This is a genomic window from Paenibacillus tyrphae, from assembly GCF_000722545.1.
Classification (GTDB): Bacteria; Bacillota; Bacilli; order Paenibacillales; family NBRC-103111; genus Paenibacillus_G; species Paenibacillus_G tyrfis.
In genome coordinates this window covers 1-56,343 of record NZ_JNVM01000019.1, presented here as the reverse complement: position 1 = coordinate 56,343, position 56,343 = coordinate 1, and the positions used below count along the sequence as shown (strand labels likewise).

The 56,343-nt window shown below is 52.4% G+C and carries 57 protein-coding genes, 2 pseudogenes and 1 riboswitch (1 of these 60 only partly in view); of the genes and pseudogenes, 32 read left to right on the top strand and 27 right to left on the bottom strand.

The features are described 5' to 3' along the window. A protein-coding gene (locus tag ET33_RS22940) for a DUF4188 domain-containing protein (RefSeq protein WP_036687332.1) crosses the window boundary here: on the top strand, positions 1-103 show its 3' portion. 410 nt of this gene lie to the left of the window's left edge; only the last 103 of its 513 coding nucleotides appear in the window; its start codon lies beyond the left edge, outside the window; the stop codon is at positions 101-103. A 92-nt stretch (positions 104-195) separates the two neighbouring features. On the opposite strand, the gene ET33_RS22935 is transcribed toward ET33_RS22940, so the two are convergent. Further along, on the bottom strand, positions 196-714 hold the full coding sequence (locus tag ET33_RS22935) for a hypothetical protein (protein WP_036687330.1): 519 nt from the start codon (positions 712-714) through the stop codon (positions 196-198). 90 nt (positions 715-804) lie between these two features. Then, positions 805-972, bottom strand: coding sequence for a sporulation histidine kinase inhibitor Sda (locus tag ET33_RS37695; RefSeq protein ID WP_081890444.1), 168 nt, complete (start codon positions 970-972; stop codon positions 805-807). A 274-nt stretch (positions 973-1,246) separates the two neighbouring features. After that, positions 1,247-1,416: riboswitch (M-box (ykoK) riboswitch) on the top strand. 344 nt (positions 1,417-1,760) lie between these two features. Here ET33_RS37695 and ET33_RS22930 point away from each other — a divergent pair. Genes ET33_RS22930 through rodA form a run of 4 tightly spaced genes read left to right on the top strand, consistent with a single transcriptional unit; the run spans position 1,761 to position 5,513 of the window. Beyond that, positions 1,761-2,459 carry an MgtC/SapB family protein gene (locus tag ET33_RS22930; RefSeq protein ID WP_081890454.1) on the top strand — a complete coding sequence of 233 codons (699 nt, stop codon included), beginning with the start codon at positions 1,761-1,763 and terminating at the stop codon, positions 2,457-2,459. An 18-nt stretch (positions 2,460-2,477) separates the two neighbouring features. Next, positions 2,478-3,251 (top strand): magnesium transporter, encoded by a 774-nt coding sequence (locus ET33_RS22925; protein WP_051775537.1) that lies wholly within the window; start codon positions 2,478-2,480, stop codon positions 3,249-3,251. Positions 3,252-3,281: 30 nt separating this feature from the next. After that, positions 3,282-4,376, top strand: a complete 1,095-nt coding sequence (ftsW, locus tag ET33_RS22920) for a putative lipid II flippase FtsW (RefSeq protein WP_036687328.1) — start codon at positions 3,282-3,284, stop codon at positions 4,374-4,376. Positions 4,377-4,382: 6 nt separating this feature from the next. After that, positions 4,383-5,513 carry a rod shape-determining protein RodA gene (rodA, locus tag ET33_RS22915; protein WP_081890443.1) on the top strand — a complete coding sequence of 377 codons (1,131 nt, stop codon included), beginning with the start codon at positions 4,383-4,385 and terminating at the stop codon, positions 5,511-5,513. Between the two features lie 347 nt (positions 5,514-5,860). Here rodA and ET33_RS22910 read toward each other — a convergent pair whose 3' ends face one another. Both ET33_RS22910 and ET33_RS22905 read right to left on the bottom strand, forming a co-directional pair. Further along, positions 5,861-6,319, bottom strand: coding sequence for a MarR family winged helix-turn-helix transcriptional regulator (locus tag ET33_RS22910; protein WP_036687326.1), 459 nt, complete (start codon positions 6,317-6,319; stop codon positions 5,861-5,863). 192 nt (positions 6,320-6,511) lie between these two features. After that, positions 6,512-6,721 carry a sporulation histidine kinase inhibitor Sda gene (locus ET33_RS22905; RefSeq protein ID WP_036687324.1) on the bottom strand — a complete coding sequence of 70 codons (210 nt, stop codon included), beginning with the start codon at positions 6,719-6,721 and terminating at the stop codon, positions 6,512-6,514. A 375-nt stretch (positions 6,722-7,096) separates the two neighbouring features. On the opposite strand from ET33_RS22905, the gene ET33_RS22900 reads away from it, so the two are divergent. The 3 genes from ET33_RS22900 (at position 7,097) to ET33_RS22890 (ending at position 9,049) form a co-directional block, all read left to right on the top strand. After that, complete coding sequence (locus ET33_RS22900) at positions 7,097-7,516, top strand: hypothetical protein (protein WP_036687321.1); 420 nt, start codon at positions 7,097-7,099, stop codon at positions 7,514-7,516. 159 nt (positions 7,517-7,675) lie between these two features. Then, a complete protein-coding gene (locus tag ET33_RS22895; protein ID WP_036687319.1) occupies positions 7,676-8,449 on the top strand; it encodes an RNA ligase family protein in 774 nt (257 codons plus the stop codon). Positions 8,450-8,464: 15 nt separating this feature from the next. After that, complete coding sequence (locus ET33_RS22890; protein ID WP_036687316.1) at positions 8,465-9,049, top strand: hypothetical protein; 585 nt, start codon at positions 8,465-8,467, stop codon at positions 9,047-9,049. A 58-nt stretch (positions 9,050-9,107) separates the two neighbouring features. On the opposite strand, the gene ET33_RS36620 is transcribed toward ET33_RS22890, so the two are convergent. Beyond that, positions 9,108-9,845: a stalk domain-containing protein gene (locus ET33_RS36620; protein ID WP_051775536.1), complete on the bottom strand. Its 738-nt coding sequence runs from the start codon at positions 9,843-9,845 to the stop codon at positions 9,108-9,110. 148 nt (positions 9,846-9,993) lie between these two features. Here ET33_RS36620 and ET33_RS22880 point away from each other — a divergent pair, with 148 nt between their 5' ends. Continuing rightward, a complete protein-coding gene (locus tag ET33_RS22880) occupies positions 9,994-10,335 on the top strand; it encodes a hypothetical protein (protein ID WP_152570689.1) in 342 nt (113 codons plus the stop codon). Positions 10,336-10,506: 171 nt separating this feature from the next. Here the strand turns inward: ET33_RS22880 and ET33_RS22875 are convergent, their stop codons facing one another. The 6 genes from ET33_RS22875 to ET33_RS22850 all read right to left on the bottom strand — a co-directional run bounded on the left by ET33_RS22875 (position 10,507) and on the right by ET33_RS22850 (position 15,404). Beyond that, positions 10,507-10,959 (bottom strand): hypothetical protein, encoded by a 453-nt coding sequence (locus ET33_RS22875; protein ID WP_036687312.1) that lies wholly within the window; start codon positions 10,957-10,959, stop codon positions 10,507-10,509. Positions 10,960-10,971: 12 nt separating this feature from the next. After that, positions 10,972-11,670: an ABC transporter ATP-binding protein gene (locus ET33_RS22870; RefSeq protein ID WP_036687307.1), complete on the bottom strand. Its 699-nt coding sequence runs from the start codon at positions 11,668-11,670 to the stop codon at positions 10,972-10,974. Then, on the bottom strand, positions 11,671-12,963 hold the full coding sequence (locus tag ET33_RS22865) for an ABC transporter permease (RefSeq protein ID WP_036687302.1): 1,293 nt from the start codon (positions 12,961-12,963) through the stop codon (positions 11,671-11,673). Positions 12,964-12,967: 4 nt separating this feature from the next. Continuing rightward, positions 12,968-14,092, bottom strand: a complete 1,125-nt coding sequence (locus ET33_RS22860) for an ABC transporter permease (RefSeq protein ID WP_036687297.1) — start codon at positions 14,090-14,092, stop codon at positions 12,968-12,970. A gap of 160 nt (positions 14,093-14,252) precedes the next feature. Then, positions 14,253-14,657: a hypothetical protein gene (locus tag ET33_RS22855; RefSeq protein ID WP_036687293.1), complete on the bottom strand. Its 405-nt coding sequence runs from the start codon at positions 14,655-14,657 to the stop codon at positions 14,253-14,255. A 552-nt stretch (positions 14,658-15,209) separates the two neighbouring features. Continuing rightward, complete coding sequence (locus ET33_RS22850) at positions 15,210-15,404, bottom strand: hypothetical protein (RefSeq protein WP_036687288.1); 195 nt, start codon at positions 15,402-15,404, stop codon at positions 15,210-15,212. 1,153 nt (positions 15,405-16,557) lie between these two features. Here ET33_RS22850 and ET33_RS39005 point away from each other — a divergent pair. The 3 genes from ET33_RS39005 to ET33_RS22835 are packed head-to-tail and all read left to right on the top strand — an operon-like array spanning position 16,558 to position 19,386. Continuing rightward, positions 16,558-17,814, top strand: a complete 1,257-nt coding sequence (locus ET33_RS39005; protein WP_036687284.1) for a sensor histidine kinase — start codon at positions 16,558-16,560, stop codon at positions 17,812-17,814. After that, positions 17,811-18,437, top strand: coding sequence for a response regulator transcription factor (locus ET33_RS22840; protein WP_036687281.1), 627 nt, complete (start codon positions 17,811-17,813; stop codon positions 18,435-18,437). Before ET33_RS39005 ends, ET33_RS22840 begins: the two co-directional genes overlap by 4 nt. Positions 18,438-18,471: 34 nt before the next feature. Next, complete coding sequence (locus tag ET33_RS22835) at positions 18,472-19,386, top strand: polyprenyl synthetase family protein (RefSeq protein ID WP_152570688.1); 915 nt, start codon at positions 18,472-18,474, stop codon at positions 19,384-19,386. A 119-nt stretch (positions 19,387-19,505) separates the two neighbouring features. Here ET33_RS22835 and ET33_RS22830 read toward each other — a convergent pair whose 3' ends face one another. Beyond that, entirely contained in the window at positions 19,506-19,964 is a 459-nt protein-coding gene (locus tag ET33_RS22830; RefSeq protein ID WP_036687275.1) for a general stress protein, read from the bottom strand. A gap of 261 nt (positions 19,965-20,225) precedes the next feature. Between ET33_RS22830 and ET33_RS22825 the strand changes: the two genes are divergently transcribed. The 4 genes from ET33_RS22825 to ET33_RS22810 all read left to right on the top strand — a co-directional run bounded on the left by ET33_RS22825 (position 20,226) and on the right by ET33_RS22810 (position 27,201). Continuing rightward, on the top strand, positions 20,226-21,383 hold the full coding sequence (locus ET33_RS22825) for a PP2C family protein-serine/threonine phosphatase (protein ID WP_036687272.1): 1,158 nt from the start codon (positions 20,226-20,228) through the stop codon (positions 21,381-21,383). A 62-nt stretch (positions 21,384-21,445) separates the two neighbouring features. Continuing rightward, a complete protein-coding gene (locus tag ET33_RS22820; RefSeq protein WP_036687268.1) occupies positions 21,446-25,084 on the top strand; it encodes a response regulator in 3,639 nt (1,212 codons plus the stop codon). Next, on the top strand, positions 25,081-26,001 hold the full coding sequence (locus ET33_RS22815) for a CheR family methyltransferase (protein ID WP_235206795.1): 921 nt from the start codon (positions 25,081-25,083) through the stop codon (positions 25,999-26,001). The genes ET33_RS22820 and ET33_RS22815 overlap by 4 nt, the downstream gene beginning before the upstream one ends. 12 nt (positions 26,002-26,013) lie before the next feature. Continuing rightward, entirely contained in the window at positions 26,014-27,201 is a 1,188-nt protein-coding gene (locus ET33_RS22810) for an ATP-binding protein (protein WP_036687264.1), read from the top strand. Positions 27,202-27,294: 93 nt separating this feature from the next. On the opposite strand, the gene ET33_RS39875 is transcribed toward ET33_RS22810, so the two are convergent. From ET33_RS39875 to ET33_RS22800, 3 genes are read right to left on the bottom strand one after another with little or no spacing between them, the layout of a single operon-like run. Continuing rightward, entirely contained in the window at positions 27,295-27,720 is a 426-nt protein-coding gene (locus tag ET33_RS39875; protein ID WP_235206794.1) for an alpha/beta hydrolase, read from the bottom strand. After that, positions 27,717-28,292 (bottom strand): alpha/beta hydrolase, encoded by a 576-nt coding sequence (locus tag ET33_RS39870; protein ID WP_235206793.1) that lies wholly within the window; start codon positions 28,290-28,292, stop codon positions 27,717-27,719. Before ET33_RS39870 ends, ET33_RS39875 begins: the two co-directional genes overlap by 4 nt. Positions 28,293-28,330: 38 nt before the next feature. Then, entirely contained in the window at positions 28,331-29,224 is an 894-nt protein-coding gene (locus ET33_RS22800; RefSeq protein WP_036687261.1) for an MBL fold metallo-hydrolase, read from the bottom strand. Between the two features lie 257 nt (positions 29,225-29,481). Here ET33_RS22800 and ET33_RS22795 point away from each other — a divergent pair, with 257 nt between their 5' ends. The 4 genes and pseudogenes from ET33_RS22795 to ET33_RS22785 all read left to right on the top strand — a co-directional run bounded on the left by ET33_RS22795 (position 29,482) and on the right by ET33_RS22785 (position 31,379). After that, positions 29,482-30,027: a helix-turn-helix domain-containing protein gene (locus ET33_RS22795; RefSeq protein ID WP_036687259.1), complete on the top strand. Its 546-nt coding sequence runs from the start codon at positions 29,482-29,484 to the stop codon at positions 30,025-30,027. A gap of 228 nt (positions 30,028-30,255) precedes the next feature. Further along, a pseudogene (locus ET33_RS37685) lies at positions 30,256-30,390 on the top strand (sugar phosphate nucleotidyltransferase); the annotation flags it as partial. A gap of 186 nt (positions 30,391-30,576) precedes the next feature. Continuing rightward, positions 30,577-30,912 (top strand): STAS domain-containing protein, encoded by a 336-nt coding sequence (locus tag ET33_RS22790; protein WP_036687255.1) that lies wholly within the window; start codon positions 30,577-30,579, stop codon positions 30,910-30,912. After that, the gene (locus ET33_RS22785) at positions 30,909-31,379 is read left to right on the top strand and encodes an ATP-binding protein (protein WP_036687252.1); all 471 of its coding nucleotides are present in this window, start codon (positions 30,909-30,911) and stop codon (positions 31,377-31,379) included. Before ET33_RS22790 ends, ET33_RS22785 begins: the two co-directional genes overlap by 4 nt. A gap of 120 nt (positions 31,380-31,499) precedes the next feature. Here ET33_RS22785 and ET33_RS22780 read toward each other — a convergent pair whose 3' ends face one another. The 5 genes from ET33_RS22780 to ET33_RS22760 form a co-directional block, all read right to left on the bottom strand. Beyond that, positions 31,500-32,462, bottom strand: a complete 963-nt coding sequence (locus ET33_RS22780) for an ABC transporter permease (protein WP_036687249.1) — start codon at positions 32,460-32,462, stop codon at positions 31,500-31,502. A gap of 4 nt (positions 32,463-32,466) precedes the next feature. Then, on the bottom strand, positions 32,467-33,543 hold the full coding sequence (locus ET33_RS22775; RefSeq protein ID WP_036687247.1) for an ABC transporter permease: 1,077 nt from the start codon (positions 33,541-33,543) through the stop codon (positions 32,467-32,469). After that, on the bottom strand, positions 33,536-35,095 hold the full coding sequence (locus ET33_RS22770) for an ABC transporter ATP-binding protein (protein WP_036687245.1): 1,560 nt from the start codon (positions 35,093-35,095) through the stop codon (positions 33,536-33,538). Before ET33_RS22770 ends, ET33_RS22775 begins: the two co-directional genes overlap by 8 nt. Next, positions 35,092-36,144, bottom strand: coding sequence for a BMP family lipoprotein (locus tag ET33_RS22765; RefSeq protein WP_036687242.1), 1,053 nt, complete (start codon positions 36,142-36,144; stop codon positions 35,092-35,094). Before ET33_RS22765 ends, ET33_RS22770 begins: the two co-directional genes overlap by 4 nt. A gap of 122 nt (positions 36,145-36,266) precedes the next feature. Next, positions 36,267-37,160 (bottom strand): LysR family transcriptional regulator, encoded by an 894-nt coding sequence (locus ET33_RS22760; protein ID WP_036687239.1) that lies wholly within the window; start codon positions 37,158-37,160, stop codon positions 36,267-36,269. A gap of 126 nt (positions 37,161-37,286) precedes the next feature. Between ET33_RS22760 and ET33_RS22755 the strand changes: the two genes are divergently transcribed. From ET33_RS22755 to ET33_RS22745, 3 genes are all read left to right on the top strand, one after another. Continuing rightward, positions 37,287-37,994, top strand: coding sequence for an ankyrin repeat domain-containing protein (locus ET33_RS22755; protein ID WP_036687235.1), 708 nt, complete (start codon positions 37,287-37,289; stop codon positions 37,992-37,994). A gap of 30 nt (positions 37,995-38,024) precedes the next feature. Continuing rightward, a complete protein-coding gene (locus ET33_RS22750; protein WP_036687231.1) occupies positions 38,025-39,317 on the top strand; it encodes a purine/pyrimidine permease in 1,293 nt (430 codons plus the stop codon). A gap of 86 nt (positions 39,318-39,403) precedes the next feature. Then, on the top strand, positions 39,404-40,087 hold the full coding sequence (locus ET33_RS22745; protein ID WP_051775535.1) for a class I SAM-dependent methyltransferase: 684 nt from the start codon (positions 39,404-39,406) through the stop codon (positions 40,085-40,087). Positions 40,088-40,312: 225 nt separating this feature from the next. Here the strand turns inward: ET33_RS22745 and ET33_RS22740 are convergent. Next, positions 40,313-40,627: pseudogene (locus ET33_RS22740) on the bottom strand (Dps family protein); the annotation flags it as partial. A gap of 152 nt (positions 40,628-40,779) precedes the next feature. Here ET33_RS22740 and ET33_RS22735 point away from each other — a divergent pair. From ET33_RS22735 to ET33_RS22720, 4 genes are all read left to right on the top strand, one after another. Continuing rightward, a complete protein-coding gene (locus tag ET33_RS22735; RefSeq protein ID WP_036687228.1) occupies positions 40,780-41,259 on the top strand; it encodes a DUF948 domain-containing protein in 480 nt (159 codons plus the stop codon). Positions 41,260-41,405: 146 nt separating this feature from the next. After that, on the top strand, positions 41,406-41,759 hold the full coding sequence (locus ET33_RS22730; RefSeq protein WP_036687500.1) for an STAS domain-containing protein: 354 nt from the start codon (positions 41,406-41,408) through the stop codon (positions 41,757-41,759). A 27-nt stretch (positions 41,760-41,786) separates the two neighbouring features. Beyond that, on the top strand, positions 41,787-42,236 hold the full coding sequence (gene rsbW / locus ET33_RS22725) for an anti-sigma B factor RsbW (protein WP_036687226.1): 450 nt from the start codon (positions 41,787-41,789) through the stop codon (positions 42,234-42,236). Continuing rightward, complete coding sequence (locus tag ET33_RS22720; RefSeq protein ID WP_036687223.1) at positions 42,233-43,021, top strand: sigma-70 family RNA polymerase sigma factor; 789 nt, start codon at positions 42,233-42,235, stop codon at positions 43,019-43,021. Before rsbW ends, ET33_RS22720 begins: the two co-directional genes overlap by 4 nt. A 15-nt stretch (positions 43,022-43,036) precedes the next feature. On the opposite strand, the gene ET33_RS22715 is transcribed toward ET33_RS22720, so the two are convergent. Then, a complete protein-coding gene (locus ET33_RS22715) occupies positions 43,037-43,645 on the bottom strand; it encodes a pyridoxamine 5'-phosphate oxidase family protein (RefSeq protein ID WP_036687221.1) in 609 nt (202 codons plus the stop codon). Between the two features lie 246 nt (positions 43,646-43,891). Between ET33_RS22715 and ET33_RS22710 the strand changes: the two genes are divergently transcribed. Next, complete coding sequence (locus tag ET33_RS22710) at positions 43,892-44,095, top strand: hypothetical protein (protein ID WP_200879233.1); 204 nt, start codon at positions 43,892-43,894, stop codon at positions 44,093-44,095. Between the two features lie 30 nt (positions 44,096-44,125). Here the strand turns inward: ET33_RS22710 and ET33_RS22705 are convergent, their stop codons facing one another. From ET33_RS22705 to ET33_RS22690, 4 genes are all read right to left on the bottom strand, one after another. Further along, entirely contained in the window at positions 44,126-44,803 is a 678-nt protein-coding gene (locus ET33_RS22705; protein WP_036687218.1) for a CPBP family intramembrane glutamic endopeptidase, read from the bottom strand. A 349-nt stretch (positions 44,804-45,152) separates the two neighbouring features. After that, positions 45,153-46,637 (bottom strand): glycoside hydrolase family 26 protein, encoded by a 1,485-nt coding sequence (locus ET33_RS22700; RefSeq protein ID WP_036687215.1) that lies wholly within the window; start codon positions 46,635-46,637, stop codon positions 45,153-45,155. Further along, positions 46,634-47,539: a phosphatase PAP2 family protein gene (locus tag ET33_RS36615; RefSeq protein ID WP_235206792.1), complete on the bottom strand. Its 906-nt coding sequence runs from the start codon at positions 47,537-47,539 to the stop codon at positions 46,634-46,636. The genes ET33_RS22700 and ET33_RS36615 overlap by 4 nt, the downstream gene beginning before the upstream one ends. Positions 47,540-47,559: 20 nt before the next feature. Continuing rightward, positions 47,560-49,011: an ABC transporter substrate-binding protein gene (locus ET33_RS22690; protein ID WP_081890441.1), complete on the bottom strand. Its 1,452-nt coding sequence runs from the start codon at positions 49,009-49,011 to the stop codon at positions 47,560-47,562. Positions 49,012-49,221: 210 nt separating this feature from the next. On the opposite strand from ET33_RS22690, the gene ET33_RS22685 reads away from it, so the two are divergent. The 4 genes from ET33_RS22685 (at position 49,222) to ET33_RS22670 (ending at position 54,674) form a co-directional block, all read left to right on the top strand. Further along, the gene (locus tag ET33_RS22685) at positions 49,222-49,767 is read left to right on the top strand and encodes an RNA polymerase sigma factor (protein ID WP_036687213.1); all 546 of its coding nucleotides are present in this window, start codon (positions 49,222-49,224) and stop codon (positions 49,765-49,767) included. Further along, complete coding sequence (locus tag ET33_RS22680) at positions 49,764-51,344, top strand: ABC transporter substrate-binding protein (RefSeq protein ID WP_036687210.1); 1,581 nt, start codon at positions 49,764-49,766, stop codon at positions 51,342-51,344. Before ET33_RS22685 ends, ET33_RS22680 begins: the two co-directional genes overlap by 4 nt. Before the next feature lie 10 nt (positions 51,345-51,354). Then, positions 51,355-52,755: an ABC transporter substrate-binding protein gene (locus ET33_RS22675; RefSeq protein ID WP_036687208.1), complete on the top strand. Its 1,401-nt coding sequence runs from the start codon at positions 51,355-51,357 to the stop codon at positions 52,753-52,755. A 161-nt stretch (positions 52,756-52,916) separates the two neighbouring features. Beyond that, complete coding sequence (locus ET33_RS22670) at positions 52,917-54,674, top strand: endo-1,4-beta-xylanase (protein WP_051775532.1); 1,758 nt, start codon at positions 52,917-52,919, stop codon at positions 54,672-54,674. A 272-nt stretch (positions 54,675-54,946) separates the two neighbouring features. Here the strand turns inward: ET33_RS22670 and ET33_RS22665 are convergent, their stop codons facing one another. Next, a complete protein-coding gene (locus ET33_RS22665; protein ID WP_036687206.1) occupies positions 54,947-56,131 on the bottom strand; it encodes an alpha/beta hydrolase family protein in 1,185 nt (394 codons plus the stop codon). Positions 56,132-56,343: the final 212 nt, after the last annotated feature.

Here is a 56,343-nt window from a genome sequence, read left to right as displayed (position 1 = left end):
CGGCCGGCACGTGCCCGCCACCGGGCGCCGCGAAACCGCCGCGCGCCGGCTCGGACGGGATAGCGATCCAGCCGTACCGACGCCTCCGGCGCCGTCCATGTAGCGGCAGCGCAAACAAGCGCCTCGGCCAAGGAACGGCTTGGCAGGCGCTTGCTTGTGGGCAGGGGCTGTGCCGGGGTCCGGCGAGAAGCTCCCCTAAATAAACGGATACGCGTAGTTTTGCGGCGATTCGAAAAAATGGCTGACGTTGACCAACCGGCCCGGATCGAAGCTTATACGGACCGGGCCCTCGGCATGGATATCGAGCTCGCAGTACCCGTGAGGCCAATCCAATATCCCCGTCAGCCGATACACATACGGGCTGTGGGCGGTTTTTCCCGGAATGGCCCATTCTTTCGCCAAGGAAACTTTGCTACCGTCGGAGGTTCGGACAAAATCGTTGTTTTGCTCCAATGAATGATACAGAACGGTCGAAACGCTTACTTTCGATACCTGATGGAACTCAATCTTCGCCATCCCGGCCAAATAAAAATGACTGCCCTCGTCCGGCCTAAGGATCCGATTCCGGACGCACCAGTCTTTGCCTACATCTATTCCCCAAGCGCCGATGCGCAGGGTGTCTTCCGTAAGCGGAACGCTGTTGAAAAAAAGATGCGACTCGCGAAAACCGATCGGTTTAAAAGAGTCGTTTGTAATATCTCCCTCAAATTTCATACTCAGTAGTCCTTCCATGCCAGAATTCAGTTTCTTTCATTCGCTGCCGAACGGCAGCTCAAGCCCTTGTTTCTCTCTTCTTTCCGGAACTTAATTCCCGGAAAGAACGAACCAGGTCCGGCGAAAAATCGGATCGTCCAATCGCCGATGAATTTCATTAAGCAGCAAACGAATAAATTTCGGATCAAGCTGAAGCCGGACCGCGTCGGTGTAGCAGTCCAAGAGCCAATCGTCTTTAAGAGAACGCATGCTTGCCATACTTGCCTCCATCTCAAAACCATTTCCATATTTATACTAAAATGATAGTATTAGTTGGTCGCGTGTGCATCACATTTTGTTTTTCGTCGGATGGCAAAAAGGATTGCAATATATGGAAAACGAACGCAAAAATCGGCCGGGGCGCCACGACGCTCAGGGAAACGGTAAAGCGGCTGATCGGCGCGCGAGCGTGACCGTCATCCTCGCTTTCGTTTGTAGAAAAGATTGGATCTTGACAATCTCCATGACCCGAAGTAAAATCCATCTGTAATGAAGAAGTCCTCGTTAGGTGAGGCTCCTATACAAACATAGGCCACTGCCCAGAAATATCGAAAGATGCCCATGGGTAGAACAGGAACTGCCGGATTAAGGCTTTTCTTAAGGTGGCTAAGAGCGCCGCTCTTTACGTTGTATAGTGCCAAAACTCGACCAGGGGGAGCGGAAGCGTCGTCGTGCGCCTTTTTTTAGCCCTCCAGGTCTGCTGGGGGGCTTTTCGAATTTGATGCCAAAAAAGGGGGGACAGCCGAATGGACAGTTATCCGAGTCGAAACTTACTTAACTTTCATCATCATTATGGTGTAGACCAAAGAGAACGCTGTGTTCGTTTGTCCCTCCCGTGTTTCCCTTGCTGCGGTGCTCGTCGGCTTATTGCCGAACGGGTCTGTTCGGCAAGCTTATTTGACATGTGAGCTGGACCATGGAACAGATGCATAGCGACAAGCTCTCTCTTTGCGGGAGAGCTTTTTTTGTTTTCGGATTTTATGGCTGAAGAGGTGATAAAGATGACGATGGAAATGATCATGAAGCTCTGTCTTGCCCTATTGTTCGGATTATTGATCGGCATCGACAGACAAATTAAACAGAAGCAGCTGGGACTAAGACCCAGCATGGTCATCTGTATTGCAAGCTGTCTGGTGACGATCGTATCGATAGAAGCGTTCGGCAAGTTCGGCGGCCCCAATCACCCGAATATGGACCCGATGCGGCTTGCGGCGCAAATTGTGAGCGGGGTCGGCTTCATCGGAGCCGGCGTTATTTTGCGCAGAAGCAACGAGGTCATCTCCGGGCTCACTTCCGCGGCGCTCGTCTGGTCGGCGTCGGGGCTCGGCATCACGATAGGGGCGGGCTTTTATTTGGAAGCGGCATGTGCGGTCGTTCTTTTGATGGCCGCGGTGAATGTCGTTCCGTTTCTGATCAAAACGGTCGGTCCCGCCAAGCTGAGCCGGCACGAAGTGGCCGTTCGGATTGTGGTGGAGTCGAATTACCGGATGACCGAACTGATCCAAAGGATCGAGCGCAAAGGAACAAATGGATATTCCCCAAAGGAAGAATATAAAATCCGGCATTTTAAGCTTAAAGATATCGATGAAGATCGCCAACGGATGGACTTCGTACTCTCGGTGCCGGAAGAACAATATACGACGGAAATTTATTATTACATCAAGAAGATCGATCATGTGCTCAGCGTTGAAATTGAAAATCTGTAAAAGGAAGGAGGAGCTCTCATGTTCAAACTGGATCAATACAAATTCAAGGAAGAATATACGTACTACATGCTCCAAGCGTTAAAGGTAGGGAAGAAGGAGGCGTTCCGCAAAGATTTTCTAAATCTGCATCCGACCGATCAGATGCAATTTTTCATCGAATTGGACGAAGCCAGACGGTCACGGGTGTACGCTTTCCTGTCTCCGGAAGAGTTCGGGGAAATTTTCGGCGAATTGGACCCCTTTATGCAGAAAACATGCATCGCGGAGCTGGATCGCCATTACGCGATTGAGATGCTTAACGAGCTGCCCTCCGACGATGCGGCCGATTTCTTCGGTCTGCTGTCCGATAAGGAGGCCGATTTTTTTCTGGATCGCATGGAAAAAGACGAAGCCGACGATATCAAGCAGCTGTTGACGTATAAACAAGGTTCGGCAGGCGCTTTGATGACGACTGACGTTGTAACTGTAACCGAATCGGATTCCGTTGCCGATGTCCTGCACCGTCTGCGGCACGGCGAATCTGATGCGGAGACGATTTATTATTTGTACGTCACGGATACGGGCAATCAATTGACAGGCATCGTCACCTTGCGGGAGCTGATTGCTTCCGATCCGCAGCGCCGCATGGACGAGATTATGAACCCGCAATGGATCTCCGTATCCGCCGATACCGGACAAAGCGAAGTACTCCAAATCATCCGCAAATACGGACTCTTGGCGGTGCCGGTCGTTACGCACAAAGGCAAGCTCCTTGGAATCGTTACTTTTGACGACGTGTTGTTTTATTTATAGACCCATGCGACTAGAGGAGTTGTTCTATGTATGAACACGACCAAAAGAGGCCGGCCCGATTTTCTCATGCTCTTCTTGACCGTTCTGCTTGTTGCCATCGGGCTGGTCATGGTATTCAGCTCCAGTGCCATGACTTCGTCCATCAAGTATCATAACATGTGGTATTTTGAACTAAGACAAGTGACGTGGGCTTTCGCAGGATTATTTTTTCTTTTCTTTTTTATGAATATATGCTATCAAAAGCTAAAGAAATGGTTTCGTCCGCTTTTTCTGCTCACGGTTGTCTTGCTCGTGCTGGTCCTTATTGTGGGAACGAAGGTGAACGGGCATAAAAGCTGGTTCGGCATCGGATCGCTTGGCATGCAGCCTACGGAATTGGCTAAGTTGAGCTTGGTTTTGTATTTGGCGGCGCTGATCGAAAAAAAGGGCGATCGTTTTCAAAATTTTAAGGAAGGCTTGGCGCCTGTTCTGCTCATTGTCGGGTTCATCGCCGGATTGATTATGCTGCAGCCGGATATCGGCTCGAACATTATTATTGTTGCCGCATCCGTGATCATGATGATCGTAGGCGGAGCCAACAGGAAGCATCTATTGCTTGTCGCCTTATGCGCGGTGCCGGTCGGACTGGTGATTGTGATGGCCAAAAGCTACCGGATTCAAAGACTGACCTCGTTCATGGATCCCTGGAGCGATACGCAAAACTCCTCCTACCAGCTGGTCCAGTCTTTATATGCTTTTGGCCATGGCGGTCTTACCGGCTCCGGTTTCGGGCAGGGCATTCAAAAGCTGTTCTATTTGCCCGAAGCGCATACGGACTTTATTTTTTCCACGATAGGCGAAGAGTTCGGCTTTATTGGATGCGCCTTATTTTTGCTGATTTATTTGGCTTTTCTATGGAGGGGCCTCATTATTGCTCTGCGGAGTCCCGACCTGTTTGGTACCCTGTGCGGTATCGGGATTGTCTCGACGATCGGGATTCAGGCGCTGATCAATCTGGGGGGAGTTACCGGAAGCATTCCGATCACGGGAGTGCCTCTTCCTTTCATTAGTTACGGCGGTTCGTCGCTGCTGCTCTGTATGGTCAGCATCGGAGTTTTACTAAGTATCTCAAGAGAAAGGAGCTGACCTCTCTTGTTCTTCGGTATTATCGATAGACTGAAGCGGCTCGACAGTGTCATCATTTTTATTCTTCTTTGTTTCGCGGCCATTAGCACGCTTGTGATTTACAGCGCGACCTCGGGAACGAAATACGACGGGCTTCATCTTCACAATATAGTGATGTTTGTGGTCATGCTGATTGTCATGCTTGGCCTTTCCTGCATGGATTACCGCTTCTTGGTCCGCCGTCTTTCCGTGATTTTATACGGATTGGGCATCGTTCTTCTTCTGGTCGTCATGTTCAAGGGAATGACCATTAACGGATCGAAGCGTTGGATCGATCTCGGAGTCATGCAATTTCAACCGTCTGAATTGGCGAAGATTTTTGTCATATTGCTGCTGGCCCGAATCCTGGAACAACGCAACGGCGAGCCGCTTCGCTTCTTTCGCGATCTTCTCCCCCTGGGGCTGATCACAGGCGTCCCGTTCTTGATTATCTTGGAGCAGCCGGATTTGGGAACGTCCATCGTATTTATTTGTATCTTTATCGGCATGCTGTGGATCGGGAATGTGCGTATTACGCATGCGCTCAGTGGTTTCTTCGGCATCGCTGCCATCATCGGGGGGATGTACTGGCTGTATTCCGCCAATTTCAGTTTGTTTTCCAAGATTGTCAAGCCTCATCAGCTTAGCCGCATTCAAACTTTTTTGGACCCGGCCAGCGATCCTAACAAAAGCTGGCACGTGCTGAACTCCATCCGGGCCGTAGGCGCCGGACAAATGTTCGGTGAAGGGTTTAAGCACGGGCAGTTGGTTCAAAAAGGTTACATTCCTTACGACTATGCCGACTCGATCTATGTGGTGATCGGGGAAGAGTTCGGCTTTATCGGCTCGGCTGTGTTGCTGCTCCTTTATTTTGTGCTGATTTACCGGATGATCAAAATCGTGCTAACCTGCCCGGACCTCAGCGGCCGGTATCTTATCGTCGGAGTGATCTCGATGTTTACGCTGCAGATTTTCGAGAACATTGCGATGCATACGGGAATGATGCCTTTGACGGGGATTGCGCTTCCATTTATTAGTTATGGCGGCAGTTCGCTAATGACCAACATGATTTCGATGGGACTCGTGCTGAGCGTTAAGGCGCATAGCGAAGCGACTTAGGGTTTCTTTACGCGAAAAGGCATCTCATGGTGAGATGCCTCAGAGTGTCGAGAAAGTGGTCAGGGAGCACTACAGGTAGTACGAGGGGGTGGGGTATACACTTCTGGTCGCTGCTCCACCCCACAAAGTGAAGTTAAATCAGAGAAGCTCAGTCCGAGTACTTTGCGGGGACCCCGGGTCCGCAGAAAATTTTGATTTGAAGCCGCTTTGCGGCGGATATTTCCCGCAGACAAAGACGAACGCTATCGCTCCTCCAGTGCATACCCCACCTCCGTATGTTTCTCCGTATTAGTGAAGACCACTTTCTCGACAAGCCCAGGCATCTCATAGCGAGATGCCTTTTTGCGTTACTCCCCGGCAACCGTGCTATCGAGCTCGTGGATATGAGCCATCATGGCTTTGACCTGCCGGTTCAGTTCGGCCATCTGCTCGAGCGTCATGCCGCTGGAGGCGAACAGCGTTTGCGGAATGCAGACCGCTTTGTGCTGAAGCGCCAAGCCTTTGTCCGCGATCCGGACGATCACGACGCGCTCGTCCTCGCTGGAACGCTTCCTTTGCACCAGCCCGGCCGCTTCCATCCGCTTCAGCATCGGCGTCAAGGTTCCCGAGTCGAGATCGAGGATTTCGCTCAGCTCCTTGACCGTGCTCTCTTCCTTTTCCCACAAAACCAATAACACAAGATATTGAGGATAGGTCAATCCCAGCTCATCGAGCAGCGGGCGGTACATTCGCGAAATCGCTCTCGAACAGGCGTACAGACTGAAGCATAGCTGATTGTCGAGTTTCAAATATTCATTGTGGCTCATGGGAGGAACCTTCTTTCCTCAATCCTGTTCGTCTCGGGAGGATTGATTGTGCACAAGTTAATTTGCTCAAAATTATATCATGCTCTCCTCGTCCCCAACAAGTCTGCGGAACAGACCAAAAAGGCTCCTGCGCTGCGCATTTCGTGCGACACAGCGTAAGAGCCCGGAAAGATAAGAAAAGGCAGGCGAGAATCAATTCGCATGGAAAGCGGCGCCAACCGCAGCCTTTTGTCCCAGGCCCCATGGGGAGTGGGAGACGACCATCCACATTCGGCGGAAAGCGGGATCGGTTGAACGTCTATGGATTTCTTCTAGCAGCAGATCGATAAATTCGGGATCGAGCTGAAGGTGGACCGCATCCATGTAGCATTGAATGAGCCAATCGTTTTTGAGTGTGCGCATCGGTTATCCTCCATTCTCGGGATTTGTTGCTGTTGGTTATCCCAAATCCCTGATTAAAATTCCATAATTATACTAAAATTGTAGTATTCATGGCGGCAAATCGCAGCACATTTTGTTGTTTATTGAATGCAAAAATTGTTGCATCATATCGAAAAAAGGCGCAAATTGGCTTTTGGAAGCAGTGACTCGGGCAAAGCAGGCGGGGGACATCCGACGACGATCGGCAATTTGAGCCGCTGGCTCGCTTGATACGACCGCAGCCGGGGCCACCCTGCAGAGTGGTTCCTGCGGACAGGACTTTCAGCCGAAGCATGATCCGCCTCTTAGCCGCATATCTAATGATATAAGACAACCTGTCTGCTAAGGGGGGGTACGGTGCTGCAGCGAACCATGAATATCGTTAGCAAGAAATCGGTATGGATTTCAGTCGTCGCGCTCTTGAATATTTTGCTGGCGCTGCTTATTATGGTTGACAAGAAAAACAGCTTTTCTTTTTGGTCTGATGGAGCTATGAGTTTATTGGGCAAGGTTGAGGTCGGAGGTGAACCGGCTATCGCGACCGGGGCATTCTCCGCTTCCGGCTCCTCCGTAAACGGAGCCAAGCAATATTCGGTGTTCACGCAGTGGAAATTAGCCGACCGGTATCAGGATGGAAGTTACTTGGTGGAGGCTTACCGGCAATACGAAATCTATAAAGATAAGAACGGCAAGACGGTCAAAACCGTGCCGACCGAAAACTTCAACTACATCCGCTATTGTCCCGGATGCGAGGTAAAGGTGCTGCCTGGGGAGTGAAGCTTGATCGAGACGAGTCTGAGTTGGAAAAGCGAGCCTTGCGCTCGCCTTTTTTGCACATACCAAAATAGAAATAACAATTCCATCCAAACGAGACGATAATGATAGAAGAACCTTATTATGGTAAATCATACGAGATGTTCAGGGGGATAATCATTCATGGATTTAAAGAAAATGAACTCTTTGACGAAATATCCGAGCATTCTTACCTATCATCAACTGGGGGAGAGAGGCCGTTTAACTGAAGAATTATCGGAAGCCCGAGGCTTCTCCGCTTCCGACGATGTTTTTGTTTATGAAAAAGTGGATGGGGAGAACGCCAGGATCATTTTATTCAAAAATGGGAATGACATCGATTATCTCATTGGCTCCAGAGAGGAGCTATTGTTTGCCAAAGGAGACAGGATAGGTAACCCTTACGGGAATATTGCCGAGTTTCTTCGGCCGTTTGCCGATCAATTAACAGACCGGATTTGTGCTGACGAGGATCGGGCATTGACCGTCATCTATCAGGAGTCGTATGGAGGGAAGACGAAGGCGGCTAAAAACTACACGGAAAATAAGACACAAGCGTATAGAGTTTTTGACGTATTTTCACTGGATAAGAAGGAATTGGAGCATCTACTTACGCTGCCGCAAGAAAAAATAGCGGAATGGCGCGACCATGGAAACCAGCCTTTTTATCATGAGGCGGAGAAACTCGATTTTATTAAAACGATGGAGCTGGAATATGCACCACTGCTGACTAGCGTGAAGGGCTCTGCTTTTCCGCAGTCGTTGGAAGAGACGTTTTCTTTTTTGAAGCAGTTTGAACAAACCCAAGTCGGGATCGATGCTAAAGGCAAGTCCGAAGGTATTATCGTTCGCACCTCGGACCGCAGGCAGATTAGAAAAATCCGCTTTGAGGATTACGAAAGAACGTTTAGAAAGTGAGCCGCGTGCGCCCATATGTCAGAACAGATCCCCGATTATTTCAAATACAACAAGGAAAACGATAGTAAATACAGCAAGAAAAAGCATTATGAACTCGCGGCTATCGAGAAGGACTGGCCGTTTATTCCCGAAAAATATGGGTATCATCCTGTTGATCATTTTACGGGATGTTGGAGAGGTTTCCATTGTCTATACGAAATGGATGATCTACAGCTTCTTCTCAAGTCTTTTTTTGTAACTCTGGACTGTTCGGTCGTTAGCCTTCCTGACTTGAATGGCGTTTCGGGAAAGAAGGGCTACGGCGGTTTTTGGGAATACAAGCAGGTGAATCTGCCCCTCGGTTATTCGGGAGGCATTATTTTATGCGATGAACTCGTAGGTCAAGATTATTTGTTTGGCGGTTATGAACGTATGCATCATTTCCGGGATGTTGTGGAGTTACGGTTTGAGAACGGCATTGTGACAAGTAAAATAGACCACAGTGACATGATGAAAGAGATTAGGGGCTTCACGGATTTAAGTTTCCTTGAGCAAGAAGAGTTGGTGGTTGATTATTTTTCGCTGTACTCGAACAAGTGGATAAATTATTACATGCTATGAGTCAGAAGATCGTCCCTGCCGCAAATGATGCGAACAAGGGACGATCTTTTACGTTGAGCTAAGGCTCAATCTGTATCGTGATTTCACTTTTTATGATTTTGTTTTTTTTATCCCCATCGATCTTAAAATCTGCCGTTACCCCAATCGTATATTTTCCCGGCGACAGCAGCCAGGGCTGCTCTTTCTCAAAAAATTCCTTAGTGTTGGGACGTCCTTTTTTATTGTAGTTGTAAGACTCTATGATATACAGAGGGAGAGTGGCTTCATACTCGTTATTTTTCTTGAGTTGATCTCTTATTAAAACGGTCTCTATAATTTCGTCAGAAGAAATTCCTTCCTCGTCCCGAACCGTAAAAAGGATGATGGGATTACCGTGGCCCACAGTTATTTCTTCCTCGCCCAAGTAAATGAGGGAGCTCCACAAATGAATGATATCATTTGTTTTGTAGGTTTCTTTTTCACTGTGAAGATTTAGCACAAAATTGTCTGCTTGTTTGGATACGCTGATTTTGGCTTTCGTCAAATTGTTGACACGTCGATCGATATAAATGTCTTTCTTGGCTTCGTCATAATGCACTCTGCCGCCCATATTTTCGGTAATGTAGCGTAGCGGAACATAGACGGAACCGTTATAGTTGAGAAGCTCAAAAGCTCCGCTCTGCTTATTGGCAGGTTGATTATTGAAGTAGATAGATCCGGGGAATAGATGCGCTTGTATAAAATCGGAACTACTTGCGACGGAAGCGGCTGAAATACAGCTGCCCGCGATAAGAGCTAGAAGTAACTTTTTCCTCAAATTCACTTCATCTCCTAGTTTTTGGGGTGTTTATGAATTCTACTCTTTTCTTCGCAATAAGTTGTGGTTTGCGGGCGACACAGAGGTAATTTCGGAAAAATGTAATTAAATGTTATAATATGATAAATATTGATATGATGTTCTATTGTTGAGTTTATTGGGAGGTAACAACGATAGTAACGAGGATCTTAAATTTAGTGATGATTTGAGGGAAGGTGTTACTATGGTCTTAATAAAAGATAGTGCAAAACGAGAAGAGATTCAAGCCTTACATACTGAATTGTGGAATGAACTTCAACATTATGACGAAGCTTTCGCAGAAAATTTTATGACAAACTGCTTGAAGAATCTAAAAGAAAGACAAGTGCAGCGGAATACATTGAAAAACTTCGTAACGACACGAGGGTTTTGGATTTCGGTTCTTGTTGGTTCACTGCTGGGACCTTCGATTGTTGTCCTTTTTATTTGGGTTTCTCTTTGGATTGAGTGATATTTAAGGTAAACGAAGGCTAAACGGTCACCTGTTAGATGTTTGGAACCATTGGTATGAAGTAAAGGTGAAAGCCAATCCGGACAGTACAAGATTGTCTGCGCTGCAGGACACACTGTCAGGAAAGGCTACATATTTGGAGGGGATTATTTACTGAGGATTATAGAGGGGTCAATTGCCTGCTAGCTCTTGATTGTTCCAGTTGAACAAGGAGGCAGAATCACTTTGGAAAATCCCTTGATATTTGCCCTCTGTTTCGGGAGTAGTAATAAGTTTTATTTTCCAAACTCCTTTCATTGGTGAGGCATTAAAACTGTTCATATAAGTATGCTCACTGGTTACTTGATCAAAAAAAACTTTCTCTTCCTTTGGATTCCACACTTCGATAGCTAAATCACCCGAACTTAGTTCAATCAAAAACTTCGTTTGTAAGTTCAAGAAAAAGGTATTGTTTACCGAAAATTCCTTTTCGATCACTTTGAATTTTTCGTTGTATTCCGCCTTACTAATTGTCCCTCCCCATTTTCTTTCTATTACATCGTCAATTAGTTTATAGAACACGCCAACGCCGCATAAAATCAATACAGCTACTACGGATAAAATGATAGTAGATTTTTTTTTCACGATTATAATCTCCTAAGCTTCCTTTTGGACTATCAGGGGTTCGTCAAAAGTGATGCTCCCATCTTTCATAAACAACTTTCTATTGGCATATGAGGCCACATGAGAATCATGAGTAATAACAATGATCGTTTTTCCCTCATTGTTCAGATTGCATAGTATTTCCATAAGCTTATCTGCATTCGTTGAATCAAGAGCCCCGGTAGGCTCATCGGCAAAAATAATTTCCGCTTCTGATGCCAATGCTCTCGCAATAGCTACGCGCTGTTTTTGGCCGCCTGACAAATTCTTTACTTTTTTGTGGAACAAATCCTCTATCCCCAACTTGCTTAAATATTGCTTCGCCTTCTCTTTTTTCTCATGCTTACTCATCTTGCGTTCTGCAAAAGGCAGCGTTACATTATCATAAACACTATAATTATTGAGCAATGCATAATGTTGAAAAATGAAACTCACTACGCGATTACGGATATGAATCAATTGAGAGTCTTTTAAACCGGTTGTGGATCTGTCCATTATTTTACACTCGCCTCTTGTTGGCGAATCCATACATCCCATAATATTTAATAATGTCGTTTTTCCGGAACCGGACGGTCCTACAATCGCTACGAATTCCCCCAGTTCGACAGTTAGATTAATATTGTTAAGCGCTGTAAACTTATTTTTATGATTCCCGTAAACCTTTGAGACGTTAGTTAGTTCAATCGCCGGCATTTAATTCTCAACTCCACTTATTAGTTTGTAGGGAGATTCTCTATACAGTACCCGAATAGGGTATAAAACCGATAAAAAAGTGAGCAAGAGGACCAGGATTATTACTTTAGCGAATAATGCGATTCCAAAGAGATCTTTAACCGACGACATATCGGCGATGATTGACGTTGCACTATTATAATAATTCCAGAATACTCCAAAGCATGCGCTTAGCAAAATGAGCAAAAATACCTCAATGATGATGGATCGAGCTATACTAATAATCGATTCTCCGAATACTCTTCTTATACCAAATTCATAAAATCGAATTCGAATAGAAGAAAGGGTGGAAGTAATAATCCCAATCGAGGTGGTAAGCAGAAAAAATACTCCGGCATATAGATTTAATTTAACCAATTCTATTTTGCTTTTTTTGTAAGCATCCAGCTCTTCTTGTATAGAGCGTACAATGGGTGAAGGCAGACCAAGTTGAGTCGCTGCTTGCTTTATTTTCTCCGATAATATTTTACGATCGGCTGCATCTTGGACGCTCACAAAAGTACTTTTTTGCAAGGAACTAATAACAAACGGCGAGGAGTTTTTTTGATAATCCAAGAAAGGGGTGACAATCGCTGCATTCAGATCTCTTACCCCCATTGAAATATAATCGTTTTTATCGAGCCACTTGCTCTCTTTGTCCATTACGCCTACAACTCGATAATTCAATTTTTCACCAAACCAATAAATAGAAAAAGAGTCACCGATGTCAAATATACTTTCGTAATCATGTCCAACCAATACAGGAATCTGCTCATGGTGTTCAACGGCAAAGTCTTGTTTAGCAAGCGACCGGCCCTTAAGTATTTTGATCTTAGAACTGCTGAATATGGACTCATCGAAATAAACCATATAAGATAGCTTTTCTTTCCCTCTCAATGGACTATTTTTATATAAAGCTTGATTCTTTGCCTCATATAAATCACTATTTTTTAGATCGGATAGAATGAAATACGCTGTGGAAAATGAACCGTAATTGCTGACTTCATTCATACCGCTAACTTCTTTTCTTAATTTAAGGTAGCGTTCAATAGACCATGCATTATCACTTGTTAAATCCGGAACGGAGAACGTCAAAGTTTTTTCGAGATCCAAGTTGGAGTATTTTTTAATGGTTTCACTTGCATAGTCAGGTATACTTAATTGAATAAAACCATTGCTTATTAAGTAAAATGAAACGACTAATTGAAGCATGATAAAGAGCGTAGCTAACTTGCGTTCCCACAATGACTTCCAAGCAATCTTTATGCTCCTCATCTGATCAAACCTTTCTCATCAACTCAACAGGTTGGATATTCCTCGAACTGATTAATGGGATAATTACGACCAGCAGTGAAGTTATGAAGACGAAAGCCGCATGATTAATAATATCCGTTAACGTTACTTTATATGGGTATCCAATCCACTGTTCAATGATAGGGCTCATCCAAATCTGCACAATACAAACCAACAATGAGGAGAAGAGAAATACGACTAACATTTCGCTATAAAATGAAAAAGCAATTGTAGAATTGCTAATGCCAAATGCTTTTTTGATTGCAATTTCAACTCTTCGTTCTTTGATCCAATATACAGCGATGTTGACGGCGTTGATCAAAGCCAGCACATATACAGTGATAATAAAAGTAATTTGATTCCCGAGATTACCTAAATATGTATATGGAGAGGAACCTTGCAGGGAAGAGAAGTCTGCGTTATTGACTTTAAATATCGACACCTGATTTTTTACGGTATCGTAATCTTTTAATAAGCGTGTCTGATCTCCATATAAAATGACAGGGATACTTTTTTGGCTCTGTAACTTGGATTCCGCTCGCTCAGTCAAACTTGTAATAGGCATAACTATTTTGTGGTCGAGATAGGGCGAGTTGCCTTTATCAGTTCCTATGATTCCGGTAATCTCATATTTCTCATGATCTATTTTGACGTATTGTTTCCCGTTCTCTTTAATGATATAGGGAATAAAAGCTCTTCCTACCATGCATAATTTGTCCCCACGATCCAAAGAACTTTTTCGGATAGCTTCTCCTTCTAGCAAAGGAAATTTATTGTATTCATCTGCTTTCCAATATTCAATCATAGGATTTACCATGCCTAGGTCTGTTTCTACGCTAAGTGAATTTATAAGCAGATTACTGGTTACACTCATCGTGCTGAATGCTTTGATAATGGCCTTCATGTCGACTTGCTTTTCAAAGTCTAAGGAGAAGGAAATTTTATTGTTAATTTGATATTTGTCCAAGTAGCGCTCAATTTCAACTGCCTTATTGATGGAATATAAAGTAGTTGTAATTAAACCGATGGATAGGCTAATGCTAAACACCAGTATGAAGAAAGTAAACGGGTATGCTTTAATCTGGTTAAGGACGCGATTCAGTGTGTTCACATTTCCTCCCGAAATTATCCCAAAATAATATTTACACGCAATTAACTGTGATAAACAACTGAATTCCTAAATCGCTATAATACACAAAATATAGCACCACAATGGTTAGCTATGGAAAGCTTACCATTGTGGTGCATATCTCATCCTTCTTACGACCTTATTACCATCTGCTCGTCAGGGATTCGATGGTCCGTACGGTCGCTGTATTATATCGATCAAGAATCTTGTGTTCACTTTGGAAAGCCCATACCCCTCCTTTTGATGCCGATACATGTGCCCAATTACCATAGTCCGAGCCATGGATTTCATAGGGAGCACTAATATTTTCTGCAGATTTAAGTGTCACCCCAACGACAAGATACTGCCAAGTTTGATTATTTTGCCAATCGGTTCTTGCATCAGCTTTATCATTCTCAAAAACGGAGAAATCTGTAACTAAACTTCCAGTTGCTTTTGCATCTTGATAGGCAAGGTTTATGGCATCGTTAGCAGCATAAGCCGCGGAAGCGATGGTAAGAGTCGCTAGAATTGATAACAGCGGGATCGATTTTTTAAGAGTAAACATGAAAATATCCTCCTCAAAAGATTATAAAATATGTAGAACTAAGATGAGTGCTTGATCCTTAATGTTCTAGGTTTTGGATTTCGGATAAGTAAAAGTTGATACAATAACTTTACCTTGTGGTATGGTGCCCTCCTTTTCACATAATGTATTATTGCAAGTTAATTAAAGTAAAATTTTTGTAATATATGGAAAATTAACTTGGTATCCATTATCCTAGCGAATAATAGAATAGATTGTCAACTATTTTTTGGGGAAAGGCAGAACATGAGCAAAGGGGTGCCCCGGTATCTTATGGTTTAGTTAGGAACGGATTATTTGAACGAAGGAGTCGTCGTGGGTTCGATTTAAGCAACGCTATTTTGGCGAGGGGAATTAAGAAGGACTTGTCTACAAGAACTGATTCTAAAAATGGATAGTTTCGTTATATTTATGCTTTTGATATTAATGTAATTGTCGTATATTACCGAAATAACGTGCAAAATGAAAAGAGATTGTATACTAGGAAAGACCTAATATACAATCTCTTATTGATTTGGTAAAATAATACTAGAGTCAATCCCATTTAGAGAGGGGATCTTTTGGCTGTTTGAATTTATCAGCTTGGCTGAATGCCTCAATAACTGCAAGGGATTCGGCGCTAGATATAAATGAACTTTTTAAGGAAGTGTTTACATTTTTTCGGAAATCGACACCTTTCAACATGTGAACGACATGATGCAACTGCGGCGTTACCCGGATGGTTAGCATGTGTAGGATATCCCCTTTTATGAGACGATTTTACTAGAAACAGTATATCAAGAAAGTTTAATAAAAGTAAGTATTTAGGGAGAACTTTATGAAAAAAAAGGGTATAATATTGCTGTTTCTGTCGATTTTTGTCGCTGCGCAAGCTTGGTGTTCTTACATTATGTTCAAATATCCTTATACTGGAATTTACCTAACATTAAATCAACAGAATCAGTGGGAAATTAAAGAATTAGATAATGATAGTGCGAGTGTTTATCTTGACTTAAAAGTAGGGGATATCATCAAGCAAGTTGATGGTAAATCTCCTGATGAGAATCCGATGATTTACAAATGGAGGACAATAGAGCAGGCTCGTGAATTGTTTATATCAAGAGATGGACTTGAGAAGAAAATTATAATTTATTCTAGGAGTGAGCTATCTCAAGATATAATTCCATTATTTGAAGGATTATTGTGTTTATTTTTGGCTGGTTTATTGTATATGAGAATACGTCACTCCTCATCAGCGCAGTTACTTGCAGTTGTTTTTTTAACTTGTGGCATTATTTACATAAGTCAAGGCGCGTCAATTAGAGGGGATGTTGTTGGGAAGATATTAATCACTAGTTTAGTGATGGCAATACCTTTTGTTTTTTTTCATTTTCTAGTTGTCTTTTTCAAGGAAAAAGGAAATATACAGCTACCCAAAAAGGTATTAAAATATTTATACTCTATTGCTGTGATAGGGTTTGGAATAAGACTTTTTACGTTGTATCCTCCAACGGCTTATATGATTCATCGTTATAATGCTACGGTGACATTGTCTTTTTTCATCGTGGGATTTTTGTTCAATATAAGTGTTTTAACATTCATTTATTTCAAAATTCATAAAGAAAAATCTTATTTGTCAAGTATTGTTAGAAGCGTATGGTTCTCGCTTTTTTTATCATTTTTACCGGCAATCTGTTTTTCATTTCTTCCTAAACTCATTACCGGACAACGAATTATTAATGTCCTCTATACAAACTGGTTTATCTTGCTTTTTCCAATTTCATTCGCGTACCTGATTGCTTCGAACCAGTTATACGACATTGGCTTAGTACTGCGACGTATTGGATTTGCCGTTTTGCTTGCCATCATACCATCCGGTATATTTACAGGAAGCTACGTCTTCTTGTTTCAAGACTTGGTAGATGCGAGACAAGTTACTTTCATCTTTACCGGCTCCGTCATCATGCTAGCCACCGTCATGTACTCGGCCGAATACTTTACAACTCGGCTGGAACGGTTTCTGTTCCCTAGAAAGTATGTGCTCCAAACGGCGCTCAAGAAAATTTCCAAGAGTCTCGGAGCCATCTCCAGCCTCCGCGATCTGAAAGAAATCGTCCTCATGGACATCGTCAGCACGCTTCAGGTAAGAGGCGGCGCGATCATATTCCAGTACGAGAACGATACCGAGATCATCGACGAAGGCGAAATCGATACGGCGGAGATCAAGAAAATGATCTGTTCATCGACTTGGCTTCACCATCCGATATACACCTGTATCGAGATTACCCGTCATGAAGAATACGCCAGCTACCTGGTCATTACGAGCAACAAAGCGAACACGTTGCTGGGCAAGGAAGAGGTTCAATGGCTTCACTTGATTACTTCCTATCTGGAAGTCAGTCTGGAGAATGTCCACCTGATCCGCAAGCTGACGGCGAAAATGCAGCTGCTGGCGGCACAATTGCCCGACGAGCAGTCGGCGCAGGACATTCAGTGGTTCCGCAAAATCATGTTCGAGCTACAAGAGGAAGAACGGCTCCGGATCGCCGCCGATCTGCACGATACGACGATGCAGGATTTGTTTTTCCTTAAGCGGCGATTCGTGGCGCTGCTGGACAAGTACGCGATGAACAAGGAAGACAAGGAGCATCTGAACAACATTATCAATTTCGTAGAAATGATCAACAACAGCCTGCGGCAAAGCTGCTTCGAATTGAATCCGTTCCTGCTGAAGGAGATCGGGCTGATCGAAACCGTGCGGACGTATCTGGACAAAGAAGCGTACCATACGCCGTTCGAGATCGAGTTCAAGGAAGAGGGCGCTTCCTCTATCGAGTCGAAGGATTTGACGACAAAAAGGCATATTTTCCGCATTGTTCAAGAGCTGCTTAACAACGCGAAGAAGCATTCGCAGGCTTCGAAAGTATCTTTTGCCATGACAATGAAGGATCATAAGTTCTGCCTGACTTATGAAGACGACGGCGTCGGGTTTGACAGCACGCAAGTACCTCGCATGGAGATTGGAGCATCTGGGATGGGAGTGGAGCAAATGAGAGGTCGTATCTTGCATTTGAACGGAAAGCTGGAGTTCGATTCGCGGCGAGGCGCCGGTGTGAAGTTCGTGATTACGATTCCGATCCGGGAGGTGATGTCCGTATGAATGAAACGGTCAAAGCTCTCGTGATCGATGATCATCCTCTCGTTGCTCATGCGACGAAGGAATTATTGGAGGACACGGATTGCATTGAAGTGGTCGGCATTGCCAGCAGCGCCGAGGAAGGCATGGAGCAGATCAAGAAGCACCAGCCGGGGCTCGTTTTTCTGGATTACCAGCTTCCCGATCTGTCGGGAACCGATGTCGCGGCGCAAATCAAGAAGGAATATCCGCACATACATATTGTGATATTTACCGGGCACGACTTGACGGGGGCGATGAATCGGCTCATCGAGCTGAAAGTTAGCGGCGTGCTTTCGAAAGAATCCAGCATCAGAACGATCAAGAACATGGTGAACTGCATTCTGGACAACCATACGATGCTGCCATTGTCGCTGTATCACCAGATTCAATTGAACGGTTCGCCTTCGTATGAAGATTTGAACGATGAAGAAGTGATGATGATGGGTATGGTCGTCAAAGGGGCTACGCACGATCAGATTGCCGATCATATCCACATGAGCAAACGTACCGTCGATAATTACCTGCGCCGAATCTACGACAAGCTGGGCGCGAAGTCGAGAATGGAAGCGATGGAGAAATTCATTAAAAGCAGGCATTACACGTAGACATTCTATAGGGACAACTAGGGGGACGGGCGGATTGGATCGGGAGACAGTAGAGCATATGTACCGGATGGTAGACGATCATGTGGGCGCGGAGGATCTCAATGCTTTGCTCAAAGCGTTCATCGAGGAGAAGGCGCAGGAACAAGGGTCGTGGTCGAGCATCACGCGCTGCACCCATGAGATGCTGGGAGGAGCTTCACCGCATATCGACCGGTTGGCCGCGGCGACGGAATTGATTCTTCTCTGCTTCGATATCGTCGATGATCTGCAGGATCAGGACCACGGGAGCAAGCCGTGGATGCAGTGTCCGCCGGCAGTTGCGTTAAATGCGGTGCTCGTTTTCCTGACGGGATTCATCGGGGAGCTCGGCCAATGCGGAGTGAACGGGCGTTCACTTTATGAGATCAGTAAGATGCTGTCCCGCTCGGTCAACGGACAGCATAAGGACGTTACGAATCAGGTGCCCGAGGTAGACGATTATCTCGCAATGATTCAGGAGAAATCCGGGTCCTTGTTCCGTTTTGCTTGTCAAATGGGGTACTGTCTGACGGATTGCAGCGAAGAGACGATGGAGCGGATTGACGATCTGGCAGATTGTGTCGGAATGATTCATCAGATCCAGAACGATCTGAAGGACATCGCTCAATTCGACGTGAAGAGCGATTTGCTGCTTCGCAAGCGGACGCTGCCTGTGCTGTATTTGCTCAATGTAGATAGCGAAGCGTTTCGCCCGGTGAAGGAGTATTACGAAGGAAGAATCACCGCAGACGCTCTTGTGCAGGATAAAGAGCAGTACATGCGGCTGATTGTGGATTCCGGCTGTATCGAATATACTAAGATCGTGCAGTCCGTATGCGTTCAAAAAGCAGAGGAGCTATGGACCGATCTCCAGGTCCCGTCTCCGTGGAAAGAAAAATTCCGGGAACTTACGTACGCCGCTTTTGCTTAGCAGCCGGGCCTTGTCACCCGAACCAAAAAGATAAAGAAGCACCTTGAGACCCGCAAAAGGATCGAGGTGCTTTTTGGCTTGGGCGGAACCCGCCGCCACATAGTTCGACGACGAGCGCCCTACACGGTACCGCCCGGGCCGTCCGGACCGGACATGTATATCCCGCCTATCGGAGGAATCGCCACGTCCTCGGGGTGCTCGCGGCGGCGGGCGGCGAGATCTTCATCCGTCCGCTCGAAGGTGCGGGTATCGTCCTCGTACCAGACGAGCACCATAATGCGCCCCTTGTCCAGCTCCTTCTCGTACCGCTCCGCCTCCAGTGCGGAGATGCCGAGCGATTCCATTTTTGCCCGGAGCTGATCGCCGCGGGAGCGAAACAGGTTGGCGAAGGCAGTCGCCATCCCTTCCTCCATCACGCCGATCGTATTCGTATCGGTCAGGCGTCTGAGCCCTTCGGTCCGGTCGTCGTCATGCGCCAGCACATAAATTTTATTTAGGGAATGGCCTTCCTCACGAAAGCCCCGAATGGCGCGGATCGCGTACTCTTCACCTTCTACCAGCTTCACTTTTGTTCTCATGAGTTGTCCCTCCTCGAATCGGTTCAGATCATGCGTGGGAGACTTTGCCGAGCATGTCTGCCATAGAGTTGGTCAGCCGTCCGGATCGGTCCGGCCTATGCTTCATTAACCCGGATTTTCCAAGCCGAAACAATCCTCGGTCTGATTCAAACGTTCCGTTTTCGGTTAATTAAGCTTTAAAAAAAGCTATAATGGTAAAAAACGGACCTTTACCAATCGGGGTCAAAGGATGCACATGGACAAGGGAGAGACGAACAAGGTATGAACATTGCCATCGTGGACGACAACCCGGTCAATCTCATCGTGATCGAAAAAATATTGAAAAGCGCAGGATACGATTCGTTCTGGAAAGCCGCTTCGGCGGTGGAAATGATGCAGCGGCTCACCGAGTATGCGAACGGGGGCAAGGTGCCGGTCGACTTGATCCTGATGGATATGATGATGCCGGAGATGGACGGGATCGAAGCGTGCCGCCGCATTCAGCAGGATGAGCGCCTCAAGGATATCCCGGTGATTATCGTGACGGCGCTCGGCGATTCCAACAAGCTGGCGGAGGCGATGGAGGCCGGGGCGATGGATTACGTGATGAAGCCGGTGAACAAAATCGAGCTGATCGCGCGGATTCGTTCGGCGCTGCGCCTCAAATACGAGAAGGATTGGCACAAGGAGAACGATGCTCGTATCCGCGAGGAGTTGGAGCTGGCCCGGCAAGTGCAGGGCAGCGTGCTCAGTCCGCCTCTGAAGAAGGAGCGGCTGGAAATCAGCGCCGCGTATTACCCGTCGTTCGAGCTGGCGGGTGATTCTTACGCATGGTACCGGATTGACGAGGACCGGCACGGCGTCATCATTCTGGACATTATGGGCCACGGGATTTCGTCTTCGCTGGTGTGCATGTTTATCTCCTCGGTCATGCAGGACACGATCACGCGCTTCGTCTCGCCGGAGTTCGTCGTGACGGAGCTGAATCGGTATATGAACCAGCTCAATCATAAAAATCCGTCGGTCAGCTATTATTTTACGGCGATTTATTTGCTGATCGATACCCAGACCAAGACGATCGAATACGTGAACGCGGGCCATCCGCCCGGGTTTCTTTTTGAAGAGGGAAAAGCGCCGGTGGCGCTCAATCAGGGGAGCTGTGCCGTCGGCTTCTTCGATCAGATGGAGATTACGAAGAGCATCTTCACCTATGAACAGCCGATCCGCATCGCCTTGTATACGGATGGGCTGCTGGAGGCGCTGCCGCTGCCGGACGTTTACCCGGAGGATGCGGCGGAATCGGATCTGCTGGCGCTGCGTCTGCAAAGCTGCATTCATCAGGCGCCCAGCCCCGAATACCTCGTTGAGACCCTGCTGCCGCAGGATGTGAGAGAGGCGCAGAGTGACGATATTTGTATGGTGCTGATCACCGCTACGTAGATGGCGGCCACGAATAAAAATGATACTTAGAGAGAGAAAGGGACGGGAGAGGGAATGAACTGATGAAGATGAAGACGAAGCTGTTTATGGGATTCGGAATCCTGCTGGTGTTGATTTTTGCTTTGGCGGGCATCGGGATGAGCCGGCTGACCAGCACGGATTCCGTGATTAAGGAAATTTACGAGAACCGGTACCAGAAGGTGCGGACCAGCACGCAGGTGCGCAATGACGCAGCGGAACTCGCCAAGGGTATCGTGAATTTGCTGTTGATCGACTCGGAAGAAATCGACAAGAAGAATGCCGAAGTCGTCAAAACGCTCAGCGGCAAGGTCATGCATGGCCTTCAGCAGATTGACGAATTTTCTAAGGAAGGAAAAGAGCGGGAGCTGGCTGACGAAGTTCTGCTGCATGGAAAACGCTTCCTGGACTTCAAGGATCAGGTCGTTCGTCTGAACCAAAGCGGCAGACAGGCGGAGGCCAACTCGCTTCGCACGACTGTCGGGATCGATCTGCAGGATAGATTTACGAGAAGCATGGGCAATTTGACGAATTTTCACAACGAGGCGATGGATGCGGCCATCCACCAGGCGTTGAGTGACAATCAACAGACGGTGATGTATACCGGGCTGTTAACGCTGATCGGCCTGCTGCTGAGCGTGGCCATTATGCTGTGGATCGTGTTCGGGTTTTCTCGGGGGCTGAACATCCTCTCGGCGATGCTTGCGAATTTTGCAAGCGGGAAATGGGGGCACGCGGCTTACCGGGTACCCATTACGTCCAATGACGAATTCGGCCAGCTTGCGGGTGTGTTCAATCGGCTGGCCGACGATTTGAAGCAAACCACCGCCAGCGAGCGGGCTCTGAATAAAATGAATGAAGAAACGCTTTGGCTGCAAACCCAGATTGCGCACATGTATGCGATGCTGGAGGATTCGCGGAAGGTCGAAGAGATGGCGCAAACGTTCATCGGAGAACTGGCCCGGATCGTCGGTGCGCAGGACGGGGCGCTCTATGTGCTGAAGCAGACGGCGTCGGGCACCAAGCTGGTGCTTGCCGGCACGTACGCCCGTTCGGAAAGCACGGCCGCTGCCGAGCTCCCGCTCGGAGAAGGGCTCGTCGGACAGTGTGCGAAGGACGGCAAGCCGATCACGGTGGAAGGCGTCGCCGGACAATACGGCGCGATCCGCTCCGCCTTCGGCGAGATGGAGCCGCTGACGCTAACAGTACTGCCAGTCGAGTACGACGACGAAGTGATCGCGGTGTTCGAGCTCGTTTCGCTGAAGACGTTTTCGGAGCTGGAGCAGAAGCTAATCAAGCAGACGAGCGAAAACCTGGGCGTGACGCTTAACGTCTTGATGGGACGCCTGAGGATCGAGGAGCTGCTGCGGATTCATCAGGCGCTGACCGATGAATTGCAGACCCAGTCGGAAGAGCTGCTGTCCCAGCAGGACGAGCTCAAGGCTTCCAACGAGAAGCTGGAGGAGCAGACGCGGGCGCTGCGGGCGTCGGAGGAGCAGCTGCAGCGGCAGCAGGAGGAGCTGGAGCAAAGCAACGATGCCTTGGTCCGCAAGACGGCGGAGCTGGAAGAGCAAGTCCGCGAGACGGAGGAGGTCAATCGCCAGATCGAGCTGGCCAAGGAGAAGCTGGAGAAGCAGACGCTGGAGCTGGCATTGTCTTCCAGGTATAAGTCGGAATTTCTGGCGAACATGTCGCACGAGCTTCGGACGCCGCTTAACAGCTTGCTGATCCTTTCCCAACAGCTGAAGGAGAACAAGGAGCGCAACTTGACGGGCAAGCAGGTAGAGTATGCGGAGACGATCTACTCGTCCGGCTGCGACTTGCTTAAGCTGATCGACGATGTGCTCGATTTGGCGAAGGTCGAATCCGGCCGGATGGAGCTGCATGAGGAGACGATCTGCTTGCAGGAGACGGCCGAATCGATGCGAAAAGCGTTCGGACCGCTGGCCCGGTCCAAAGGGCTGTCCTTCGAGGTGGATTTCGGCGGCGTGGCGCCAGGACAGATTCAAACGGACAGCGGGCGGCTGAAGCAAATTTTGAAAAATTTGCTGTCCAACGCTTTCAAGTTCACGAATTCCGGGAGCGTTCGACTCACCATACGGCAGCTCGCGGAGCCGAGAGCGATGGTCGCCTTCGAGGTCGAGGATACAGGCATCGGGATTTCTGCGGATAAGCAGCAGCTGATCTTCGAGGCGTTTCGGCAGGCGGACGGAACGACGAGCCGCAAGTACGGCGGGACGGGGCTCGGCCTCTCAATCAGCCGGCAGCTGGCTTCGCGGCTCGGCGGAGCGATCGAGCTTGAGAGCGAGGAGGGCCGCGGCAGTCGGTTTACGCTGTATTTGCCGCACGACGCGCGACTGGCGTCCGGCGCGGCCGAAGCGGCGCCCGCCGTCATGCCACCCTCGGCGGAAGCCCCGGATAGGTGGCCGCAGCCTTCGTCGAGGGCGCTCGCTAACGGCGAGATGCCGGTGACCGCCTTCGCGGACGACCGCGGCAGCATTGCGGAAGGCGACCGGGTGCTGCTGATCATCGAGGACGATGCGCATTTTGCCGCGATTTTGCTGGACATGGCGCGGAGCCGGGGCTTCAAGGCGGTCGTCGCGCTGCAGGGGGATACGGGACTTCAGCTCGCCAAGACCCTCCAGCCGGATGCGATCCTGCTCGATATCCAGCTGCCGGTCATGGACGGCTGGTCCGTGCTCGTGCAGCTCAAGAACGACGCTTCCACCCGCCATATTCCGGTTCATGTCATTTCCGTCGTGGACGAGGTGCATCAAGGGCTGTCGATGGGAGCGATCGCTTGGCTGCGCAAGCCGTCCGGCAAAGAGCATTTGGAGCAGGCGTTTACGCATATTTTATCATTCCTGAACCGCGACCTGCGTAATCTTCTTATTGTAGAGCCGGACGAAGAGCAGCGCCGGAGCTTGGTGGACCTGATCGCTCATGACGACGTCCGAATTACGGCCGTAGCGGGCGGCGGGGAGGCGCTTAAGGTACTGGCGGCGCAGCCGTTCGACTGCATGGTGCTCGATTATGGAATGACCGGGCCGTCCGTCTACGAGCTGCTCGACCGGATCAAAGCGGACGAGGGGCTGCGGCGGCTGCCGATTGTGATTTATACCGGCAAGACGCTGGATAAGAAAGAGCAGCTGCGCTTGAAGAAATATGCGGAATCGATCATCATCAAGGATGTGAAGTCGCCGGAGCGGCTGCTTGACGAGACGTCGCTGTTCCTGCATCGCGTTGAGGAGAACTTGCCGGAAGAGAAGCAGCAGGTGCTTCAGAAACTGCACAGCATCGAAACGGTATTCAAAGGCAAGAAGGTGCTGCTTGTCGACGATGACATCCGCAACGTGTTCGCGCTGTCCAATCTGCTCGAAGGCCTCGGGATGCAGGTGGCGTTCGCCGAGACCGGCAGGCAGGCGCTCGATTCCCTGGACCGGGAGCCAGACTTCGATCTCGTGCTGATGGACATCATGATGCCGGAGATGGACGGCTACGAAGCGATGCGCGCCATCCGCGGCGACGAGCGATTAGACCGGCTGCCGATTATCGCCCTGACGGCCAAGGCGATGAAGGACGACCGTGAAAAATGCATTCAAGCCGGAGCCTCCGATTACATTACCAAGCCGGTTCATACCGAGCAGCTTCTTTCGCTCATGCGGGTGTGGTTATACAAATGAGCGGCAGATTGTACGATCAAAAGGCAGAGGACTTGAGCGCGCTGCGCAAGCTTGGTTCCGTCTATTCGGAGGCGGACGGAGGCCGGGGCACCCGGGAAGAAGAGGAACGGGAGCGCATCGAGATCGCTTTGCTGCTGGAGGGGCTGTACCGGCTGTACGGTTTCGACTTCCGCAATTACGCGTATCCGTCGGTCCGCCGGCGTATCTGGCACCGCATCTACGCGGAGCGGTTACTCAGCGTATCCGGCCTGCAGGAGCGGGTGCTGCACGACCGGAGCTGTGCGGAGCGTTTGGTAGACGATCTGGTCATTCACGTGACCGAGATGTACCGGGACCCGAGCTCGTTCGCGGCGTTCCGGGAGCGGGTCGTGCCGCTTCTGCGGGAGCTGCCTTCCTTCCGCATCTGGCATGCGGGCTGTTCGACGGGGGAGGAGGTATACTCCACCGCCATTTTGCTGTACGAGGAAGGGTTGTACGACCAGGCGCGCATCTATGCGACCGACATTAACGAAGAGGTGCTCCATGTGGCGGAGCGCGCCGCTTACCCGCTCAAGAAAATGCAGGAATACACCAAAAATTACATGCATGCCGGGGGCAAGGATGCGTTCTCGGGGTATTATGGCGCATCCGGGAACATGGCCGTATTTCATCCTTTTTTGCGGGAACGGATCGTTTTTGCGCAGCATAATCTGGTGACGGACCGGTCGTTTAATGAGTTTCACGTCATCTTTTGCCGCAATGTCATGATTTATTTCGATTCGATCCTGCAAAACCATGCGCACGATCTGTTCTACGAAAGCTTGTGCCCGCAGGGGATTCTCGTCTTGGGGCATAAGGAGTCGATCACGTTTACGAAGCATGCGGTGCATTACGAGACGCTGGATCCGCAAGAGAAAATATTTCGCAAGATCAAATGAGGTGGGGTTTGTATGGATGTGCCGATCCGCATCTTGCTGGTGGACGATCAACCGGAGAACCTGCTTGCGCTTGAGGCGGTGTTGGAGGACCAGAACTATATTCTCGAGAAGGCGACCTCCGGGGAGGAGGCGCTGCGCTGTCTGCTCAAGCACGAATTCGCCGTCATCGTACTCGATGTGCACATGCCGGGGATGGACGGGTTTGAGACGGCCCAGTGGATCAAATCCCGCGAAAAAACGCGGGCGGTGCCGATCATCTTCATCACCGCGGCTCCGGACGAGCAGGATCAGGCGTTTACGGCGTATTCCGTCGGGGCAATCGATTATATCGTGAAGCCGTTCGTGCCGCGCACGCTGAAGTCGAAGATCGAAGGCTTCGTCAGCATCTATTTAGCGCAAAAAAAGCTGCAGCAGCAAACCGAGCTGCTGAACGAACGGACCCGGGAGCTGCAGCGGGCGAAAGAAGAGGCCGAGCAGGCCGCTATGGCCAAAGCGAATTTTCTGGCGATGATGAGCCACGAAATTCGGACTCCGCTGAACGGGGTCATCGCCATGGCCGATCTGCTCGTGGAGACGGACCTGAACGCGGAACAGCGCGAGTATGTCGATACGATTCGTCGAAGCGGCGCCGCGCTGCTCTATGTCATCAACGATATTTTGGACTTATCCAAAATCGAGTCCGGCAAAATGGAGATCAAAGAAGAGCCGCTGAACCTGAGGATGAGCCTGATCGAAACGTACGAGGTGTTCCACGCCGAAAGCCGCAGCAAAACGCTGGAGCTTACGTACGATATCGATCCGGCGATCCCCGAGTGCATCATCGGCGACGAATCGCGGCTGCGGCAGGTTCTGATCAACCTGGTCGGCAACGCCGTCAAATTCACCGAGCAGGGCGGCGTGCACGTCTCGGTCGCGGTGCTAAGCCGATCGGAAGAGCAGCTGGAGCTGGAGTTCCGCGTCTCCGACACGGGCATCGGCATTCCGGAGGAGAAGCGCGACTTGCTGTTCCAGCCGTTCACGCAGGTCGATTCGTCCTTAACCCGCAAATACGGGGGGACGGGGCTAGGGCTGGCGATCTGCAAAAATCTCGTTCAGCTCATGGGCGGTTGCATCGCGCTTGCGCCGGGAGACCGCCGGGGGGCGGAGTTCGTTTTCACCATCCGTGTCAAGGGCTGCATCGAATACGGCTGCATTGTATAAGATTCCGCATAAGAACGGCCCGCGGCTTGTTGCCGCGGGCCATTCGTTTGGCAAGCGATATCATGAAAACTCGCTGTTGTTGTTGAGACTTCCTCATTTTGTCGGTGCGTAGGCTTCATCCAAAAAACCACGGATGGCTTGGAAAGCCTGAAGCCTGTTTTTCTCCAGCATAACCATGTGCGTTCCTTCCCCGATTTCGACCCAGCGGCGATAAGCGGCTCCGGTTAGGGAAGTGAAGAAATGCTGGGCCAATTCCAGCGGAACGTCGATATCCCACTCCGCATGGACAAGGAGGACAGGAACGGTAATGGCCCTAGGATCGTAGAAAGCTTTGCCTGCCGTCCAGTATTCACGGATGTCCAGGATAGGGCCATTGGTCGCCCGAATATATCCAGGATGAGCGGTTTGGCTCCCGGGATCGGAAGCAAGCGTTGCTTCGACCCATTGTTCAAACCAGCCTTCCGGAATCAAGTCGCTGCGCTTATGTCCAGGAGCGGCGCTTAGCCAGCGTTCCTTCATGCCGCCGACAGCGACAAGGCGATACGAGTCAAGCGGGCCGCCGGTATCGATAGGAACGGTCCGGAGCTTAACCACTGCGGCGCGATAAGCGAAAGCTTGTTAACCTTATCGTTGTTCCGGCTCGTATAGGCTCCCGCAACCGTGCCTCCCCAAGACATCCCCAAAATATTGACTTTTGATAAATTTCGGCGCTTCAGAACGAAGTCAACCGCAGTGCCAAAATCTCGAACTCCTGTTTCCGTACGGACAAGCGGCGGATTAAGATCAGCGGGCTGCTGCATCTCGGACGGTCGGGTCGAGCCGCCGTAGCCGCGGACATCCACGGCATAAACGTCATAGCCATGTCTAGCCAGATAGTCCAGGAAAGTGAAGCCGTCCAGCTTCACGTCGTACAGGCTTTCAACCGGATAAGTAGCGCCATGAACCATGACGATCGTTTTTTCATTGGAGAAGGTATTCATGGAAGCCGGACGTTTATTGCGTATATAGAGCTCGATGCCCGGCGTATCGCTGGGGATAAGCAGATCTTCGGTCAAGATGTCAATTTCGCCGGGAAAACCATGATTTGTCATAAGGTCAACACCTCTCACAAGTTAAATTGGTAGAAGGATTATACAAAGTTCCATTTGAAACCGTCGCCGCTGCGAGTGACATACCCCGCCGCGCTCTCCGGAAAATGCGAGCTGAAATAAATAACTGGGCGATCCGCTATGGACTCCAACACCCGGCGCCGTGAAATACGGGCTTGCTCGGTGAATTCGCAATACATGGAATTCCATTCGGGGTTAAAAACCTGGAACGGGTGGTGCATCACATCTGCGCCAAATAAAGCTTCTTCTCTGCCGGAAGTAAGGCTGATGGACATTTGTCCGATGCTGTGGCCGGGGGTTGGAATGAACTTGAAGATATCGAGAAGTTCCCCGCCCTCGGGACCGATGGTTTGCGTTAATCCGGCTTCGACAACAGGAAGGACGCTTTCCTCGTAAACGTTAAAGTTCGCTTCGTTTTCTTTGTTATGGCTCGCCTCGCTGGAATAATATTGCTGCTCCGCGAGGGGGAATACATAGGTAGCATTCGGAAATGTCGGCACCCATTGTCCGTCAACAAGCTTCGTATTCCAACCGACATGGTCTACGTGCAGATGCGTCAGCAGGACGTAGTCCACTTCTTCCGGCGAAACTCCTGCCTCTTGGAGGCGCTCAAGATAAGGCAGCTGAAGATTGGCAAGAGCCGGGTTTAACGGCAAATTCTTATCGTTTCCAGTAGCTGTATCGATAAGAATCGTATGCTTCGGAGTTTTCACAACCCATGTTCCTATGCTAACGATAAGCTGAGAATCGCCGTCGATCAGACCAGCCGGAAGGCAGTTCCGATTCTCCTCCAGAAACGCCGGATTCCACGATCCGTCGAAATAAATTTCTGGCGAAATACCACCCAGCACCATTTCGGTGACACGAGTAATGCTAACGTCTCCTACTTGATAGACTTTAGGGGTTTTGGTCATTGACAGTACACCTCTCTGTCTTTGAAAATTTCGCTACTACTGAAAATTGTTCTGGGAAGAACGATGAATGAATGCCCGGGTAAAAATTGGTTAGTCGACCTAAATAAAATAGTAAGCCAATCATAGCGGAGAATCAACGTTTTTACACCGTAATTCTGCCTCTGTGAAAGTGCTTGATCGTTCACGTTTTTTTACTTATGATAACAACATAAATTTCGGTGTCAGCGAAATAATTTCGGAGTTAAGGAGATGGACATATGAATTCAATCGGCGAAGTCATCCGAGGCACGCGGAAAAAACAAAAATTAACGCTCAAAGAAATAGCAAAAGCTGCATCCATATCGTTGTCTTTTCTTAGTGAAATCGAGCGCGATAAAGCGAATCCATCGATTAGCGTTCTGAAGCGCATAGCGAATGCGTTGAACGTAAATTTTACCGATTTGTTTGGTGAAGAAAAGCGAAGCATCGTCGTCAGGAACAACGAACGCAAGCCATTGGTGCATTCAGAGAGTTCGCGGATTACTTGGTACGCTCTTAGTCAAGGTAGCAATAACAAGATGGGGCCGATATGGGGAGTTCTGGAAGAAGGTGCAACATCCGGCGACATAAGCGTGGGCCATAGCGAGGGTGAGGAATTTCTTTTTATTCATTCCGGATGCTTGGAGTTTGTGCTTGGCAATGAACGTTACATCCTTAACGAAGGAGACAGCATCTATTACGATGCCAGGGTGCCTCACAGTTATAAGAATATATGGAAGGGCGAAACGCTGCTGATTGCGGTATCTGCTCCGCCTACCTTTTAACGGGACGAAAGTGGAGATGGTTATGGTCATGACGTCGCAAAATTTATAAATTTGTTAAAAAATTATAAAACTATAGATCAAACGATCTGTTCGACCCACCTTGAAAAACGGCGAGCTCTCGCTATGAAAGCTGCCAGTTTATGTTTCATAGACCAGGCGCCCGGTTAATCATAGGTATCGAACGAAAGCGACGAAACACTAGACCAACAGAGAGATGCAGGTGAAATGATGAATTCCCAAGCATGTGTAGCTTTGCTGCTTGCCGGCGGGGAAGGCCGTCGGTTGGGTGCGTTGACCGCATCCAAAGCGAAACCGGCGGTTCATTTCGGCGGCGCTTACCGGATCATCGATTTTGGCTTGAGCAAGCCGTAAAAAAGCGCACATGGCGGAGCCGGTGCACATGTCGTGACGCAGCGGATTAGAACATGGGCAGCATTACCCCGGCTGCTTTTCGGTGAATCAGCAAGGTTCTCTGCGGAGTGCCGTGAAAAACTTCCTAAAATCTGCTATCCTACAAATAATCATGGATTCAGAGGGAGGTAAAAGCGGATGGACAGAGACGCGCAGAAGTTCCATGTCAAAGTGCTAAGTACACCGGAAGCGAACGTGTTGTTCTTATCCGGCGAGCTTGATTTGAGCACGGCCGAGCAATTCCGTTCCGTCGTGGAGCCGCTGGCGGGTCAGCGGACGGTGCCGCTCAAGCTGAACTTGCGGGAGTTGACTTACATTGACAGCACGGGGATCGGGGTTTTCGTCTCCGTGCTTAAGAAACGGCAGCCGGAGGAGGCGTCGTTTGCCGTACAGGAAGTGCCGGCCAAAATCCGGCGGCTGTTCGACATGACCGGGTTGTCCCGTTACCTGACGTTTGAAGGGGGCGGGCTATGAAAGGGCAAACGGAGGCCGGCTCGAAAACCGTCGGTTTGTGTGTGCCGCTTCGGGCGGACGATCTGGACACGGTCCGGCTGGCGCTGTATGGCGTGGCCGTACGGGTAGGATTTTCGTACGAAGCGATCGAGGACTTGAAGGTAGCGGTAACGGAAGCGTGCAATTATGCAATCCTGCAAGCCGGTGAAAGGGAACCGCTGCCAATGCTGCGCCTAACGTTCACGCTGCGGGAGACGGAGCTCAAGATCAGGATCGGAACGGATTCGCGGGATGTTACGTTCGAGGAAGTGCTGCGTCCCGTGAAGCTGCCGCCGGAGGGGACGGAGGGCTTGGAACGTCTTGAAGAGTCGCCGATCGGCCTGTATCTGCTGCAGGCGTTGGTGGATGAGCTTCGGGTGGAGCCCGGAGGCGAAAGCGAAGGCGCGTCGGAAGCTATCGTCCTGATCAAGCGGTTTGCGGCCGGGTGAGCGGGTTTTCCGACTGTGGAGCGGATAGAATGTTACCTTTAATCGAAAAGCCGCATCCCGGCTGCGTGGATCGCAGCAACGATCGCAGCGCGGGGGATGCGGCTTTTTCGCATGTCTCGGTTATCGTTTGCCCGGGTCGTACGGCTCGCCGAGCGATGCAGGAGGATAGGCGCGGCCGACGGCGCCCGCCAGCACCAGAATCGTAAGAATGTAGGGGAGCATGTAGATAAACTCCATCGGAATCGCTTGGGAGACCGGGAACAGCTGCACGAAGTTTCTGATTGCTTGGGCGAAGCCGAAGAAGATCGCCGCTCCCAAAGCACCGAACGGATGCCATTTGCCGAAAATCATCGCGGCCAGCGCAATGAAGCCTTGCCCCGAAATCGTGTTGTGCGAGAAGTTGCTCGTCGTTGTGAGCGTGATCGTCGCGCCGCCGAGCCCGCCCAGCGCGCCGCTCAGCAGCACCCCGATATACCGCATGCGGGTAACGTTTACACCAAGCGTGTCCGCGGCTCCCGGATGCTCGCCGACCGCGCGCAGGCGCAGGCCGAACGGGGTTTTGAACATCGCGTACCAGCCCAGAGCGACGGCGGCCAATGCCAGATATGTCGTCGGGTAAGCGGTGAATACGCCGTAGCCCAGCAGCGGGACGGAAGCCAGACCGGGAATGGCGACATTGTGAAACACGGCGTTCAGCGTTTCGGTTTGTCCGGAGCCGGCGAACAAAATTTTGACGAGATAGACCGTAAATCCGGCGGCCAGAAAGTTTATGACGACGCCGCTGACGACTTGATCGGCTTTGAAAGTGATCGAGGCGACAGCGTGAATGAGCGAGACGAGCATGCTGACCAGGATGGCCGCCAAAAGGCCGATCCAAGGCGCGCCGTCCGCGAAGCCCGCCTGCTCGGCGTACCAGGCCGCGACCGCGGAGGCGAACGCGCCGGAGATCATCAGGCCCTCCAGGCCGATGTTGACGACGCCGGAGCGTTCGGAGAAGATGCCGCCCATGGCCGTAAAAATAAGCGCGGTCGAGAAGACGAGCGTCGTATGGATCAGCTCGCCGAGAATGCGAAGCGCATCCATCCGTTTAGGCCACCTCCCCCGGCTTGCGTCCGGCCCGCAGCGGCTTCAGAAGCCAGCGGATGATCCCGTGCGAGGCTACGAAGAAGATGACGGTGCCGATGATCACGCGGATGATTTCCGGCGGCACGTCCGCGCCGAAGCTCATCCCGGCCGAGCCGTACGTCAGCGTGCCGAACAAGGTGGCGGCGAGCACGACGCCGAGCGGATGGTTGCCGCCGAGCAGCGCGACGGCGATGCCGTCGAAGCCGTAGCCGGGCGATGCGGCGCTGATCACTTGGTAGTGGAAGACGCCGAGCACCTCGAACACTCCGGCAAGCCCGGCGAAGACGCCGCCGATAAACATCGCCCGTACGATCCCCGCGTTCACGTTCATCCCGGCATACTCCGCCGCAGACGGGCTGTGTCCGACCGCACGAAGCTCGTAGCCTTGGCGTGTCTTCCACAGGAGGACATAGAACGCGACGGCGGCGAGCAGCGCAATCGGGATGCCGAGATGCAGCCGGGCGTTGCCGAACAGCGCGCTAAGCGCGTTCAGACTGATCGAGGCGGTGTCATGAATCAGAAACGAGCGCTGCTGGCCGGGCTGAAGCAAATAGCGACTGACGATGTAGTTGCCGAGATACAGCGCGATCCAGTTCAGCATAATCGTCGTAATCACCTCATTGACGCCGCGCCGCGCTTTCAAGTACCCGGCGATGGCTCCCCACAATCCTCCGAGCACAGCCCCCGTTACGATGGCGAGCGGCGCATGAAGCCAGAACGGCAGGGCCAGCTTGACGCCGATCCAGGTAGCGCCGATCATGCCCATAATGAATTGTCCTTCGCCGCCGATATTGAACAGACCCGTCCGGAACGCGAAGGCGACCGACAGCCCTGTCAGCAGGAGCGGGGTAATCTCGCGGACGGTCTCCCCGATGCTGTACGGATCGCCGACGACCTTCTCGATCAGCGACGCGTAGGCGGTGAGCGGATTATACCCGCCGGCCAGCATGATCAGGGCGCCGACCAGCAGCCCGAGCACGATGGCGACCAGCGGAACGAGCGCCGAATCCTTGGTCATGACACGTATGGCTTTAACCATGCTTTTCACCTCCGGAGGTTGAAGGAGCCGCCGTTTCGGCTGCGCGTCCGGAGCCGGACATCATCAGCCCGAGCTCGCGGTCGGACGTGTGAGCCGGGTCGGTTTCCCCGACGATGCGGCCTTCATAGATGACGGCGATGCGGTCGGACAGCTTCAGAATCTCGTCCAGCTCCAGCGAGAGGAGCAATACGGCTTTGCCTTTGTCCCGCTGCTCCAGCAGCCGCTTATGAATGAACTCGATCGCCCCGACATCGAGCCCGCGCGTCGGCTGCGCCGCGATCAGCAGATCCGGGTTCAGATCGATCTCCCGCGCGATGATCGCCTTCTGCTGGTTACCGCCCGACAGCGCCCGCGCCGGAGTGCGGAGGCTCGGCGTCCGCACGTCGAATTCGGAGATCAGCCGCTGCGCCTGACGGTCGATCGCGGCATAGTCGAGAAAGCCTCCGCGGTTATAGGCGGAGGTATAGTATGTCTTGAGCACCATGTTCTCGCTCATCGAGAAATCCAGCACGAGCCCGCGTTTATGCCGGTCCTCGGGGATGTGCCCGAGCCCCGCCTCCGCGATGTCGCGGGGCGAGCGGTTCGCGATCCCGCGGCCACCGAGCGCGATGTGGCCGCCGTCGATCCCGCGCAGCCCGGCCAGCGCTTCGATCAGCTCGCTCTGGCCGTTGCCGTCGACGCCGGCGATGCCGAGAATTTCCCCGGCGCGCACCTCGAAGGTGACGCCGCTGAGCACGGACAGGCCACCGGGTCCCCGGGCGGTCACGTTCTCTACGCTCAGAACCGGCGCGCCGATGGCGGCAGGCTTCTTATCAAGCCGGAACGAGACTTCCCGGCCGACCATTTTGGCCGCGAGCTCGTCCGGGTTCGTGTCCTTGACGGCGAGTGTATCGATGACCTTGCCGCGGCGGATGACGGTGACGCGGTCCGCGATCGCCATGATTTCCTTCAGCTTGTGCGTAATCAGGATGATCGATTTGCCCTCGGCCACCAGCTTGCGCATGATGTCCATCAGCTCGTGAATTTCCTGCGGCGTCAGCACGGCGGTCGGCTCGTCGAAGATGAGGATGTCCGCCCCCCGGTACAGCGTCTTCAGGATTTCGACGCGCTGCTGCATGCCGACGGAAATGTCTCTCACCCGCGCACGCGAATCGACGCGCAGTCCGTATCGGGCGGACAGCTCGGACACTTGACGCGCCGCCTTCCCGTAATCGACCTGAAGTCCCCGCCTTGTCTCCTGCCCGAGAATAATATTTTCCGTCACCGTGAACGGCTCCACGAGCTTGAAATGCTGGTGCACCATGCCGAGACCGAGCTGAATGGCCGTTTTCGGATTGACGATCGCGACCGGCTCGCCATTGATGAGGATTTCGCCCTCGTCGGGCTGATACAGCCCGAACAAAATGTTCATCAGCGTTGATTTGCCTGCGCCGTTCTCGCCGAGCAGGGCGAGAATCTCGCCTTGACGGAGCGTCAAGCTGATACCGTCGTTGGCGACGATGCCCGGAAATCGCTTGGTGATGCCGCGCATTTCCACTTTCACGCCGCTCATTTTTCGGGAACCTTGATCTCGCCTTTAATGATTTTTTGCTTGTATTCCTCGACCTTTTTGAGCACGTCGTCCGGTACGTTCTTCTTCGATGTGTCCGGCAGGCCAACGCCGTCGTCCTTGAGGCCAAGCACGATGGTTTTGCCGCCTTCGTATTTACCGGAGATCAGATCGTTCGAGATGCGGTAGACCGCCTGATCGACGCGTTTGACCATCGAGGTCAGCGTCACGTCGTCGCCGAATAGCTTCGACTGGTCCTGATCGACGCCGATGACCCATACTTTATTGCCGGCCTTCAGCCGGTCCTTGGCTTCGTTGAACACGCCGCCCCCGGTTGCGCCCGCCGCATGAAAAATAATATCCGCCCCGTCGTTATAAACCGTAGAAGCGGCGGCTTTGCCGAGATCGGGCTTGTCGAACGCTCCGGTATAGTTGATCGTCAGCTTGGCGCTGGGATTAACCGCGGCCACGCCGGCCTTGAAGCCGGCTTCGAAACGCTTGATCACCGGAATGTCCATCCCGCCGATAAAGCCGATTTTGTTCGTCTTGGTCATCAGACCCGCCACGACGCCGACTAGATAAGAGCCCTCGTTCTCCGCGAACGTCACGGACTCCACGTTTGGCGCGTCCACGACGTTGTCGATAATCGCCAGCTTGGCATTCGGGTTTTGCGTCGCTACCGTCTTCATCGCATCGCCGATGATGAAGCCGATGCCCCACGTCAGGTTAAAGTTGCCTTTAATCATTTGGGTTAAATTCGGGATGTATTCCGAATCGCTCTTGCTCTGCAAATATTTCACCTGCGCCCCGGTATCTTTCGCAAGCCGCTGCAGCCCTTCCCAAGCGCTCTGGTTAAAAGAGTTGTCGTTGACGCCGCCAAGGTCCGTGACCATGCCGATATTGAACTTCGCGCCCGCCTTCGTGTCGCCGCCCGCTGCCGGAGCACCGCCGGCCCCCGCGTTGTTAGGCGGCGCAGGCTTCTGGCCGCACCCGCCGAGCGTCAGCCCGAATGCCAACACGCCGATCATGCCAAGGGATATCCATCGTTTCATCGTTTATCCGTCCTCCCGTAATGGAATGCCAAATAAGCAAAGCTTGGAGTATAGTATTCTCCAAGCTTTGCTTCCTTATGTCATTGCTGGAAAACGGAAGGACGGGCCCCAAAAATGAACCGCTAGTCCTTGTCGGAAAAAGGAGCTTCGCCCGTCAGCTCGATGAAGTTCTGCGCCGCCTTGGACAAGTAATGGTCCTTGAGCCAAATCAGCACGGATGACGAGGTGATATGCGTTCCCGCCAGCTCGTACACCCGCACGTCGAAGCCGCGGTGCAACTGGAGCACCGATTCCGGCACTAGCGTGGCGGCGAAGTCCGAGGAGACCAGCTCCAGCAGCATCGCGATGTCGGAGCATTCGGACAAGACGTTCGGCTTCATCCCGTGCCGGGCGAACTCCTCCACGATCATTTGATACACGCCGAGTCCTTCCGTGCTGGGGAGGATCAGCGGCTCCTGCCCGATCTGCTCGAACGAAGCCGCCTTCCCATCCAAGGGGCTGCGGCGCCGGGAGGTGACGTAATAAAACTTTTCTTCCCGCAAATGCCGGATCGAGAAATCGCCGAGGTCCAGCGGAAAGCGGACAATCGCCAGCTCGATCGCCCGTTCCTTGACCAGCTTGCAGAGCTGGGCCGATTCGTTTTGTTGAATTTTGTACGTCATCGCCGGAAACTTCTCGCGAAATTTCCGAAGCAGCTCCGGCAGCCTTCCGTCCGATAACGTGTTGACCCCGATGCTCAGCTTGCCGGTCAATCCGTTTCCGGCTTCTTTGACTTCGATCTGCGACTCCTCGAACAGCTTCGTGATGTGCAAGGCGCGTTTGTACAGCAGACGCCCCGCTTCCGTAAGCTCAAGCTGCCGTCCCTGCCGCTCCAGCAGCGTTACGCCAAGCTCCCGCTCCATCAGATGAAGCTGCTGGCTGAGCGGCGGTTGGGCCATATGAAGTCTTTTGGCCGCCGCCGTAATTTGCCGTTCCTCTGCAATCGCAATGAAATAACGCAGCTGCCTGATGTCCATCGGAACCACCCGCCTAACTATATGATAATCATATGGAAAATCAATAATATTAATATTTTTCGTATAGACAAAGCTCATGTTAGCATAAGAAAGCAGAGAAGCAAAATAGGAGGCAGGAGCGGACCGATGCGATGGATGTGCTTGGTAATACCCGTCATGCTGTTGACCGGCTGCCAGGAGTCTGCGAAAGCGCCTGCAACCGGAATTGTTCAAGTCCAATCTAAGGGAGATGTGAGGCAGATGAATGAAGCGCTGATTGCCGCCGCGGAGCGCGGAGATACGGCTGAGCTCCGAAGGCTGCTCAAGGCAGGAGCCGATAAAAACGCGAAGGACCCGCAGGGCCGCACGCCGATGATGGCTGCGACTTATGCGAACAAGCCGGAGGCGGTGAAGCTGCTGATCGAAGCGGGAGCGGACGTTAATGAACGCGACAATCGGCTGAACAATCCGTTCCTGTATGCCGGCGCCGAAGGCTTGCTGGACATTTTGAAGCTGACGATCGAGGCGGGGGCCGACCCGAAGCTGACGAACCGGTATGGCGGCACTGCACTCATTCCCGCCGCCGAACGCGCACATTTGGACGTGATCCAGGAGTTGTTGACGTGGACCAAAGTCGATGTCAATCACATTAACAACTTGGGCTGGACGGCGTTGATGGAAGCGGTCGTGCTCGGCAGCGGGGGCGAGAAGCATCAGCAAGCCGTCCGGCTGCTCGTGGAGCATGGGGCGGATGTGAACATCCCGGATAAGGATGGCGTGACGGCGCTTGCGCATGCGAAGCAGCGCGGGTTCGGCGAGATGGAGCAAATTTTACGGAAAGCAGGGGCGCGCTAGCCCCTTTCTATGCATTTGGGAGGAAACATCATGAGAAAGCTTGCCCTCGGCGGCAGCTTGAGCACCTTACAGTGGTTTATGTTTTTGCTTGCGAATTCGATTGCTTTGCCGGTCGTCATCGGCGGTATGTTTCATTTGCCGCCGGAGGAAATTTCCTCGCTGATGCAGCGGACCTTTCTGGTCGTCGGCCTCAGCTCGTTTCTGCAGGGCTGGATCGGCCACCGGTACCCGATTGCCGACGGTCCCGCGGGCTCATGGGTCAGCGTCTTCGTCATCATGGCGGACGTGGCCGTCAAGCAGGGCGGGAGCGCGCAGGACATGCTGCCGCTGCTCGAGGGAGGCGTTGCCATTGCCGCTCTGCTGCTGGTCGTTCTGGGCCTGAGCGGCTGGGTCCACAAGCTGCTGTTTTTGTTCACGCCGCTTGTTACGGGAACGTTCTTGTTCCTTCTGGCTTTGCAGCTTAGCGGCGTCTTCGTGAAGGGCATGCTCGGCCTGCAAGGGGCGGCCGTTCGTCCGGACCCGGTAACGGCAATGGTATCCATCGCCATCTTCGGCCTTGTGGTCCTGCTGTCCGTCAAAGGCCGGGGCTGGGTGAAGCAGTATGCCGTGATGATCGGCATTATCTCCGGCTGGGCCGGTTACGGCCTGCTCGGCCTCAGCGGCGGATCGCCGGCCGCGGCAGCTCCGCCGGTTCAACTGCCGGGGCTCTTCGCTTGGGGAACGCCGCAGTGGGACGCGGGGATCGCGCTCACCGCAGCGTTGTTCACGTTTATCCTGCTGTCCAACACGATCGCCGCCGTAACGGCGGTTCGCGATGTGATGCCGGAGCCTGCCCGGGACCCGAAGCGGACGCTGAACCGCGGCGTTTTCGCGGGAGGCTTGTCCCACGGCATCGCCGCGCTCTTCTCGACGATTGCCGTCGTTCCGCTACCGGTCACGGCGGGCTTTATCCGCATCACGGAGCAGACCCGGCTGCGCCCGTTTCTTGCCGCGGCGCTGCTGTTCGCGGGGATTTCTTTCGTCCCCGCCGCGGTGCGGGCCGTCGCTATGCTTCCCGGACCGGTAGCGAGCGCCGCGCTGCTTGCTTCCTTCGTGCAAATGATCGTCATCGCCATGCAGTCGATCTCGAAGGAAGCGCTGGACCTGCGTCGGCTGACGATCTTCGGCATCACGCTGGTATGCAGCGGCGGATTGATGTTCTTGCCTGCGGAGGCTTTCCAGGGGCTGCCGCCGATGCTGGCGTACATGTTCGGCAATGCGCTGCTGTTCGGGACGATGCTGGTGACGCTGCTTGAGCAGTTATGGAGGCCCTCGGAGGCGTGAGCGAAGTACCCCGGCTTCCACCGTGATAGTCTATAAAATCGTTTTGCACGTATATATGGTAAAAAGCTCAAAAGGAGCCGTTTTCCATGCCAACAAGCGATTTTCGGGAGATGCCGCAGGAGGAGCGGCTGCGCCATGTCCAGAGCATTCTGGCCCGGTACCATGCCGTGCGGGAGAGAAGCCCGTATCTGGAAGCCTACAAAGAGGCGGAAGCCGGTTATTGGTATCCGCTATTGTCCGTGCTGGATGTGGCGTTAAGAAGCGGGAACAAGAAGGTGCTGGACATCGGCACCGCATACGGAACGCTGCTGCTGTACGGCGTCCTTTGGGGAAACGAAGGGTTCGGCATCGATATGACCGACGCCTACTGGTCCAAGGAGCTGGAAGCGGATTATCCGATTTTGTGGTCGAAAACGAACATCGAAGTCGAAGCGGTGCCTTGGCCGCATTCGTTTGACGTCGTCATTTTCACGGAAGTGCTGGAGCATATGAATTACAATCCGGTCCCGGTTTTTCAAAAAATCCATCAATGTCTGGTCCCCGGTGGTCTGCTGCTGATCTCCACCCCGTGGTCGAGACATTATACGCCGAATCATCGCTGGCCGGACGTGTTCGACTTGCCCTATTATCAAGAAGGCGACGCGTTCGTCGATGCCGAATGCAAGTACTATACGATTGACGAACTGGTGGCGCTGAGTCTGCATACCGGGTTCGCGATCCAATTTCTCCAGCTCTACCAAGGGCATTTGCTGGCAGGGCTTGTAAAATAGGTAAGGACGGAGGTCACGCACCTCCGTCCTTGCCGTGTACGCCCAGCATGGGCGTCATCTCTAGGGTGCGAGTCCCGAACGGGGGCTGGCGAACGCCAACCGTTAGCCAAGAGCAAGGGTGTCTGCCGCGAGGTAGAATCTGAAGGAAGCTGGAGGCAAATGCACGAGCCAAGGTACACAAACTCAATTCGAGGCAGGATTAGTCGGATGAGTCACCAACGGCTTCTCGTGCTCCTTGATCGTGGCCGCCGCGGCAATCTCCTTCGTCGTGGATACCGGCTGGCCTCCGACCGAAAGCAGCCGCTCCGCGAACTGGTCCATCGTCAGAGCCGCTTCTTCGTACAGCTCTTCGAATTTCACGTGCAGCGCATAGAAATTCGGGCCCTTCACATACCAATGATGCTGGTGAATTTTGATATGGAGCACGGCCCAATTGGCGACCTGTCGACCCAGGAGTGCGTGCAGTCCGCTTGTTTTTTTCCTATCCTTTGCGTTCTTGGCCAGTTTCGCTTCCTTTTCCTTCTCCAATACGTTAGCCATGTTGGTTACTCCGCTTCGTCATGGATTGTCCTGCCTGTGCCTTCTTACCCCGCCGCAGCGGGAGATGAAACACAGGTTTCAAGCAGGACCGCGCCGGGTAAGAACATTCCAAGCTAGGCGCGAACCGCATTCACGAAAGGGTGGAGGAGATTATGATAATTGAAATCAGTGTGGCCGTCCTTGCGTTGGCCTTCGCGGCGCTGGTCGTCTTTTTGATCATGACCTTGCGTTCCTTGTCAACCGTGCTCATGCAGACCAACGAGACGATCCGGGAGCTTCAGCAGCAGGTGAACGGAATCAGCAGAGAAGCGACGGAGGTGCTGCGGCATACGAACGAAGTGACCGTCGATGTCCGCAATAAGCTGCACTCGATCGATTCGGTCGTCTGCTCCGTCAAAAATATCGGCGATGCGGTACAGGAAATCACCTCCTCGATCAAGCAAGCCTCGGCCTCGGTAGCGGGGAGTATCCTCACTAAGGTGGTGAAGGAACGGCCAGCAGCCGGAGGCGGGCCCGGCAGGGATAAGGTTGCGACGGTTATGCAGGCAGTGCCCGTGGCGATCGAGCTATGGCAGGCGTTCCGCAGCCGCAAACCGCAAGTGAGGCGGCAGACTTATCCGCAGCAGGCCTGAGCCGGGGTCCGGCCCCAGCCGTCCGAAAATTCCGTCCGTTCTGTTTCATGCGTCCGGCCCCGGGGTAAATACCATACAAATTCGTAGAATGCAGCACGGCTCTTGGAGCAGACAAGCTGCGAACGGGGAGGAACTACGCGGGTATGATGAATAAAGAACAATCATTTCATGTCGACACGCAACGAACCGAACACGCCAATACCGTGTATTTGCACGGTGAGCTCGATTTGTCCAAAGTCGCGGATTTGCGCTGCGTGCTGGATACGTTCATCGCGGATACGAACCGCAAGCTCGTGCTGAACCTGAACGGCCTGCAGTATATTGACAGCACCGGCATCGGTGTGATTGTATCGGTATTAAAAGCCCGAGATGTGCTGGAGGCGCCGTTCGAGGTGCAGGAGATTCCGCCGAAAATCAAGCGGCTGTTCGATCTGACGGGTATCACCCCGTTTTTGCAGCCGAACGAGGCCGCCGGGAAGCCCCAAGCGCGTGTTCATTAACGGATAGGAAAGGAAAGAAGAAACCGTATGAAACCCGAATCCCATGTTGTTAGTCTCACTGTGCCTGCGGAAGCGGAATTTATCGACTTGGTCCGCTTGACGCTTTACGGCATCAGCTCCAAGCTGGGCTTCTCTTACGAGGAAATCGAGGATATGAAGGTGGCCGTCGCCGAAGCGTGCAATAATGCGGTGGTGCATGCTTATGAACCGGGCAGTCCGGGCATGATGGAGGTCCGCTTCGAGCGAATCGAGGATGGGCTCCGCATTGTGGTCAAGGATCACGGACCGAGCTTCGATTATGTCGAGAAGGCGCGGCGAGCCGGATCGCTGCACGATAAGTCGCTGAGCGACATCAATGTAGGAGGCCTCGGTATTTATTTGATGCAGGCGCTCATGGACGATGTCGAGGTCAAGACGGGCACCGGCACGGAGGTTATCTTGACCAAGCGGGTGTGCAGGAGCGAGGAAATGGTATGAAAATGAATTCGGAGCGATTTGCCAATGCGAGTGCCGAGGAGCTCATCGTAAGGTATCAAGAAACCGGCTGCAACGAGACGGCTACGATTCTGCTGCAGCAGTACGAGCCTATGGTCAAGATGGCAGCAGGCAAAATGTCACGCAATCGCCCCGATCTGTTCGAAGACCTGTACCAAGTGGGGCAAATGTCGGTATTGAAGCTGCTGAAGCAGTTCGATCTGTCGATGGGCGTGCAGTTTGAAGCCTATATGATGAAAAGCGTCATCGGCCATATGAAAAATTATTTACGCGACAAATCCTGGTATGTCCAGGTTCCGAGGCGAATCAAGGAAAAAGGCAATCAGATTCAGCAGGTCGTGGACATGCTCACGGTGAAGCTGGAGCGTTCGCCCAATATCGATGAGATCGCCGCGGAGATGGAGCTGTCGGTCGAGGAGACGATCGAAATTTTGGCCGGACGCGATTATTATCACTATGTCTCGCTGGATACTCCGCTATCCACAGAAGATAACGGATCGACGATCGGCGATGTGATCGGCAGCCCGAGCGACGCATATCTGCGGGTGGAGAACCGCCTCGCCTTGCAAGAGGCGCTCGTTCATTTGAAGCCGGAGGAGCAGCAGGTGCTGCATCTCACCTATGTGGAAGGCCAATCGCAGCGGACGATTGCGAATCAGCTCGGCGTTTCGCAGATGAGCGTGTCGCGCATTCAGAAGCGGGCCCTCGACAAGCTGAAAAAATATTTTACCGAGCCGGGAGCCGGCGATATCGGTTTGGGTTCATAGACTCGCCCTTTGCAGCTAAGGGCGAGTTTTTTCGTTGTCGCCCCGTTCGTCCTCGAAGGGAGCGTATTCGGCGATCCGCCGGCCGAGCGGCGTCGGGATGCCGTCCATACTGACGGTGTTTTTGCTGCGCCAGTAATCGTTCAATTCGTCGTCGCGTTTGATCGCGGCCCATCGCTGCAGCGTATCGCGTTCTTTCTCGTACGTGTAAAAGGGAACGCTGAACCCGCAGGAGGTTTTCACGGCGTGAACGTCGACGCCGATAATTTGCCGCGCTCCGGGAAGCAGCTCGAAGCGGGGCGCCCACGTCTCCCAGTCGGGGGTTCCGGGCAGGATGACGCGGCCCTTTCCGTACAGCCTCAAGATGAGCGGAGGCCCTTCGAACGCAACGAACATCAGCGTAATCCGGCCGTTTTCCTCCAAGTGCGCGCTCGTTTCGTTCCCACTGCCGGTCAAATCCAAATAACCTACCTCGGTCGGCGAGACGATTCGAAACACGTCGTATCCTTTGGGCGAGAGGTTCACATGGCCTTCCGCCTCCAGCGGGGCGGACCCAACGAAGAAGAGGCGCTGCTTGCGAATAAACGCTTCATGCTCGGGAAGCAGGGCCGAAAACATTTTTCCCATAGGCGAGATCTCCTTTCCTTACGTTTTTTCATTTGTGTAACAGTATGCGCCCTTGGAGCTTGTTTGGGAAATACGCATTACATATTCCGTTTATAGGGATTGCCTATCGTTATGGGGAAGGCGCATCGGACAGGCCGCGGCCTCTTCCGAACGGCCGCTTCAGGCGGACGGGCTTCGGGTAATAATGCTTAAAGCAACACTTATCTGTCCATTCAGGCTGCGACTAATCCGCTGGGATTCGGCAACGTGTTGGAAACGTTTTCGGATAAGGAAGAGGCGATCAGAGCGGCGGAGCAATTCTGCAAAATGCTGTCGGCGGCCAAAGAGTGCGGCTATTACTTGGACAACGGGCATTTTGTGAAGCCGGAGCGGGAGCGTATCCCGGTTGCCTTCTGCTTAAAGGCGAATATCACAGAGGACTTGTGGATCGAGCATCTGAACCGGGGCTAACGGCCCCGGTTTTGCTTTGTCGGCATAAGGCTAGCTCAGATAGAGGAAATATATGCACATGATGCCCGCATTCACGAGGCTGTGGCTCAGAACGGAGCCGGTCAGCGAGGCATGGCGGAGACGCATCCAGCCCCAGAAGAGACCGGCGGCGAAGACGGGAAGCACCAACGCGATATTCCAAGGGTGCTCGAAGATCGGCACGATCGACAGCACATGGTACAGGCTGTAGAACAAGGAGGTCAGAAAGACGGCCATGGCGGGGCTTACTCTACCGTCCGTCAGCTTCCTAAGCACATATCCTCTCCAGTACGTTTCCTCCAGCAGCGGGTTCAGCACCAGCAGCACCAGCACCAGCCCTATCGTATGCTCTCCGGAAAAATGCCACTCCTGCAGCAGCCCTTTTAGCCGCGGGATATTCAGAAACAAAGGATGAAACCAGACGGCTGCGGCAACGATTGCCCCGAAAAACGCCGCGCCCGAGCAGATGCCCAGGAGGATATCGGTCTTTTGCCGCTGCCGCTCGGTCTGAATCTGGGAATCGGCGAAGGTTCCTGTTCGGCGGCGGAGAATGAAGCTTCCCAAAGGAACCAGCAGCAGCCAGCCGTAGAACAAAGCGAACGTGAGCGGGACACTGCCCATCACCTGCAGTCCGGCCGCAATCATGACCGTCGGGCCAAGGAATAAAATGGCAAGCTTGAATCGGTCCATATCCGTTATCTGTCACCCTTCTGTTCCTGTCTTCCGTCCATCATAAACGTCACAGTTTGGTCATGACGAGTACTAACTTAAGCTAGTACTCTCTGTTTTTGTCCTGACAGGTACTACAACGCGAAAAAACCGGTACGTCTGCGCTGAGGCAGAGATACTGGTTTTTTTCAATGATGCTTTATCCTTTGGAGGAGGCTACCGCGTGGTCGGCCTGATCGATCACCTTGTGGGAGGTGTTCTGTGCGTTATCAAGGGCGCGGTGGCCGACTGACTGGCTTGCCTCTTTTTACCCTTGCAGGGAAGCGATGAAACAAACGGGACGGCAAGGGACTGCCCACAGCCTCCGGGACTACTTATATTCCTGCAAATGCTGACGGAACCGCTCGACCACCTCCGGCGTTTCGTCCAGCTTATATTTGCGGGCCGGCCGGTCATCCGGATCGAAATCCGTATGGCTCCACCAGATGGCCGCTTTCAGCTTGGGATATTTTTTTATGTCCTTGAACATATGATCCACCCACTGCGCTTTATCCCCGCCGACCGAGCTGGAGGCAAATTCCGTGATCATCAGCGGCTGTTCGAACCACTTGCTGTATTGGGCGTACAATGGCGAATACAGCTCGTCGAACGTGCTCCACTGCTCGCCCGGGTAATAGGTGCCGGTATTGTAAGCGGTCAGCCCGACCACGTCCACGTAGTCGTCGCCCGGATAATAAAGCAGCGGATGATTCCACTGGAACTCGGGCTTGGACGAGTGATTCGGGTTCCATACCCACAGCACGTTATCGACGCCCTGGCTCCGGAAAGTCCGGTAAATATATTTCCAGACCTCTGTATACAGCTCCGGGTCCTTGGAGTTGTGATAGGCGGAATAAGGCACCCAGTCCCCGTTCATCTCGTTGTTCAGCCTGAACAGCAGGGGATGGCCGAACGCCTTGATGTCCTGCGCGTATTTCGTGAAAAACTCGTCGTATTTTCCGTTCAAAATGTCATACATCACGCTGGGATTCTGTTCGCCGAACCGCATCGTTTGTAGCGTTAACTGGACCAGGCGGTTGTCATCGTAGGCGTTTTTCAAATCGTCCGCCGGAAAGCCCGTCGATAAGGACTTGTACAGGATCATTAGCCCAAACTTATAGTCCAGCTTCTGCTCCAGCGCATGAAGAAGATCCATTTTACCCGGAGCCGACCGCTCGTAGATTCCCCATTTCAGCCCGTCCGTCATAAACAGCTTGCGGTACGCTTCCGCCGTTTCCTGATTTGTTTTGAGCGGCGCCTTCTTCGTCACCGTGCCAAGCTCCGGCTTGTCCCCCTGAGGCGGAATAACCCGGAACGAGTTCACGATCTCCTCGTCATTCATGATGGGCCGGGCGGATTTGATCGCGATGGTGTACACCTCTTTGTCGTTCTTGACAATTTCCGCGCTGGCATAGTAGGGCTTGTCGTTCTCTACGTGCTTGAGCTTATCGCGCTCCCATTTCAGCATATGGACGGACAGGCCGCCGACCGTCTTGGTTTCGTTCTTGGTCACGCGATGATCCTTCGTATTCTCGATAAAACGGTTGCCGTACCCGATATACGTGGCGGCGTCGGATATGGTACCGTTGAAATTATCGTAATACACGTCGATTTGGGTCGTTTCGTCGCACAAGCGCGTTCGGACCCCGGGCCAGGAACGGTCGACTTTCATTTGCTTCGGATAGCTCATCTCATACCCATAAGGCAAATCGGTATACGTCGCCATAGGCTCGGAAATCATGGATCGAGCGATAAAAACGCCGAGCAGAGCGGCCAATACGACGCCGGAAATGAGGTACGTATTTTTGAGCTTCATCCGGCTCTTCCTTCCGCTGCCGCATAAAGCTTGTTAAACCGGGCGGGGAGGAGCTTGCATCCCCAATAGATGACGGCATCCGCAAGCTTGACGACGCCGTAGGCAAACAGCATACCTGCAATGACATCAAGCACCCAGTGGATCTGCAAATACATCGTCGAGAAGATGATGGCAGAGCAATAAGTCACCATGACGTATTTGAAAATACGGTCCCGCTCGCGCAGCGCCAGCAGCAGCATCGCGAATGAAATCGACGTATGCATGCTTGGGAAGCAGTTCATGACATTCGTCAGCAAATCGTTTTCCGTGGCGAACTGGCGGCCGAGTAAATCGGGCTGCCCTTTCACCCACCACACCTCGCGCAGTAGGATCAAGTGATAGAACGGCAAAATAAGCGGGAATTGCAGCAGATGGCCCGACAAGGCGTAGGACAGCATTTTTTTCACGCTGCGGGTCCAATAGCTTCGCACGATGCAGATCCAGAGCGAGAGCACGAACCCGTAGTTATAAATCCATACCATGATTTTATCCAGCCTCGGATGGCTGACCGTCCGGGCCCATGCCGCATCGTTGAACGGAATACGATTCATCAAACTATCCCAGTTCCAGACGTGAAGGTTATTCTGAAACATCCGGTAGGCGATAGACCACCAGATGCCGTTCCCGGAGCCGTAGAAATAATAGAACACGCCGAGAAGCGGAACTCCCGCCGCCAAAAATTTTATCCATTCGACGTCAACCTGGTCCTTTCGTACCCCAACCAGGCAGATCAAAAGCAGAACCCAGCACTCCAAGGTCCAGCCGCCGACGGTGCCGATGCGCCAAACCAAGTAAATCGATGCTAAAATACCGCACATCGTCCAGTCGATTCCATTTGTCCATCGTCTTGACTTCTCCGACATCGTTCGATTTCCCAACCCGGCTAGCCCTGCCCTTTCTGTTCCGTATTTTTTTGTTCCCGTTTGGCTTTGCTATAAATGTCCTGGCCTTTTTCCTGCATCGTTTTGAGAGCTTCGTCGACCGATTTTTTGCTTTCGACGACGGCTTGCACCTCCGCTTGGCCCATTTGGTCGAAGGCAGAGTAGAACGACGCCGGCACCGGCTCCGCGCCTTTCGGATAGCCGTTTCGGACCAATTTCAGCATCGTGAACGGTTCAAGGCTGCGGCCGTCCCGTTCTTTGATATAGGCTGTTCTGGAGGACAGTTCACCCGGACTCGAGGAGGACACCGCTTTCGCTACTTCCTCACCGTTGATATATTTGAGCAATTCCCAGGCTGCCCGCTGGTTGGGCGAATCGACATGGACGGCAAAAAACTTCGAAATGGACACCGAATCCGAAGCCTCCGGGTTTCTCGGATCGACCGGAACGGTCACGATATCCCAGTTGACCGGTTTGACGTCCTTGAGCGAATCCTTGGCCCGCAGAAGCGTCTCAATATAGTACGATCCCTCGATGGACATGGCGGCTTTACCGGTGGCGAACAAGTCTTGCTTGAAGATGTCTTCCATCGTCATTCCCGGTTCGATTGGCTTGCTGTCTTTGGCATTATAGATTGCTCCTGATTTCACGGCATCTACGGCCAGGGTCAGCGCCTTTTTCCAGCCGTCGGATTGGAGGGTCACCGTTCCTTTTTCCCGGTCAAGGACGGACAAGCCCAGGGTGGACCCGATCCCCCTCATGTATTCGTATCCGACCGGCTTGCCGTCGTTAAACTGGTAGTACGAGGCCATCCCGTAGATGCGCTGCTCTCCCTGTCCGTTGGTCGGAAAACGTTTGGCAAGATCGAGCACATCTTCCCACGTCATCTGGTTTTTCGGTAGCGGCACACCGTGTTTCTCGAACAGATCCCGGTTATAAAACAGCGCTTTGCTAAAAAAGGAGGGGGCCAGCCCGTACAGCTTGCCGTCGCCCATGGACTTGATTTGTTCGATGACGGTCGGCATCATGCTCTCGACATCGAACTTGTCCTGACGAATGACATCGTCAAGCTGAAGCAGCTTGCCGTCGGCAGCCCATTGCTCGAACAATTCGGGCGTCGGGAGTAAGAGCACGTCGGGTTTTTCTTCATCAACCAATTTTTGGTATTCTTTCTTGGTGTCTTTTCCCGGATCGAAGATGTTTTGCATGGAAACCACCTGTACGTCGATGTTCGGGAATTTGGCGGAGAACAAGGTGCCATACATCTGAGAAAAATAATTTTTGTCGAAAAAAAGCACCTTGATGCTCGCTTTCTCGTCCTTGCCCAGTTCCTTTAACGTTACGGAAGATTTGACTCCTTCGCCTCCGGCGAGCTTGTCCGAGCTGCATCCTGTCATTGTGGCGGCCAGGGATAAAGCCAGCCCCGCCGGTACCCATTTAGACCATCGTTTCATTTGCGATCCCACCCATTTCCGAAGTGTAGTGACGATGCGTTTTCGTCCCACCTTCTGTTTTTTTTGTTGTCAAGCAGTAGACGGGGGATTCTTGGATTCGTTCCGTTGGGCGTGAATATTTTTGTGAAAGAGGCGGCGAGCTTAAAATTTTTCTATAGAAGGGAACCTTTCTTCCGTTGCTTCGTCCAATTCCATGTGAGGTGAACCCGGGTGGCCTTTGAATACTTAAAATCGATGTCCGGCGGCTTGGATAAAAACGCCGCTCTTTCGGACATCATGCTGGCGTACGGTGAAGACGTATGGAACTATGCCTTTTTCCTGTCGAAGAACCGGACGTTGGCGGACGATGTGACGCAGGACGTGTTCGTACGGGTGTACGAGCGGTTATATACGTTTCGCGGCGAGGCCAGCATCAAGACATGGCTGCTCGCCATTACCCGCAATCTGGTGCGCGATCATTGGCGGTCGGCGTGGATACGCCGCGTCATTCCTTTCGGCATTCTGCGCCAGGAAGGCCAGGAGCCGTCGGCGGAATCGCAAGTGATCGGCCTGCTTGCCGAGGAGGAAGTGTGGAACACGGTGCTCGGCTTGCCCTACAAGCTGCGCGAGGTGCTGCTGCTGCATGCGCACCATCAGCTGTCTTACGCGGAAATCGCGAAGCTGCTGAACGTGTCCGAAGGCACGGTTAAATCTAGACTTTCCCGGGCGCGCGCCAAAGTATCGCAGCAGCTCGGCGAGGAGGGGAGAAAGGCATGACGAAACGGCTCGAACCCGAACATTGGGAGAAGCATCTGACCCGGCTGCAGCTCAGACAGGGCGGCTTTTCCAAGGAACTCATGCATAAGGTGAAGGAGCGGGTGGAGACGAAGCAGCCGCCCGTCGGAAGCAAACGCTGGCTCCGCTGGAGTCCCGCGGTGGCGTGCGTGCTTGTGCTGGCGGTCGGATGGACCCAGGCGGACCGGCTGATCGAGGGATTATCCAAGCTGTCCAAGCAGAAGGCGGCCCTGGAGGCAATGGACCCGAATAAGGAGAAGACGCTGAAAGTTTCGTTTGTTCATGAAACAACGTTCATGATGCAATATGGTAAAGCGTTTACGATCCGTTACCCGAATGTCACCGTCAAGGTAGAGACGGGAATCGGAAGTGAACCCTATGCCGCAATCAGGACCAATCTTGAGGAACAACTGGAAAAAGACAAACCCGACGTGCTGGCGCTGTCGCTGTCCGAATACGCGCAGTTGGCCAAGGAGGGCAAGCTGTACGCGTTGGACGACGTGATCCGGCAGGAGGGCTTCGATCTGCAAAATATACATGCCGGCGTTGTCGACAGGCTTCGTACCGAGGGCGGAGGCAAGCTGTACGGGATCGCGCCGGAATATGACCAGCGCGCGCTCTTCTACAACAAGGAGCTGTTTGACAAATACGGGATCAGCTACCCGAAGAACGGCATGAGCTGGGAGGAGCTGCTGCAGCTCGCTTCCCGGTTTCCGGCGGCCCCGAATGCAAAGGACCGGGTCTACGGTTTGGTCACACGCGCTTATTCCGGTCCATTCGGTTTGGTACAACAGGCGGGGCAGGCCAAGGGACTGAGCATCCTCGATTCTTCAGGCAAGCAGGTCACCGTCAATACGCCGGAGTGGCAGAAGGTTTGGACAGCCGTGCTGGATGCGGTCCGTGGCGGATATATTTATGAGCAACCGCCGCTGGAAAAGTTGTCTACAAGGGAAGATATGTACAGGGCCAATCCGTTCATGACAGGGCAAGCGGCGATGACGCTGCAAAGTTACGGCTTCGTTAAGGATTTGAACGAGGCTTCGTCCAGATACAAGATGTCCTCTGTTCCATGGGATGTCGTGATCGAGCCGACGGATCCGTCCCGGCCGAACGAATCGTCTTCCTTCTCGGTCCGCACGATCTATGCGGTGAATGCGGCCTCCGAGAACCGGAGGGAGGCATGGGAGCTTGTCAAGTTCATCAACAGCGAGGAAATGGCTCGCAAAATGCTTACACAGAGTATCGGCAGCGGTACTTCGCCTTCGCGTTTATCGAGTCTTTCTGCGGTCAAGGGGCAAGAAAAGCTTGTCGAAGCGTTCACGAGCCTTCGTCCGCCGGCGGAGTCGCAAGAGACTCCGGGCGTGCCAACAGAGTTTTATTCAGCCTTCCAGGAGCTTGCGACGCAGTTGTCCAAGGATGTGTTGAAAGGCAAGAAGACGGTCTCCCAGGCAACACGGGAGCTTCAAGATAACGGACAGCAGGCGCTGATTCAGGCGAAAAACGCAGCACAGAAGAAGCCGGTCAAAGCCCAGGCGGCGGTGGACGGCGGGACACCATAGGGGGAGAGCCATGAATCGGAGCGGAACGACAAGAAATCGGAGGAACAAGCTGCTGCTCCCTCTGCTGGCGGGCGCACTGGCTTGGAGCGCGGCCGGCTGCAATGATGCGCCGGCTGCGGCCCCGCCGGAACGGACGAAGCTCAAGGTGGCTTATTTCAACCAGGAAGCGTTTGACAATCTGTACGGTGATTATTTTATGGTCAAATTCCCCCAGTTTGAGGTGGAAGTCATCGCAACTGCAGAAACGATGGGCCCCGGCAAAAATCCGCAGAAAGAGATGGACAAGCTATTGGACGAGCAGAAACCTGACCTTATTATTACGGGTTTCTGGGAGTATCAGCGGCTCGCGGCGACGGGCAAGCTGTACGAGTTGGACTCGTTTATCAAGCAGGACAAATTCGATATCGAAAACATGCTTCCGACTGCTATTGATTATTTGCGCGCCAAGGGGAGCGGCAAGCTATACGGGCTTGCCCCCCAATTTTCCAGTACCGTGCTGTTTTACAATAAAGGACTTTTCGATCAGTACAAGGTGTCGTACCCGACAGAAGGCATGACTTGGGATGCCCTGTTTGAGCTGGCAGGCAAATTCCGAGGCGCGAAGAACGAGAAGGACCAGATTTACGGATTTCATCAGCCGTTTAAGATGTCGAAGTTCTCGATGATCCAATCGATGGGATGGGACATGGGTCTCAATGTGACGGATGCGAAGGGACGTACCGTCACAATCGACACGGAGGCTTGGCAGAAGGTATTCTCGCAAATTACGGAAGCTTGGAAGAACGGCTCCATGCCGGTGATTGTCGGGAAGAACAACAAAGGTCGCTGGGATAAGGAAGATGTCGATTCGGACTTGTTCAGTCAGGGAAGGGCGGCGATGACCATAAGCAGTCCATGGCAGATCGACCAACTGCAGCAAAGCGGCTCCAAGATCGATTGGCAGATTGTGAGGCCGCCTTCAACGGACGGCAGCAGTTCATGGCAGCGGGGATTTAACCTGCACCCGGTTTTTGCGATCGGCGCAGGGTCTGATCAAGCGGACAAAGCTTGGAAGGTCGTCCGCTATTTCAACAGTCCGGAAGCAGCCAAAGTCGAAACGAAGACCTCCAAGGAGTTGATAACCCGATTGGGCTTCGTCAATACGGTAGACGGCCGCAGCATGGAGCCGTTTTATCAAGTGAAGTATGACGATACGCTTGGAACGGGAATGGAGATGAACCCGAATCCCCCCTCGCGTTTTTACGAGGAATTCGATAAGAAGGCGGACGAGCAGATTGAATGGATTATGACCGGAAAATCGACGGTGCGGCAGGCGCTGCAGCAGCTTCAAAGGGAAGGCCAGCAGGTGCTGGATGAAGCATGGCTGGCGGAGCCTCCGGAATCGGGAACGGACGGGGGAGCAGCGAAATAGCACTGCCTGCCATCCGTCATCAAAGCAGATAAGCCCAGCGACCTGTCCGCTGGGCTTTGCTTTGTGCAGATCCATCGTAAAAAAAGACATGGAAAAACCTAGAAACGCGCCTTATAATTGGGTTATTACGACCAATTCACAATAGGGGAAGGGGTTTATTGATGATGACGAGAAGCAAACGAAGCTTCAAGCTCGGCGCAGTATCTTTGCTGCTGCTGCAGCTTCAGCTTGTTTCCGTAATGCCGGGGGCCGCTTCGGCCGAAGTAGCCGATGTGCCGTTGGCTCCTGCGACAGTCGATTTGATCCGGGGGCACGATTGGACCCGATTTTCAGGAGCAACTGTGGCCGGCGATGAAGTGACCGTTACTGGAATAGGGCGGGCCATCATCCCTTGGGGCAACAATTTGTCGCAGCCGACGGTCAGCAATCCGCCGATCAATTTGCGCGGTCCGGTTTTGAACGTATCGGGCGATTTTTCGGTAAGCTTTCAAATCGTCTCCTCCCCCGGCAAAAGCGCCGGGCTCCAGTTGTACGGTACGCTCCCGGTCATCCAGGACGAATGGCGGCAGGAAGGCAAGGCGGTATCGATTATGTTGAAGAACGGCAAACTAACGGCTGCCGTCTATAACGGCTCTTCCGCCGATCCGAAGAAAGCGGCTTTTAATTATACATCGGCCGGAACGCTCGATGTCCGGCTTCTGGTCAAGAGCGGCAAACTCGCATTTTACGTAAATCAGGCCAAAGTCGGAGAAATGGCGGACCCCGGAGTGTTCGCGGATGGCAAAGTGTATTTCGGTGCCGATGCGGACGTCGGCAGCTCGTTTACGCTCAAGTCGCTGACGGCTCAAGCGGAGGGTAGCGCCTCGGCGGTAACGGTAAGCGATCTGGGGATCGCTGCCGTGCCGCAGAGTGCGGACTCGCTGCGGGCACTGGCGCGGACAAATGCGCCGCACCTGAACATCGGTACGGCAGCGGCCGTCATCCCGACCATGACGGATTCCGCTTACCGAAGCATTCTGGGACGGGAGTTCAGCATCCTGACACCGGAAAACGATATGAAGTTTCAGTTCATTCATCCGCAGCGGAACGTTTACGCTTTTGCGGAAGGGGACAGCTTAGTCGAATTCGCGGAACGCAACGGTATGGCTGTTCACGGTCATGCTCTGGTCTGGAGCGAGGCGAATCCCCGTTGGCTCACGCAAGGCAACTACAGCGCCACCGAGCTCCAGGCCATCATGGAAGAGCACGTGAAGACGGTGGTCGGACGGTACAAGGGCAGAATCAAGGAGTGGGACGTCATCAACGAACCGCTCAAGGACGAGAAGTTTAACGTCAATCTCGGCTTGCGGGATTCGATTTGGTTCAAGGCGATGGGCGAGAAGTTTCTGGACATTGCGCTGCGCGCCGCTCACGAGGCCGACCCGGACGCCAAGCTGTACATCAACGAGTATGGCTGCGAGGCGGAGGACGACAAAGCGGACGCGCTGTATAAGCTCGTCCAGCGGCTCCAGTCGCGCGGGGTGCCTCTACACGGCATCGGCTTCCAGGTTCACGAAGATATCGGCAAAGACAGCGACGGGACGTACGATCCCGTATCGGCGAACGAGTTCAAGCGCACGGTCAAACGTTTCACCGATCTTGGCTTGGAGGTGCGGGTATCGGAGCTGGACGTAAACATGCATGGCAAGGTCACGGACACGCTGCGCAGCAAGCAGGCGGAATATTTCAAATCGATTCTGGCGCTGACCAAAGCGAATAACCGGTTTACGTCCTACGCCATGTGGGGATTTACCGACCGCTATTCGTCGCTTCAGCCTGAGGGCGAATACAACGTATTCGGCAACGGGCTCATCTACGACGAGCATGATGCGCCGAAGCTTCCGTACCACAAAATAAGCGAAGCGCTGCAAAACCCTTAAGCACGTGCTCCGGCGCTTGTCGAGAAACCCGCTTCGCATAGAAAACTCTCTGCATATGCCGGTGGGGTATATCCCTCCAGCCGCTCTTGAAACCCATGAACTTGATTAGAATTAGCGGTATTTTCACGGGTTTCAAAGGCTGACGTAAACTCTTACGGGATATACCCCACCTCTATTGGTCTGAGATTTCTCTTCAAGAGGTTCTCAACACTCTGAACGCTCCGGATTTTTCCAGAGCGTTTTTTGCGGCCCGTCAGTGCTGGCTTCCCGCCTTATTGCTTCGGGCTGCCGAGACCGTCCATCACATCGTCCAGCCACTCGAAGACACGTTGATTAAACAGGAGCAGCGCCCCGAATTGGCAATGCTCTTCGCTGCCATCTTCCGCCGTGAAGAGCATGAACGTTTTAGGGCACGTAAGCGCCTCGTAAAGCTTCATCGGCTGGCCGGCGAAGAAATGATCGGCCTCCGCTTCGCATACGAGTACGGGACATTTAATTTTATCCGCAATGCCTTCCAGTGTGAACGGCTGCGTTTTTTCGATCAGCTCAAGGAACGTTTTCGCCTGGAACGTGAACCGGCCGTTATCGACAGCCCAACGGATGCCGGTATTGTTGGCCATCAGCTCCTGGATATAGGTCTCCAGCTTGAAGTCCACGTTTGCTCCCTTGGGGGCCATTTCGCCGAATTGGAAGGTGAACAGGCCGTCGTTCGCGATACAAGCAGCAAGGCGGTGCTCATACGCTGCGGCCCGCGGCGCCAAAAATCCTCCGAGACTGATGCCCATCAGCGCAATCCGCTGCTTATCCACTTCCGGCCGGGTATGTAAATAATCGACGACCGGCGTAATCACCTTCTCCCAATCGTGGCGAAACGGAATGCGCTGCAGCCGAATCGTCGCGCCTTGTCCCGGCCCTTCGAACGTCAGACAGTTGTATCCCCGCTGAAGCGCCGCCGCCGCTCCTCCGAAGTAAAGCTCCTCTCCTGTGGAATCGTAGCCGCCGTGAATAATTAACGTTGGCCGGGGCGCGTCATCCACCCGGTAGAAATATCCGGGCAAACTGGTCCCTTCATAAGGAATCTCCACTGACTCCACGGGCCAATCCATAAGCGGGATCGCTTGGCGGAACGTGCTCCGGCTTTTTTCCCACGTTTCGAGCATGCGCGGGTCATCCGGGGTGCCGTGCAGGAAAAACTCTGCGGTACGGTAATAATTGGACGCCCGTAAAAACGACTCCCGCGCGCTGATCCGCTTGCCTCGCGCCAGGCTGTTGGCAGCTTGGGCGTGAATGCGCTCCGCCGTTTTGTACCATTCGGCATACCAGCTTTCAAAATTGCTCTCCTCGATCCGGTAGCAGGTCGCCAAACATTCGCCGATATCCGCGCCTCCGTAAGGGGCGTAGCTTAACGTACGAAGCAGCTCGAAGGAAAAGGTAGGATCTTGAAAAATAAGTTTCATCACAAATTTCTCCTTTGTCGCGGTTTGATGAATGTTGATTGTTCTATAGGTTAAAATTAACCTAGGTAAAATATAACCTATAAATTTTATTCTGTAAATAAAAAAATAGGTTATTTTTAACCTATTCAAAGTGTTGAGAAAGAGTTTTTGACTGAAATAGAGATACAAACGGAGGTGGGGTATCTACTGTAGGAGCGATAGCGTTCGCCTTT

Coding starts and splice junctions, on each gene's coding strand:
- ET33_RS22935 (WP_036687330.1), bottom strand. CDS start 714: ATGAAATTTGAGGGAGATATTACAAACGACTCTTTTAAACCGATCGGT.
- ET33_RS37695 (WP_081890444.1), bottom strand. CDS start 972: ATGGCAAGCATGCGTTCTCTTAAAGACGATTGGCTCTTGGACTGCTAC.
- ET33_RS22930 (WP_081890454.1), top strand. CDS start 1,761: ATGGAAATGATCATGAAGCTCTGTCTTGCCCTATTGTTCGGATTATTG.
- ET33_RS22925 (WP_051775537.1), top strand. CDS start 2,478: ATGTTCAAACTGGATCAATACAAATTCAAGGAAGAATATACGTACTAC.
- ftsW (WP_036687328.1), top strand. CDS start 3,282: ATGAACACGACCAAAAGAGGCCGGCCCGATTTTCTCATGCTCTTCTTG.
- ET33_RS22910 (WP_036687326.1), bottom strand. CDS start 6,319: ATGAGCCACAATGAATATTTGAAACTCGACAATCAGCTATGCTTCAGT.
- ET33_RS22905 (WP_036687324.1), bottom strand. CDS start 6,721: ATGCGCACACTCAAAAACGATTGGCTCATTCAATGCTACATGGATGCG.
- ET33_RS22895 (WP_036687319.1), top strand. CDS start 7,676: ATGGATTTAAAGAAAATGAACTCTTTGACGAAATATCCGAGCATTCTT.
- ET33_RS22890 (WP_036687316.1), top strand. CDS start 8,465: ATGTCAGAACAGATCCCCGATTATTTCAAATACAACAAGGAAAACGAT.
- ET33_RS22870 (WP_036687307.1), bottom strand. CDS start 11,670: ATGCCGGCGATTGAACTAACTAACGTCTCAAAGGTTTACGGGAATCAT.
- ET33_RS22865 (WP_036687302.1), bottom strand. CDS start 12,963: ATGAGGAGCATAAAGATTGCTTGGAAGTCATTGTGGGAACGCAAGTTA.
- ET33_RS22855 (WP_036687293.1), bottom strand. CDS start 14,657: ATGTTTACTCTTAAAAAATCGATCCCGCTGTTATCAATTCTAGCGACT.
- ET33_RS22850 (WP_036687288.1), bottom strand. CDS start 15,404: ATGCTAACCATCCGGGTAACGCCGCAGTTGCATCATGTCGTTCACATG.
- ET33_RS22840 (WP_036687281.1), top strand. CDS start 17,811: ATGAATGAAACGGTCAAAGCTCTCGTGATCGATGATCATCCTCTCGTT.
- ET33_RS22830 (WP_036687275.1), bottom strand. CDS start 19,964: ATGAGAACAAAAGTGAAGCTGGTAGAAGGTGAAGAGTACGCGATCCGC.
- ET33_RS22825 (WP_036687272.1), top strand. CDS start 20,226: ATGAACATTGCCATCGTGGACGACAACCCGGTCAATCTCATCGTGATC.
- ET33_RS22820 (WP_036687268.1), top strand. CDS start 21,446: ATGAAGATGAAGACGAAGCTGTTTATGGGATTCGGAATCCTGCTGGTG.
- ET33_RS22815 (WP_235206795.1), top strand. CDS start 25,081: ATGAGCGGCAGATTGTACGATCAAAAGGCAGAGGACTTGAGCGCGCTG.
- ET33_RS22810 (WP_036687264.1), top strand. CDS start 26,014: ATGGATGTGCCGATCCGCATCTTGCTGGTGGACGATCAACCGGAGAAC.
- ET33_RS39875 (WP_235206794.1), bottom strand. CDS start 27,720: ATGAAGGAACGCTGGCTAAGCGCCGCTCCTGGACATAAGCGCAGCGAC.
- ET33_RS39870 (WP_235206793.1), bottom strand. CDS start 28,292: ATGACAAATCATGGTTTTCCCGGCGAAATTGACATCTTGACCGAAGAT.
- ET33_RS22800 (WP_036687261.1), bottom strand. CDS start 29,224: ATGACCAAAACCCCTAAAGTCTATCAAGTAGGAGACGTTAGCATTACT.
- ET33_RS22795 (WP_036687259.1), top strand. CDS start 29,482: ATGAATTCAATCGGCGAAGTCATCCGAGGCACGCGGAAAAAACAAAAA.
- ET33_RS22790 (WP_036687255.1), top strand. CDS start 30,577: ATGGACAGAGACGCGCAGAAGTTCCATGTCAAAGTGCTAAGTACACCG.
- ET33_RS22785 (WP_036687252.1), top strand. CDS start 30,909: ATGAAAGGGCAAACGGAGGCCGGCTCGAAAACCGTCGGTTTGTGTGTG.
- ET33_RS22780 (WP_036687249.1), bottom strand. CDS start 32,462: ATGGATGCGCTTCGCATTCTCGGCGAGCTGATCCATACGACGCTCGTC.
- ET33_RS22775 (WP_036687247.1), bottom strand. CDS start 33,543: ATGGTTAAAGCCATACGTGTCATGACCAAGGATTCGGCGCTCGTTCCG.
- ET33_RS22770 (WP_036687245.1), bottom strand. CDS start 35,095: ATGAGCGGCGTGAAAGTGGAAATGCGCGGCATCACCAAGCGATTTCCG.
- ET33_RS22765 (WP_036687242.1), bottom strand. CDS start 36,144: ATGAAACGATGGATATCCCTTGGCATGATCGGCGTGTTGGCATTCGGG.
- ET33_RS22760 (WP_036687239.1), bottom strand. CDS start 37,160: ATGGACATCAGGCAGCTGCGTTATTTCATTGCGATTGCAGAGGAACGG.
- ET33_RS22755 (WP_036687235.1), top strand. CDS start 37,287: ATGCGATGGATGTGCTTGGTAATACCCGTCATGCTGTTGACCGGCTGC.
- ET33_RS22750 (WP_036687231.1), top strand. CDS start 38,025: ATGAGAAAGCTTGCCCTCGGCGGCAGCTTGAGCACCTTACAGTGGTTT.
- ET33_RS22745 (WP_051775535.1), top strand. CDS start 39,404: ATGCCAACAAGCGATTTTCGGGAGATGCCGCAGGAGGAGCGGCTGCGC.
- ET33_RS22735 (WP_036687228.1), top strand. CDS start 40,780: ATGATAATTGAAATCAGTGTGGCCGTCCTTGCGTTGGCCTTCGCGGCG.
- ET33_RS22730 (WP_036687500.1), top strand. CDS start 41,406: ATGAATAAAGAACAATCATTTCATGTCGACACGCAACGAACCGAACAC.
- rsbW (WP_036687226.1), top strand. CDS start 41,787: ATGAAACCCGAATCCCATGTTGTTAGTCTCACTGTGCCTGCGGAAGCG.
- ET33_RS22720 (WP_036687223.1), top strand. CDS start 42,233: ATGAAAATGAATTCGGAGCGATTTGCCAATGCGAGTGCCGAGGAGCTC.
- ET33_RS22715 (WP_036687221.1), bottom strand. CDS start 43,645: ATGGGAAAAATGTTTTCGGCCCTGCTTCCCGAGCATGAAGCGTTTATT.
- ET33_RS22705 (WP_036687218.1), bottom strand. CDS start 44,803: ATGGACCGATTCAAGCTTGCCATTTTATTCCTTGGCCCGACGGTCATG.
- ET33_RS22700 (WP_036687215.1), bottom strand. CDS start 46,637: ATGAAGCTCAAAAATACGTACCTCATTTCCGGCGTCGTATTGGCCGCT.
- ET33_RS36615 (WP_235206792.1), bottom strand. CDS start 47,539: ATGTCGGAGAAGTCAAGACGATGGACAAATGGAATCGACTGGACGATG.
- ET33_RS22690 (WP_081890441.1), bottom strand. CDS start 49,011: ATGAAACGATGGTCTAAATGGGTACCGGCGGGGCTGGCTTTATCCCTG.
- ET33_RS22680 (WP_036687210.1), top strand. CDS start 49,764: ATGACGAAACGGCTCGAACCCGAACATTGGGAGAAGCATCTGACCCGG.
- ET33_RS22675 (WP_036687208.1), top strand. CDS start 51,355: ATGAATCGGAGCGGAACGACAAGAAATCGGAGGAACAAGCTGCTGCTC.
- ET33_RS22670 (WP_051775532.1), top strand. CDS start 52,917: ATGATGACGAGAAGCAAACGAAGCTTCAAGCTCGGCGCAGTATCTTTG.
- ET33_RS22665 (WP_036687206.1), bottom strand. CDS start 56,131: ATGAAACTTATTTTTCAAGATCCTACCTTTTCCTTCGAGCTGCTTCGT.